The organism is Modicisalibacter xianhensis, from assembly GCF_900113605.1.
GTDB classification, from domain to species: Bacteria; Pseudomonadota; Gammaproteobacteria; order Pseudomonadales; family Halomonadaceae; genus Modicisalibacter; species Modicisalibacter xianhensis.
Map to the genome: position 1 here is coordinate 228,033 of NZ_FOPY01000007.1, position 54,923 is coordinate 282,955.

Below are 54,923 nucleotides of genomic sequence, written 5' to 3' on the forward strand. Positions count from 1 at the left end.
CGCCAACGGCATGGAACCGCGCGAGCTGATCCAAGACATCAGTACCCGACTGGTGGTCAACAAGGCCGCCATGACCATGAAACACGAGCGGCTGAAACCCCTGATCGAGCGCCTGCGCGATGCCGTCGGCACGCGCCGTGCCGATGTCGCCGCTTCCTGATCGAGACGATGAGACACATCATGGCCGAGAACGCTGAATCCCGGGGCACCATAGCCAGGCTATCCACCACCGATGCCGACTTCGATACCACCCTCGAGGCCCTGCTGGCTTGGGAGGGGGTGTCCGACGCTCAGGTACGGCAGCGCGTGGACGAGATTCTGCACGCGGTCAGAACGCGGGGAGACGCGGCGCTGGTCGAGACCTCTAACCGCTTTGATCGCCTGTCCGTCAGTAGCATGGCAGAGCTGACACTCGACAAGGCGCGCCTGCGCCAGGCGCATGACGGACTGCCCGCGGAGCAGCGCGACGCCCTGGCCCTGGCGGCCGAACGTATCCGGGCCTACCACGAGCACCAGAAACCCGAGTCATGGCAGTACACCGAGGCCAATGGCACGGTGCTGGGGCAGAAGGTGACCCCGCTCGATCGTGCCGGCATCTATGTGCCAGGAGGCAAGGCAGCCTACCCGTCCTCGGTGCTGATGAACGCGATTCCTGCCCATGTGGCGGGTGTCAGTGAGATCGTCATGGTCGTGCCGACGCCTGACGGTGTGCTCAACGAACTGGTCCTGGCCGCCGCTTACCTGGCGGGTGTCGACCAGGTGTTCACCGTCGGAGGGGCCCAGGCCGTTGCAGCCCTGGCTTACGGTACCGAGAGCGTGCCCCGGGTCGACAAGATCGTCGGGCCGGGCAACATCTACGTGGCCACCGCCAAGCGTGCCGTCTTCGGGCAGGTGGGCATCGACATGATCGCCGGGCCGTCGGAGATCCTGGTGCTTTCCGATGGCGGTACCGACCCCGAGTGGTTGGCCATGGACCTGTTTTCGCAGGCAGAGCATGACGAAGATGCCCAGGCGATTCTTGTCAGCTGGGATGCCGATCACATCGCTGATGTCGAGGCGGCGATCGAGCGGTTGCTGCCCACCATGGAGCGTGAACCGATCATTCGTGCCTCGCTGGAAAAGCGCGGCGCCCTGATCGCCTGTGCCGACCGCGAGGAGGCACTTGCCCTGGCCAACCGTATTGCCCCGGAGCACCTGGAGCTTTCCGTTGACGATCCTGAATCGCTGCTGCCGGGGATTCGCCATGCTGGGGCCATCTTCATGGGGCGTTACACGGCCGAGGCGCTGGGCGATTACTGCGCCGGGCCCAATCACGTACTGCCAACCTCCGGAACGGCACGTTTCTCGTCGCCATTGGGCGTCTACGATTTCCAGAAGCGTTCCTCGATCATTCACTGTTCGGCAGAAGGTGCATCGACGCTGGGGCGCACGGCCTCCGTGTTGGCACGTGGTGAATCGCTCACGGCGCATGCCCGCTCAGCGGAGAATCGCATCCGCAAGGACTGAATGCTGTAATACAGCAGCCGAAAAGCCCCCTCTCGCCGCAGGCGAGAGGGGGCTTTTCGGTTCAGCACCGCTTCAACGTTGCGGGGGAGGTGGACGTTCGCCGGCCACGATCTCGATCTCGAGCGTTTCGCCGTTACGTACCACCTTGAGCGGCAGCCGCGTGCCGGGCTCGATCTCGGCGATGTCGGCCATGGCGACTCGAGGGTCGAGGATCGGCTTGCCATCGATGGCCAGTAGAACATCGCCCGGTCGCAGGCCGGCCCGCTGGGCGGGGCCGTTCTGGACCACGCTGGACACGACGACGCCCTGGGCGGCATTGAGCCCGAAGGATGCAGCCAGTCCGGAAGTGATCTCCTGAACTTCCAGACCCAGCCAGCCGCGTACGACACGGCCTTGCTCGACCAGTTCATCGAGAATCTCGCGTGCCAGGTTGACGGGAATCGCGAAGCCTATACCTTGCGAGCCGCCCGATCGGGAAAAGATCGCGGTGTTGATGCCGATCAACGCGCCCTTGGCATTGATCAGTGCGCCACCGGAGTTGCCGGGATTGATTGCCGCGTCGGTTTGAATGAAATCCTCGTAGGCGGACAGGCCGAGATGGTTTCGGCCGGTGGCGCTGATGATGCCCATGGTCACGGTCTGGCCCACACCGAAAGGATTGCCGATGGCCAGGCTGACATCGCCCACGGCAACGTTCTCCGAGTCACCGATCGCCATGGTCGGAAGGTTATCGAGATCGATCTTGAGCACGGCTAGATCACTTTCCGGGTCAGTGCCGATGACCTCGGCGAGAGTCTCCCGTCCGTCGCGCAGGGCCACCTGGATCTGGTCAGCGCCGCTGATGACATGATGGTTGGTCAGGACGTAACCTTCCTCGCTAACAATCACCCCCGAGCCCAGGCTGGAGAGCATGCGCTGGCGGCTGGGCATCTCTTCGCCGAAGAACTGGCGGAAGAAGGGGTCCGACATCAGGGGGTGCTGTTCGCGCTCCACGACCCGCGAAGAGTAGACATTGACGACTGCCGGTGCTGCCTGGTTGACGGCATCCGCATAACTGACGGGGCCACCGGAGCGGGAAATCGGAGCGGCTTCGTGCAGGTCGGGGGCCGGATGCGTTTCGCCATTGGTCTCACGCTGGAGGTAGTCGGCGACCCGGCTGATCGGTTGCGAGGAACTCAGCCACTGGGGAAACAGGTTGAGCAGCAGTACGGCCACGAGCACGCCGCTGAGAACGGGCCAGAAAAGCGGCTTCAGGTAGCGGCGCATGAATGCGTTCCTTGTCGATGGGGGCGATGGATCCGAGGCCAGGCGTTACAATGGCCGGCATTGTATCACCGCAGCCCAACGACTGCCCGGAGGACTCATGATAACCCGCGATCGCCTGGTGGATGCCTGCCATGAACTGCTGAAAGCCGACACCTTCAAGGACTACACCCTCAATGGCCTGCAGGTCGCCGGAAGGAGCGAGATCGGCAAGGTGATGACTGGGGTGACCGCATGCCAGGCACTGCTCGACGAGGCCGTCGCCTGGGGTGCCGATCTGGTGCTGGTTCATCATGGCTATTTCTGGAAGAACGAACCGGTGGCAATCACCGGCATGAAACGGCGCCGGCTCGGTACGCTGATGGCCAACGACATCAATCTGCTCGCTTACCACTTGCCGCTGGATGCCCATGCCACACTGGGCAACAATGCACGCCTGGCGGCGGAGCTGGATTTTGCCACCGACGGCTGTGCCGACGGCGACCTCGGGAGCGGTCTGGTCTGGTTGGGCACGCCGCATGCGCCGATGGACAGTGTCGGGCTTGGGCGCCATCTGGCACAGCGGCTGCAACGCGAGCCCATGGTCATTGTGGCCCACGATCGCCCCATTCAGCGGGTTGCCTGGTGTACCGGTGGGGCTCAGGACATGATCATGCAGGCCTGTGATGCGGGGGCCGATGCCTTCATTTCAGGCGAGATTTCAGAGCGTACGACGCATCTGGGCCGGGAAATGGGGATCAGTTATTACGCGGCGGGGCATCACGCGACCGAGCGGTACGGCGTGCAGGCATTGGGTGAATGGCTGGCCGGTGAGTTTGGCATCGAGCATCGGTTCGTGGACATCGACAACCCCGCTTGAAGCCGTCGCCGTCCCCTTGACGTGCTGCGCCCGCAGCGGTGCCAACCGCTGCGGGCGCAAGTGGGTCGAGCTGTTCCCGATCAGTAACGGACCGGCTGGGTCTGCTCTTTTTCCTTGGTCTCGTCCTGGCGCAAGCCGAAATCCTCGGCCAGGGTGCCGCGTCCGCCATCAGCGTAGTCGCGGGGCATCGATGGCTCGTCGTTCTCTGCGGGTATCTCATCCGCACCGGTACCGGTCAGCCGCCGCTTGAGTTGCAAGTCGTCGCAGAGACGGTCGGCGCTTTGGCTGAGTTGTTGTTCAAGTTCCTGGCTCTGGCGCTGGATGTTGGTGACCAGGTCCGTGGCCTTGGCGAAATGGTCATTGAGCGCATCTCGCACCTGGTTCAGTTCCAGCTCGGTTTCGGCCAGCCGCTGGCGCACCTTCTGGTTGCGTGCCACGTTGGCATTGAGCAAGTGATAGCCCAGCGCCCCAATGCCAATGCCGGCAAGAAAGCAGGCAATGGCCAGAATCCAGTCGATATTGCTTTCGTTCACGTCACTCCCCTCTAGGTTCGAGCCCAGCCGCAGCGTGGTTGGACCGTGCGGCTGTCATTTGCTGCCATGTCCGTCGCGTTGCATTCCAGGCGGCCCATTATATGGGGCATGAGGGAAGCCAGGTCAACGCGCCGGTAACCCATGGCATGCGCAACATCGTTTGCCCGCGTATAATGACCGGCTCATCGACAGCCGTCCGAGGTATGCAAGACGCCCATGTGCGCGACTACGACTTCTTCGCCGAATTCCGCCAAGCCGACAAGCCTGCCTCCTCTTGAGCGTTATCGAGCCGACCTCAAGCGTGAGGGCTTTCAGTACGACGAGGCTCAGGAACGCGCCGTCAAGCATCTGCAGCGACTCTATGACGAATTGCTCAACACGCCGCGGCGCGAGCTGGCCCCGTCATCCGCGGAGCGTGGGTTCAAATCGAAGATGGCTGGCCTGTTTGGCAAGAAATCGGCGCAGTCGCCCAGCCAGGAGCCGGCCACGCCCGAAGTGACAGGGCTGTATTTCTGGGGCGGTGTCGGTCGCGGCAAGACCTATCTGGTCGACACCTTCTATGAGTCGCTGCCGTTTCCCGACAAGATGCGTACGCACTTTCATCGCTTCATGCAGCGTGTCCATACCGAGCTGGAGCATTACAAGGGCGAAAAGAACCCGCTGACGCTGATTGCCGGCAAGTTCGCCAGCGAGGCCCGGGTGATCTGCTTCGACGAGTTCTTCGTCAAGGACATCACCGATGCCATGATCCTGGCCAACCTGCTCGAGGCCCTGTTCAACAAGGGCGTCGTGCTGGTAGCAACGTCCAATATCGTGCCAGACGATCTCTACAAGGACGGCTTGCAACGGGCGCGCTTCCTGCCGGCCATCGATCTCGTCAAGCGGCACTGCGAGGTGGTCAACGTCGATTCGGGGATCGACTATCGGCTGCGTGCGCTGGAGCGTGCCGAGATATTCCATCATCCACTCGATGAGGAGGCCGCGGTGCAACTGGAACGCAGCTTTCGGGAAATCGCCGGCGTCGAGGGGGAACGCGATGCACAGATCGAGATCAATCGGCGCATCCTGACGTCGCGTCGTGTCCACGAAGATGTCGTATGGTTCAACTTCAGCATGTTATGCGACGGCCCGCGTAGCCAGAACGACTACATCGAATTGGCGCGCGAGTTTCATACCGTCCTGGTATCCGACGTGCCGCAGATGGGGCGGGGCAGCGACGACCAGGCCCGGCGATTCATCAACATGGTCGATGAATTCTACGATCGCGGCGTCAAGCTGTTGATGTCGGCAGAGACGGCAGCCGAGCAACTCTACGCAGGGGGCAACCTATCATTTGAATTCGAGCGTACGGTATCGCGATTGCAGGAGATGCAGTCGCGTGAATACCTGGCCTTGCCCCACAAGCCTTGAATTTCCCCTTAACCTGAGCGGAGTGCTCATGTACAATGCGCGCTCGCTCGACCGTTGTCGCCTTGATGGGGCGGCAACCAAGAAAAATAGGGACGGTCCTACGTCACGCTCGAAGCGCCGCAGGGCCCAACGCATCAATTGGTGATTGAATCCATGAAGACGTTCAGTGCTAAGCCGCAGTCCGTCCAGCGCGACTGGTTCGTCGTTGACGCGACTGACAAGACGCTCGGCCGTCTGGCTACCGAAATCGCTCGCCGCCTGCGTGGCAAGCACAAGCCCGAATACACTCCGCATGTCGATACCGGCGACTACATCGTCGTGATCAACGCCGAGAAGGTCCAGGTCACGGGCAACAAGGCGCAGGCCAAGAACTACTATCGTCACACCGGTTATCCCGGTGGGCTTCGTTCCATGTCCTTCGAGAAGATGATCGGTCACGCGCCGGAGCGTGTCATCGAGGCGGCCGTCAAGGGCATGCTGCCGAAAGGTCCGCTGGGTCGCGCCATGTACTCCAAGCTCAAGGTCTATGCCGGCGCCGAACATCCGCACGCTGCGCAGCAGCCGCAAGAACTGAACATCTAAGGGATACTACGCCATGTCACAGCAGTACTATGGTACCGGGCGTCGCAAGACTTCTACCGCCCGCGTCTTCCTGAAGCCGGGTACCGGCAAGATTACCGTCAACAGCCGTGAGCTGAACGAATACTTCGGGCGTGTGACTGCACAGATGGTCGTGCGCCAGCCGCTGGAACTGACCCAGACCGGCGAGCAGTTCGACGTCTACGTCACCGTGGCCGGTGGTGGTGGTTCCGCCCAGGCGGGTGCCATTCGTCACGGCATCACTCGAGCCCTGATCGACTATAATGAAGAGTTCCGCAAGCCGCTGCGTGAAGCTGGCTACGTGACTCGTGACGCACGCGAAGTCGAGCGTAAGAAGGTCGGTCTGCGCAAGGCGCGTCGTCGCCCGCAGTTCTCCAAGCGTTAAACGCAGTCTCGCCAAGTGCGACAAAAGCGCCCAGCCTCTGCAGGCTGGGCGCTTTTTTTGTTATTTTTCAACAGGTTGGAATTGCTATTAGGCCTTGGTCAAAAGGGCGTCTGCTTGTTTTGTCAAGTGTCATTTCTTAACATGGCGGCACTTTGTATCCGTGCGTGTCGAGGCGCTTCCTCGTCACGGGGCAGCGGGTAAGTTGATGGGAGAAACCATAAAATGGCAGACAACGGCGTGAATAAAGGGCGGCGCCGTTTCCTTGTCGGCGCAACCACCGTGGTTGGTGCGGTGGGCGCTGTCGGGGTGGCGGTCCCCTTTGTGGCTTCGTGGCAGCCTAGCGCAAAGGCATTGGCGGCAGGGGCTCCAGTAAGCGCGGACATTTCCAAGCTGGAAACGGGGCAGCAGATGACGGTCGAATGGCGGGGCAAGCCTGTCTGGGTCGTGCGTCGTTCCGAGGAAATGATAGAACAAACCCGCAATATTTCTCCCGACCGCCTGCGTGACCCGCAGGCGCAGGCCGATCAACAGCCGCCATATGCCAGCGGTCCGCTGCGTTCCATCAAGCCGGAAATCGCCGTGCTCGTGGGTATCTGCACGCATCTAGGCTGTTCGCCGACCTTTCGTCCCGAACCCGGCGCTGCCGATCTCGGTGGCGACTGGCCGGGCGGTTACTTCTGCCCCTGCCACGGCTCGCGGTTCGACCTCGCGGGACGGGTATTTACCGGAGTGCCGGCACCATTGAATCTCGAGGTGCCGCCGCACCGCTACGATAGCGACACTGTCCTGGTGGTCGGTGAAGACGAGGAGGCGAGCTGATGGGCAATCCCAATCGCATCAAGGCGGAAAAGGGCTTCATGCGCTGGGTGGACGATCGTTTCCCCGCGACCCAGATGTGGAAGGAGCATCTCGCCGAATACTACGCGCCGAAAAACTTCAACGTCTGGTATTTCTTCGGCTCGCTAGCCATGCTGGTGCTGGTCAACCAGATCGTGACCGGCATCTGGCTGACCATGAGCTTCAATCCCAGCGCGGAAGGGGCGTTTGCCTCCGTCGAGTACATCATGCGCGACGTGGAGTACGGCTGGCTGTTGCGCTACATGCACTCCACCGGGGCTTCGGCTTTCTTCGTGGTGGTCTACCTGCACATGTTCCGCGGCATGATGTACGGCTCGTACAAGGCGCCGCGCGAGCTGGTATGGATCTTCGGCATGTGCATTTACCTTGCGCTCATGGCCGAGGCCTTCATGGGCTATCTATTGCCCTGGGGACAGATGTCCTATTGGGGAGCGCAGGTCATCATCTCGCTGTTCTCGGCGATTCCGGTCGTCGGTGACGACCTGTCGCAGTGGGTCCGCGGCGATTTCCTGATTTCGGGTATTACGCTCAACCGTTTCTTTGCCCTGCATGTCGTCGCTCTGCCGATCGTTATCCTGGGCCTGGTCGTGCTGCATTTGATTGCCTTGCACGAAGTCGGTTCCAACAATCCTGACGGCATCGATATCAAGTCCATGAAGGACGAGGCCGGCAAACCGCTGGACGGCATTCCCTTCCACCCCTATTACACGGTGAAGGATATCGTCGGTGTGGCGGTCTTCCTGTTCGTGTTCTGTGTCGTGCTGTTCTATTTCCCCGAAGGGGGCGGGTATTTCCTCGAGAAGCCCAACTTCGAGCCTTCCGATCCGCTAAAGACCCCTGAGCACATTGCCCCGGTATGGTATTTCACGCCGTTCTACGCCATGTTGCGTGCCGTGACGTTCAATCTGTTTGGCCTGGATGCGAAGTTCTGGGGGGTGGTCGTGATGGGCGCCGCGATTGCCATTCTCTTCGTGCTGCCCTGGCTCGACCGTTCGCCGGTCAACTCCATGCGCTACAAGGGCTGGATCTCGAAGATCATGCTGCTGCTGTTCGCGATCAGCTTCGTGGTGCTCGGGGTGCTCGGTGTACTGCCGGCAACCGAGACACGAACGATGATCTCGCAGGTTGCCACCCTGGTGTATTTCGCCTACTTCCTGCTCATGCCGTTCTACACCAGATTCGAAAAGACCAAAATCGTTCCGACAAGGGTGACTGGCTGATGAGAAAGCAATTGTTTGCACTGCTCTTTGCGCTGGTCCCCTTCGCGGCGATGGGGGCCGGTGGCGAGGCGGTACATCTCGAGGAGATGAATCCCGATCTGCACGACAAGCCATCGTTGCAGCGGGGCATGAAGCTCTATGTCAATTACTGCATGGGCTGTCACTCCCTGCAGTATCAGCGCTTCAGTCGGGCCGCCGAAGACCTGGACATTCCCCAGGAACTGGTCGAGGAGAATCTGATCTTTTCGGATGACCTGGCGTTCAATGACCAGATGCGCATCGGTATGCTGCCGGAATCGGCAGAGGCGTGGTTTGGCACACCGCCGCCGGACCTGACACTCGAGGCCCGGTTGCGTGGTACCGACTGGATCTATACCTATCTGCAGAGCTTCTATCGTGACCCGGAGCGTCCGTGGGGCGTGAACAACGCGGTGTTTCCCGACGTCGGTATGCCCAACGTGCTGGAGCCGCTGCAGGGGACCCAGGAAATGGTCTGTGCACGCACCGAAAAAGCGCTGCCCGATGCCAAGCTCGATCCGCTGACCGGGCTCTACGAGTCGTGTCACGTGCTGCAGGTCACCGAACCGGGCACGCTGGAGCCGGAGGAGTTCGAGCAGGCGGTATGGGATTTGACCAACTTCCTGGCCTACGTGGGTGAGCCGTCGAAGCTGCAGGCCCAGGCACTGGCGCCGAAGGTCTTGATCTTCATCTTCATCTTCGGAGTGATCGCCTATCTGCTCAAGCGAGAGTACTGGCGCGACGTGCACTAGCGCCCAGCCTTGCTGACCAGCTGTACAAGGGCGTGCGATCCCAGGATCGCACGCCCTTGATTGTTATGAATCGGGCCTGAATACCACATTCGCGTCACAGTGGTAACGATTGGCGTGTTATTATTGTGGGTCGAACTGATGCGAGGAAGTGTTACATGGGTGTAGTGGCCAAGCGGTCGTCGATGACCTTCTACTCAGGCGGTGATGATCATTACAGCCACCGCGTACGGATCGTGTTGGCGGAAAAGGGCGTTGCCGTGGACATCGTGGAAGTCAGCGAGGGCAGTCGCCCCGACGAGCTGGCGGACCTCAATCCGTACAACAGTGTGCCCACCCTGCTGGATCGTGACCTGGTGCTTTACGAGTCCAAGGTCATGATGGAATACCTCGATGAGCGTTTTCCGCATCCGCCACTGTTGCCGGTCTATCCGGTGGCCAGGGCGCAAAGCCGCCTGTGGATGCATCGCATCGAGCGCGAATGGGCGCCGCTCGTCGAAACGATCCTCAGCAATGGCAAGGACGTCGACAAGGCTCGCAAGGAACTGCGCGAAAGCCTGGTCGGCATCACACCCATATTCGAGGACATGGCCTTCTTCATGAGCGAGGAGTTCTCGCTGGTCGACTGCTGCATCGCCCCGATCCTGTGGCGTCTGCCGGCTCTCGGCATCGAGCTGCCCGAGCGCCAGGTCAAGCCGCTGATCACTTACATGGAGCGCCTGTTCGCACGCGATGCCTTCAAGGCCTCGCTGTCGGAAGCCGAGCGCGAGATGCGTACCTGAATCCACCAGTGCAGTCAGCGTGACCAGTATTACGCTGGCTGCCACGACCAAGGGAGGCAAGACCATGCTTTCCAGCCGTCCCTACCTTGCCCGTGCCCTGTACGAATGGTTGCTGGACAATGACCACACACCCTACATCGTTGTCGATGCCGAGCGTGAAGGGGTTCAGGTGCCGGGACAGTTCGTGCAGAACGGGCAGATCGTACTCAACATTTCACCGTCGGCGGTGCGCGACCTGCTGATGTCCAATGACTCGATCACGTTCAGTGCTCGCTTCAGCGGTCAGCCTATGCAGGTCATTGTGCCCAGTGAGGCACTGATCGCCCTGTATGCCCGCGAGAATGGCGTGGGCATGGTGTTTGGTCATGAGCCGGTCATGCCAGGCTATGAGCCGCTTTCCTCGGACGCGCCCGAGGCCGACCAGGAGCCCGAGCGCCCCAATCTCGAGGGGATCGATGGCAATAGCGCCTCAGGTGACGGTGATGAACCGGATGCCTCGGACGCCAAGAAGGAGGGGGCTCGCAAGGGGCGTCCTTCGCTACGCGTCATCAAGTAGTACACTTGCGATAGGTGCTTAAAAAAGCGGGAGGCCTGATGCCTCCCGCTTTTTATTGCCTGGAAAGTGCGTTGCTCAGTCCAGGTACTCGAAGACCTTGACGATGCGCTGGACTCCGCCGATCTGGGAAACCACGTTGACGACGCGTTCGGCTTCCTGGCGGCTGACCATGCCCATCAAGTAGAGCGTGGCGTTTTCACTGATCACCTCGACATGACGCGAGTCGATGTTCTCGTTCATGGCCAGCTCGGTTTGTGCGCGTGTCTCGAGCCAATTGTCGGTCATGCGCTGGCTCATGGGCAGGTTGGCGGCAACCGACAGCTCATTGTGCACCTGACGGACCATGCGCGTATTCTGCGCGATCTGGCCGGCCTTGTCCTTGAGTTCCTGGCTAGGTACCTGGCCGTAGAGCAGCACGACGCCATTATAGCTGTTCACGCCGACACGGGCATCGATGAGACGGGCGTCGGTACGCTCCATGGTCTCGATGATCTTGGACTCGATACTTTCGTCCTCGACCTTGGTGCCTTCGGTTCGTACGCTATAGTCCTCACCCGCCGACGCCGGCGTGGTGGCACTGTTGATTGCGGTACAGCCGCCGAGGCCGAGGGTCAGGGCCAGCAGGGCCGGAAAGAGCGCTCCATTCTTCATAGTCATCACTCGTTGCTGCCAAAAAGCTGTTCGTCGATCAGGTCGCACAGGCAGTGTATCACCAGCAAGTGGACCTCCTGGATGCGGGCCGTCGTTGTCGCCGGTACGCGTATCTCGCAGTCGTCCTGGCCGAGCAGCGAAGCCATGTTGCCGCCATCCCGACCGGTCAGGGCAACCACGGTCATGTCCCGGTCATGGGCCGCCTGGATGGCCTGGATGACATTGGCCGAGTTGCCGCTGGTGGAAATGGCCAGCAGGATATCGCCGGGCTGGCCCAGGGCGCGTACCTGCTTGGAAAAGACCTCATTATAACTGTAGTCGTTGGCGATCGAGGTCAGGGTCGACGTATCGGTGGTCAAGGCTAGTGCGGGCAGGCTGGGGCGCTCGCGCTCGAAGCGGTTGAGCAGCTCGGACGAGAAGTGCTGGCTGTCGCCGGCACTGCCGCCATTGCCGCAGGCGAGAATCTTGCCCTCGTTCACCAGGCACTGGACCATCATCTGGCTTGCGACTTCGATGAATGGCGGCAATACCTCGCTGGCGTAGGTCTTGGTATCGATGCTCGCGTTGAAGTGGCCGAGTATGCGTGCTTGGAAATCCATGTTGTCGATCGGGTCCGTAGCGGTCAGAAGGCATCGAAGGCGGCGCGAACCCAGATGAAATCCAGGTGCGGAGACGTTCCGGTCACGCCCACCACGTCGAAGCGGCAAGGACATGATAGCCCGTTGCGTAACAGATAAAAACGCGCCGCCTGGATCAGGCGACGCTGCTTGCTGGCAGTCACGGTTTCCAGCGGGTGGCCGTGCCGACTGTCGGCACGGTGGCGCACCTCGATGAAGACCAGTGTCTCGCCATCACGCATGACCAGGTCGAGTTCACCCCCCTTGGCGTGCTGGTTGCGAGCCACGAGACGCAGGCCGCGAGCGGCAAGCCAGTCGGCCGCGGCCCGCTCGACCGTCTCGCCTCGGGCCCGGGCGGTACGGCTATGCGTCATCGTCGGCACGCTCAGGCTCGGGCGTATCGCTGGACTCGCCTGCCGATACCGGCGCGTCGCCTGTCTCTTCGGTGGTGTCCGCCTCGGCTGCATTGCCGCGTAGCGGTGGCTGTGGCACGCCGCCGGCGAATTGTGCCCAAGGCAGTTCGCGGTGAATGCGACCGTCGGTGCCCAGGCTCAGCGTGCCGGTAGCACCATAGGTTTGGCTCCCCGGCAGGCTCTGGAAGAGAGGCAGCTTGCGTGCCAGTTCGTAGGCATCGACACCCATTGCCTTGAGCTTGAATAGGGCGGGCTCGTCATCGCTGCGCAGCTTGCGGTAGCTGTCTAGGTAGGGCAGGGCTTCCTCGCCACCCACGGCGGCGTCGGGGATCAGCCAGGGGATCTCGACGAACATGACATCGTTGAGGTCATGATCGACACGCGGCTGGGGTCGGCCCTCGTAAAGGTGCGAGGTGGCGTAGATCGGCAGGTTGCCAGCGTAGTAGAACTCCAGCATCGGCGGTACCTGACGGGCATAACTCGGCAGGGCGAGCAGGAACAGCATGTCCATGTCACGCTGGGCGCGTTCGCCGCGCACGTTGAGCAGTGGCCTGACGGCATTGGCTACCGAGGCTTCGGGGTTGTAGCCAATCAGACTGACCACGCTACCTCCCAGCTCCTGCCAGGTCTGGCGGAAGGCGTCGGCGACGCGTCCTCCCCAGGGATTGTCGGGCACCAGCATGCCGGCGCTGCGATGGCCATCGCGCCAGGCACGCTGGGCAGCTTGCCGTGCTTCGTCCTCGGCGGACAAGCCATATTGAAACAGCTTTTCGGCGTGATTGGTCGGTGCCGTGCCGTAGTTCAGCGCCAGTGTCGGAAGCGGTACATCGTTGCGGACTTCGAGGCGAGATACCTGATCCTTGTCCAGCGGCCCGATCACGACCTGGGCGCCTTCCATCTGGGCACGTGCATATAGCGCCTGGGTGTCGACGCCGGTGGTATCGTAGAAGCTGAGTTGCGGCGTCTGCTCGCCCTGGTCCAGAGCGCTCATGTGGCGCGCCTGGATGCCCTCACGCAGGGCCTCGGCGACATTGGCCAGGGGGCCGGATTCAGGAAGGAACACGGCGATGTGGCGTACGTCGCGGCCTCTCAACTCACGCAGTGCCTGCAGATCGCCAGGCAGGCGGCGTGCCGCCGGATGGTTGGGGTAGGTGCTGCGCCACTCTTCGATGCGATCGAACAACCGGGCAATATCGCCGCTATTGCGGCGCTGCAGTTCCAGCAGCGCTACCCAGCCCTGAACGGTCGGGTCCTGGATCGCGGCAAGCTCCTGCAGGGAAGCGCCACGCAACCGGGTCAGTTGTTGCCATATTTCATCGTTGAGCTCGAAGCCAGGATCATCCTTCTGGACGCCGATCAGCATTTTTGCCGAGGGCAGAGGTTCGCCGACCATTCCCAAGGCCAGGCCACGACGATAGCGCAGAGTCAGGGCGTCCTCGCGGGCAATGGCGATATCCTCATCGAGCAGCGAAGTGGCCTCGACGACCAGCCATCCATCCTGCTGTGCCAGGCCGAGATAGGAAAGCAGCAATGCCCAATCGACCCGTTCCTCGGGAGGAAGCTGGGCGACATCGATGCCGGTCGCGATCTGGATCGCCTGCGCGTTGTCGCCCCGGCGTGCTAGGATGTCCGCCGCCTGAAGCCGGGTGCGCGCTGCTTCCGTGCCGCTCTGGTTCTCGGCCTGACGCAAGAGTTCGGTGGGCTCCTGTTCGCCGCCGGGCAGACGCTCGATGACTCCCTGGGGGGCAGCGCAGCCGGCCAGAAGAAGTGCCACCAGGCCGGCACGCATCAGGCGACGCAGCGATTTGTCTATCATTCTTGATTCCTTGTGACTGGCAAAGTTCGGCCAGATGGCGACCCGGTCGCGAAGACACGGCTGTCGGAAGCCGGCCCGGCAATAGCGAGGCGACACACTTTCCCTGTATGAGATCAGCACATGACCGAGTCTAGCAAGGGCACATTGTACGTGGTGGCAACGCCGATTGGTAACCTGGAGGACCTGTCGCCTCGTGCTGCCGGGGTGCTGGCCGGTGTCGCCGTGATCGCCGCCGAGGACACCCGTCACACGGCACGACTGCTCAAGCACTTGAGTATCGAGCGCCCCTTGTTGTCCTTGCATGAACATAACGAGGCCGGCCGGGTCGGGCAATTGTCGGCCCGGCTGGAGGGAGGGGAAGATGTGGCGCTGGTCAGTGATGCCGGTACACCCCTGATTTCCGATCCCGGGTTCGTTCTGGTGCGTGCATTGCGTGAAAGTGGCCACCGTATCGTGCCGGTACCCGGGCCCTGTGCGTTGGTTGCGGCGTTGTCTGCAGCAGGGCTGCCGACCGACCGCTTCGTGTTCAACGGTTTCCTGCCGGCCAAGCGCGGCGCTCGGCGCAACAGCCTGGAGGCGTTGAGCGAGCGTGCGGAAACGCTGGTCTTCTACGAGTCGCCGCACCGTATTCGCGATAGTCTCGAGGATATCGCAGCGGTGCTGGGCGAGCGTCGTGTCGTGCTGGCGCGTGAATTGACCAAGACGTTCGAGACCTTCCTGGACGGGAGTGCCGAGCAGCTTCTGGAGCGCATGGCGCAAGATCCCGATCAGGCGCGTGGCGAGTTCGTGATGATGGTGGCTGGCGCCCCGCCGCGCGACGCCGATGCCGCGAGCCTGGATGGCCAGGTGATCCTCCAGGCGTTGCTGGCCGAGGGAATTGGAGTCAAGCAGGCGGCAGCCGTCGTCTCGCGTCTGTTGGGTGGCCGCAAGAAAGCCTGGTACGAGCTGGCGCTGTCGCTTAAGGCCGACGGTTGAGGGGCGCCCGGGGCGCTGGTATTCTTGCGCGCTTGGGAGTTGGCCAGGCAGTCGCCGCCGGGCTCGTTTGACGAGTGCCGGGGGAGGAAAGTCCGGGCTCCATAGGGCAGGGTGCCAGGTAACGCCTGGGCGGCGCGAGCCGACGGAAAGTGCAGCAGAGAGTAGACCGCCTAAGCAGCGCAAGCTGCCGGCAAGGGTGAAAGGGTGCGGTAAGAGCGCACCGCACGGCTGGCAACAGTCCGTGGCACGGTAAACCCCACCCGGAGCAAGACCGAATAGGCCCCCGATGCTGCGGCCCGCAGTGGGGGCGGGTAGGTCGCTTGAGCCCAGTGGTAACGCTGGGCCTAGATGAATGGCTGCCCACGACAGAACCCGGCTTATCGGCCGACTCCCATCCCCACAATTCTTTCGCTTCGTCGTATCGAGAACCGCATGCCGCATCGTGCCAACGCTTCGTCTTCGCCCGACTACCGTCATGCCAGTGTCCTGCTCGATGGCGCCGTCGATGCGCTGATCCACGACCCCGCCGGGACCTATCTCGATGGCACCTTCGGGCGAGGCGGGCATTCTCGTGCGATTCTCGACAAGCTTTCTCCCGACGGGCGCTTGATTGCCATCGATCGCGACCCTCAGGCGCTTGCCGAGGCGCGTCGCATAGACGACCCACGCTTTTCGATCCATGCCGGCACCTTCGGCCGGCTCGGCGAACTGGCCGAGACGATGGGTGTGCATGGGCGCCTTGCCGGTGTGCTGCTGGATGTCGGCGTATCGTCGCCACAACTTGACGATCCCGAGCGCGGCTTCAGCTTCCTGCGAGATGGCCCGCTGGACATGCGCATGGATCCCAACCAGGGCGAAAATGCCGCCGAGTGGCTGGCACGCGCCAGCGAATCCGATATTGCCTGGGTGTTCAAGACCTATGGCGAGGAGCGCTTCGCCAAGCGCATGGCGCGCGCCATCGTCGAGCGTCGCCGCGAATCGCCGATCAAGCGCACCGGTGAGCTGGCCGAACTCCTCAAGGCGGCTCATCCCGCCTGGGAGAAGGGCAAGCACCCGGCAACCCGGGCCTTCCAGGCGCTGCGAATCCATGTCAATCGCGAACTCGACGAGCTCGATGCGGCCCTGGACGCCGCACTGGAAGCCCTGATGCCGGGTGGTCATCTGGTGGTCATCAGTTTCCATTCGCTGGAGGATCGGCGCGTCAAACGCTTCGTTCGAGACCATGTGCGCGGCGATACCCACCTGCCACGGGGCATGCCGATTCGCGAGGATCAATTGGCCAAGCGCCTGGAGACCCTGGGCAAGGCCCAGCGTCCCGGGCCGGCAGAGGTCGATGCCAACCCGCGTGCACGCAGTGCCGTCATGCGCGCAGCACGCAAGATCGCCTGAGGTACCCATGGCAACCGCGAGCAGGTCATCGGCAAGGCGACGTTTCAGGCTGCTGGGTTGGCGCCAGCTGCTTATCCTTCTGCTGGTCGGGCTGGTCATGGCCAGTGCACTGGCCGTCATCACCAGCGCGCACATGACGCGTGTCCAGTATGCCCGCCTGCAGCAGCTCGAGCGTCACAAGGACAAGCTGCAGACCGAATGGGGGCAGCTGCTGCTCGAGGAAAGTACCTGGTCGGCACCGTCGCGTATCGAGCGTCTGGCCAGTGAGCGCCTCGACATGCATGTTCCCGAACTCAGCGAGATCAAGGTGATACGCCCATGAGCGCGAAAGGAGGCAGCTCGCCGACCCGGGCACAGGTTGCCCCGATGGGGTCTGGCCGCTATCGCTTCATGGTCGGCGTCGTGCTGGTGGCGCTGGCGGTCCTGGTCGGGCGTATCGTCGACCTGCATGTCATCGATCGCCTGTTCCTGCAGGGGCAGGGCGATGCCCGCACGCTGCGTGTCGAAACCATCGACGCGCATCGTGGCATGGTCACCAGCCGGCATGGCGAGCCGCTGGCGATCTCGACGCCGGTAGTCAGCCTGTGGGCCAATCCGCAGGAGCTGCCGAGCGACGACATACAGCGCATGATGCTGGCGCGGGCACTTGGCATGAGCCTGGCTGACCTCAACGCCCGTATCGAACGTTACGCCGAACATGAATTCATGTACTTGCGCCGGCGCATGACGCCAGCCGATGCACAGCCGATTCTCGACATGCGTCTTCCCGGTGTCTACGCGCAGCACGAGTACAAGCGTTATTACCCATCCGGCGAAGTGACCGCGCAACTGGTCGGTGTCACCAATATCGACGACAAGGGGCAGGAGGGGGTCGAGCTCGCCTACAACAGTTTCCTGGCGGGCCAGCCCGGCAAGCGGCGAGTGCTCAAGGATCGCAAGGGGCGCCTGGTGCGCGACCTGCATCTGATCAAGGAGGCCAAGCCGGGGGGCAACCTGGCGTTGTCCATCGACCTGCGGCTGCAGTACATGGCCTACCGGGAGCTCAAGGCGGCGGTGGACGAGCACAATGCCGACGGCGGCACGCTGGTCATGATGGATGCGAAGACGGGGGAGGTGCTGGCGATGGCCAACCTGCCCTCGTACAACCCCAATAACCGCGCAGAGCTCGACGCCAATGGCCTGCGTAACCAGGCGATCACGGATGCCTTCGAACCGGGCTCGGTCATGAAGCCGCTGGCCATGTCGGCGGCCCTGGAAACAGCCAGGTTCTCTCCTGAAACGGTGATCGATACGTCGCCGGGCTGGATGCGGGTCGACAACTTCACGATTCGCGACTTTCGCAATTATGGCGACCTGTCAATGGCCGGCATTCTCCTGCACTCCTCGAACATCGGCATGACACGGGTTGCCCTGCAACTCGAGGAGGATGCGGTATGGAACCGCTATCACGAGCTCGGACTGGGCCAGGCGCCAGGCACCGGGTTTCCTGGCGAGACGACCGGTAGCCTGCCGACACCGTTCGACTGGTCCGATAGCAAGCGGGCGTCGATGTCCTATGGTTACGGCGTCGCCGTGTCCGCCTTGCAGCTGGCCAGTGCCTATACGGCGATTGCCAACGAAGGCAAGCGCATGCCGCCGTCGCTGCTCAAGCTGCCATCGCCACCCCAGGGCGAGCAGGTCATGTCTCCCCGCGTTGCCGACGACCTGCTGCACATGCTCGAAGCCATCGTCCAGCCCAATGCCGGTGGGTCGCGAGCCGTGGTCCCGGGCTACCGTGTCGCCGGCAAGACGGGCACGGTACGCAAGGTGACCCAGACCGGGTATCAGCAGACGGCCTATCGTTCGTTGTTTGCCGGGATCGCCCCTGTCACCGATCCGCGCATCGTTACCGTGGTGATGATCGATAACGCCAAGAAGGGCGACTATTATGGCGGCCTGGTTGCCGCACCGGTATTCGGACGCGTCGTGGGCAAAGCGCTGCGGCTGCTCGATGTCCTGCCCGACAAGAAGGAGGCGGTAGAGTGATTCAGGTCGAGGGAAGCCGGCTGAGGCAGACCATTGCCAAACTGTGGCCCGGCACGCAGTTGCCCGATGAGGCCCTGGCATCCGCTGCGATGCTGCGCCTGTGCCGGGACAGCCGTGACGTGTCGACAGGCGAGGTGCCGACGGTCTTCGTGGCCGTGCCAGGCGTGCATGTCGACGGGCGACGTTTCATCGCTCAGGCATTGGCCGATGGCCCCCGGCTGGTACTGGCCGAAGCCTGTGACAAGGAAGCCGAAAGCGCCCCCTTGCCGACGGACGAGCGTGTCGTGGCGCTGGCTGACCTGGGGCGTCGGCTGGGAGAACTGGGGCGTGAGCTATTCGCGGTTCCCGAGTCGCTCGAGGTGATCGGAGTGACCGGCACCAACGGCAAGAGCTCGGTCACACACTATATTGCCGCGCTGAGCGATGCGCTGGGCTGCCCATCAGGCGTCATCGGTACACTGGGCTGGGGGCGGCTGGGCCAGTTGACCGACAGCGGGCTCACCACGCCTGGTGCCCTCGAGCTTCAGTGGATGCTCGGGCAGATGGCATCCAGCGGTATCCGGCGCGTGGCCATGGAAGTTTCCTCGCATGCGCTGATGCAGGAGCGTCTGGCCGGCTGCCGTCTCAAGGCGGCCGTGTTCACCAATTTGTCGCGCGATCATCTCGATTATCACGGCAGCATGGCAGCCTATGCGGCGGCCAAGGCGCGCCTTTTCCGGCGTGAGGAGATCAGTCTGGCGGTAGTCAATGGCGACGATGCGCTGGCCCGTCTGATGCTGGCAGGCGTAACGGAAGGCGTGCGCGTGCTGGCGACCGGACGCCAGGAGGCCACCACGCTGCGCGTTCTCGACTGGTTGCCGCATGCAGAAGGCCAGCGCGTGCTGATCGCCACGCCGGACGGGGAGCGCGCCCTCGAGCTGGGCCTCATGGGCCGCTTCAATCTGGATAACGTGCTGCTCGCCATGGCTACCCTGTATGGTCTGGGTGGGTCGCTTGAGGCGCTGTGTGAGGCCGCGAACTCCCTGTCGCCGGTCCCGGGACGGATGCAGGTCCTGACACGGCCTGGCGCGCCCACGGTCATCGTCGATTACGCGCATACCCCCGATGCGTTGACCAGCGCCTTGTCGGCGCTGCGTGACCATCTGCCCCGGCAGGCCAGGTTGTGGTGCCTGTTCGGCTGCGGGGGGGATCGCGACGCCGGCAAGCGTCCGTTGATGGCGCAGGCCGTCGAGCCGCTGGTCGATCGTATCGTGATCAGCGACGATAACCCGCGCAGCGAGGATCCTGCTGCGATCCGCCAACAAATCCTGACAGGCTTGTCGGAGGAGGCGCAGTCCCAGGCCTGGTGTGTCGACGGTCGCGGGCAAGCCATCGACAGGATCATTGCCGACGCTGGTCCAGAGGACATCATCCTCATTGCCGGCAAGGGGCACGAGACGTATCAGGAAATCCAGGGGCGTCGCCTGCCGTTTTCGGATATCGAGCGTGCCGAGGCGGCCCTGCAGTCACGCAAGGAGGGAGCGTGAGCGACGCTGGACTGGACACCCTTGCCGCGATTGCCGCAGTGCTGGGTAGCGTTTGGCCGGGGGAGGATCGTGCGGTTGGCGCCGTAACGACCGATACCCGTTCCCTCAAGCAGGGAGACGTCTTTCTGGCGTTGCGCGGCGAGCGTTTCGACGCCCATGATTTTCTCGCCCAGGCTCGTGAAGCCGGGGCTGTGGCTGCGATCGTGTCGCATCCGGTCGATGATGCGTTGCCGCAGATCGAGGTGGCCGATACGCGTCTGGCCCTGGGCATTCTGGGGCAGGCGCGGCGCCTGGCCTGGGGCGGCCCATTGGTGGCGGTGACCGGCAATAGTGGCAAGACCACGGTCAAGGAAATGCTGGCTGCGATTCTGCGCCGACGTGGCGAGACATTGGCCACGCGGGGCAATCTCAACAACGATATCGGCGCGCCATTGACCCTGCTCGGGCTCGGCTCGGCCCATCGGTACGCGGTGGTCGAACTGGGCGCCAATCACCTGGGCGAGATTGCCTGGACCACGGCGCTTGCCCGTCCGCAGGTCGCCGTGATCACCAATGTCACGGGAGCGCATGTCGGTGAGTTCGGCGGCATGGGGCAGATTGCCCAGGCCAAGGGGGAAATCCTGTCCGGCCTGCCACCGGAAGGGGTTGCCGTACTAAACCGCGACGATGCCTTTTACCCGTTCTGGCAGCGCCTGGCAGGGCAGCGGCGAGTCATCGACTTCGGCCTGTCGATTGATTCGCATATTCAGGCATGCGATATGGTTTGCGACGACATCGGACGCTATGCTTTCACGCTTGTCCAGGGCAAGCGTGCGCTGGGTAGGGTCCGGCTCGGGTTGTTCGGCAGGCACAACGTGCGTAATGCACTGGCGGCGGCGGCGGCAGCCCTGGCGCTCGATGTGGCTGCCGAGGATGTGGTCGCTGCCCTGAGCGAGTTGCAGGCCATGCCGGGGAGACTGGCGCTGGTCGAAGGGGTGCGCGGCAGCCGACTGCTGGACGATACGTATAACGCCAACCCGGGAGCCGTGAAGGCAGCGCTGGACGCACTGGCTCAGATGCCTGCGCCGCGCTGGTGTTTCCTGGGCGGCATGGGGGAACTCGGCGCGGCGGCGGATACCCTGCACGCCGATGTCGGGCGTTACGCCCGCGAACGTGGTATCGATTTTCTCGGAACCCTGGGCCCGTTGGCCGAGCCGGCGGCTCGTGCCTTCGGCGAATCGGGATGTCATTTTACGGACTGGGACGCGCTCTTGCGCCATGCCCGGGACCATCTGCCGTCAGGGGCCAGTGTTCTGGTCAAGGGCTCGCGCAGCGCCGGCATGGAGCGACTGGTCGCCGAGCTGCGCGCGGATGCATCAAGGTGAATGCTATAACATGCTGCTTTATCTGGCCGAATTTCTTGCACAGTACCAAAACGCCTTTACCGTCTTCGATTACCTGACGTTACGCATCATCCTCGGCACGCTGACTGCCTTGCTGCTGTGCTTGTGGTTCGGGCCGATGATGATCCGTCGCCTGGTCGAGCGCCAGATCGGTCAGGCCGTACGTGACGACGGGCCGCAGTCGCACCTCTCCAAGGCAGGCACGCCGACCATGGGCGGTGCCATGATCTTGATAGCCATGGCAGTCAGCACACTGCTATGGGGCGATCTCGACAATCACTACGTGTGGCTGGTGTTGATCGTGACGCTGGGCTTCGGCGCCATCGGCTGGGTCGACGATTACCGTAAGGTCGTCGAGAAGAACCCGCGGGGGCTGCCGGCACGCTGGAAGTATTTCTGGCAGACCGTGCTTGGCATCGGCGCGGCTGTCGTCCTCTACTACACCGCGGCCAGCCCGGTGGAGACCAGCCTGATCGTGCCGCTGTTCAAGGAAGTCGTGATCCAGCTTGGCCTGTTCTATATCGTCCTGACCTACCTAGTCATCGTGGGCAGCTCCAACGCCGTGAACCTCACCGACGGCCTCGACGGGCTGGCGATCATGCCGACCGTTATGGTCGCCATGGGGCTGGCGGTGTTTGCCTATGCAAGCGGTAACGCGGTCTTTGCCGAATACCTGCATATCCCCATGGTGCCTGGGGCGGGGGAGCTGGCCGTGTTCTGCGGCACCATGGCCGGGGCGGGGTTGGGCTTCCTGTGGTTCAACACCTACCCGGCGCAGGTGTTCATGGGCGACGTGGGTGCCCTGGCGCTGGGGGCGGCCCTCGGGGTCGTGGCGGTCATCGTGCGTCAGGAGATTGTGCTGTTCGTGATGGGAGGGGTGTTCGTCATGGAAACCGTTTCGGTCATCCTGCAGGTTGGCTCCTACAAGCTGACCGGTCGGCGCATCTTCCGCATGGCGCCGCTGCATCACCATTTCGAACTCAAGGGCTGGCCCGAACCGCGCGTGATCGTGCGCTTCTGGATCATCACGGTCGTGCTTGTGCTGATGGGGCTGGCCACCCTGAAGATTCGCTGATGTCCGGTCCCGTTGCTTGCGGGGCTGCGCATGGTAACGTGGCTTTTTTCGAACTGATCGCTTGAGGTGTTGCTGGTGGCGCGCGGACAAACGCTGGTCGTCGGGCTTGGCGTGTCGGGGCAGGCGATAGCACGCCACCTGGCGCGCGAAAACGTGTCCTTCATGGTGGCCGATACCCGGCAGAATCCGCCAGGGCTTGCGGAATTCCGCCGCGAGCATGCGGATGTGCCGATTCACTGTGGCTCGCTCGGCGAGCTCGATCTCGAGGCATTCGAAGAGATCGTGCTGAGTCCTGGCGTCGATCCGCGTTCGCCCGGCCTGGCGCCGTTCTGGGCGCGTTCACAGCAAGGTGGGACACCGCGTGTCGTGGGCGAGATCGCCCTGTTCACGCGGGCCTGCCATGCCCCGGTGGCGGCCATTACCGGTGCCAATGCCAAGTCCACCGTGACCACGCTGCTCGGCGAAATGGCTTGCGAGGCAGGCGTCAATGTCGCTGTGGGGGGCAATCTGGGCACCCCCGCCCTGGATTTGCTGCATACCCATCCCGATGCCGAGCTCTTCGTCCTGGAGTTGTCGAGTTTTCAGCTCGAGACCACACCTTGCCTGGGGGCGGCGACCGCGGCCTTTCTCAACCTGTCGGAAGACCACCTGGATCGGCATGGCGACATGGCCGGCTATCGTGCCGCCAAGCTCGGTATCTTTCGTGGCGCCCGGCATGCCGTCGTCAATGCCGAGGACAGCATGACCTGGCCCGACGACGAACGCCTGCCCGTCGACCGCTTTACCACGCAACCGCCCGATGGCCAGCAGTGGGGTATAGCCGTGCACGATGACGGCGGCGGCAAGGCGCCGTGGTTGATGCATGGCACCCGGCCGCTGATGGCCGTGGACGAGTTGCGCCTGCCAGGTCGCCACAACCAGGCCAATGCCTTGGCGGCACTGGCCATGGGAACGCGTCTTGGATTTTCCCTGGAGGCCATGCGGCGTGTACTGGCCCGCTTTGCGGGACTGCCGCATCGGGGGCAACTGGTAGGCGAAGCCGATGGCGTACGTTGGGTCAACGACTCCAAGGGGACCAATGTCGGGGCCACGTTGGCGGCGATCGCCGGCCTGGGAGTCACCTTGCAGGGCAAGCTTATCTGGCTGGGAGGCGGCGTAGGCAAGGGCGCCGACTTCACGCCGCTGGCCGAGCCGTTGGCGCGTCATGCGCGTGAGGCCATCGTGTTCGGAGCCGATGCGCCGCGTCTGGCCGAGTCGCTCGCAGCAAGCGTGCCCGTCGAACGTCGCGACTCCCTGGAAGAGGCCCTGGAGCGAGCTTCCGTGATCGCGCGTCCCGGCGATTGCGTACTGTTGTCGCCGGCGTGTGCCAGTCTCGATCAGTTTGCCAACTACATGGCCCGGGGCGACGCCTTCCGCCAGTGGGTGGAACGTTATCTGGCAGACCGCCAGGAGGGTGCATGACGGCACGTCGTCTGCAGCGCATCAGGCAGCGCCTGTCGACCCGGGGTCAGCCGTTCGATGGTTGGCTGCTGCTGGCCGCCGTGGCATTGCTGATGGTCGGACTGGTCATGGTCACGTCGGCCTCGACCGAGGTGGCGACCGGGCTGACCGGTAATCCCTTCTACTACGGTATCCGTCACGGGGTGTTCGTGGTCATCGCTACCGGGGTGGCGGCTGGCGTGCTCTATGTGCCCCTGGCCTCGTGGCAGCGTAACGGCCCCTGGCTATTGCTGGCCGGGTTCTTTCTGCTGATTGCGGTGCTGATCGTCGGCACCGAGGTCAATGGCAGCAAGCGCTGGATTCCGCTGGGACCGATCAATGTCCAGGCGTCCGAAGTGGCCAAGCTGTTCCTCATCATCTATGTGGCGGGTTACCTGGAGCGTTTCCTGCCTGGGGTCCGCAAGTCCTGGTGGGAATTTCTCAAGCCGCTGATCATTCTGATGCCCATGGGCGTTCTGCTGATCATGGAGCCCGACTACGGTGCCCTGGTGGTAATGACGGGCTGCGTGATGGGCATGCTGCTACTGGCGGGCGCGCCGCTGATTCGTTTCATCCTGCTGCTCAGTGCAGTGCTGGCGCTGGGAGGCTATATCGCCATCGCGGAGCCTTACCGCCTGGAGCGCATCACCAGCTTTGCCGACCCCTGGGCCGACATGTACGACTCGGGATACCAGCTGACCCAGGCGCTGATTGCCTACGGTCGCGGGCACTGGTTGGGCCTGGGCCTGGGCGACAGCGTCCAGAAACTCTTCTACCTGCCCGAGGCGCACACCGATTTCGTGTTCGCCGTGATCGCCGAGGAGTTGGGCCTGGTCGGTGCTGTATCCGTGGTCGGCCTGTTCGCACTGCTGGTCTATCGCGCCTTGCATATCGGCCGCCAGGCGGAACTGCAGCGATTGCCGTTCGCGGCGTATCTCAGCTACGGTATCGGGCTGGTCTTTGGTGCCCAGGCCTTCATCAATATCGGGGTCAGTACCGGTATCCTGCCGACCAAGGGTCTTACCTTGCCTCTGTTGAGCTATGGCGGCTCGAGCCTGGTGGTCAGTTGCGTGATGGTGGCGCTGCTGCTGCGCGTCGATAACGAAACGCGTCGACGTCGGCAAGCGCCGGCCCCGGCACCAACCCAACGAGTACAAGGAGCGGCATCCCAGTGAACTCCCAGTCAGCGCAGTCGCGTCGGGCATTGATCATGGCCGGTGGTACCGGCGGTCACGTGATACCGGCCCTGTCACTGGCGCGTGCCCTGCAGGCGCGTGGCGTGGATGTCGAGTGGCTGGGAAGTCCTCGCGGTATCGAGAATCGCCTGGTTCCCGAGGCGAACATACCACTGCATTGCATCGATGTCGCCGGGCTACGCGGCAACGGTGCCGCTGGCTGGCTGGCCGCCCCCTGGCGACTCGCCCGAGCCATCGGCCAGGCACGCCGCGTCATCCGGCGCTACGATCCGCAGCTGGTGGTGGGCATGGGCGGCTTTGCCAGCGGGCCTGGCGGTCTGGCGGCTCGGCTATCCCGTCGTCCCTTGGTCATTCACGAGCAGAACGCGGTCGCCGGCATGACCAACCAGGCGCTGTCGCGCCTGGCGACACGGGTGTATGCCGCATTCCCCGGTGCCTTTCGCAAGGCGGGCAAGGCCCATCGCGAGATCGTCATCGGCAATCCCGTACGCGATGCTATCGCAGCGCTAGGCACGGTGCCCCGCCAGGCCGAGGCCATGCGCGGCAGACGCCTGCGCCTGCTGGTCGTAGGCGGCTCGCTGGGTGCCGTGGCGCTCAACGAGTGCCTGCCCCAAGCGCTGGCGCATCTGGACGAAGACCGCCGGCCCGAGGTGCGTCACCAGGCCGGGCGTGGCAAGGAGGACGCCACGCAGCAGGGCTATGTCGCGGCCAACGTCGAGGCCGAGGTCAGCGATTTCATCGATGACATGGCCGCCGCCTACGACTGGGCCGACATGGTGGTGTGTCGGGCAGGGGCGCTGACCGTCGCCGAGCTTGCCGCTGCCGCCAAGCCGGCCCTGTTCGTCCCCTTTCCCCATGCCGTCGACGACCACCAGACGGCCAATGCGCGTCATCTGGTCGATGCCGGCGCGGCACGACTGATTCCCCAGACTACCCTGAGTGCGGAGGGGCTGGCGGAGACGCTGGCTGCCGTACTCAATCCTGATGTTCTCGCCACCATGGCCGGTGCCGCACGTGCCTGTGCTCACCTCGATGCCGTCGATCGCCTGGTGGCGGGCTGCTTGGAGATCGGTTTTGAGCAATAGCAAGTTTCCTTCCGTGCCGGGACAGGCACGCCGTAACGGGCTGGGCATGCGTCGTATCCAGCGCATTCACTTTGTCGGGATCGGCGGTGCCGGCATGTGCGGCATTGCCGAGGTGCTGGCCAACCAGGGCTATCAGGTCAGCGGTAGCGACCTCAAGGAGTCGGCAGTCACCAGGCATCTGCGTGACGGCGGGATTCGTGTCGAGATTGGTCATGCGACCGAGAACGCCGAGAATGCCGACGTCGTCGTCGTATCGACGGCCGTCGATGCCAGCAACCCCGAAATTGCCTGGGCGCGCGAGCACCGTGTCCCCGTCGTTCGACGGGCGGAGATGCTGGCCGAACTGATGCGCTTTCGGCATGGCATTGCCGTGGCCGGTACGCATGGCAAGACGACCACTACCAGCCTGACCGCGACCTTGCTCGCCGAGGGCGGTTTTGACCCGACATTCGTCATTGGCGGCAAGCTGACCAGTGCGGGGACCAATGCCCGGCTCGGCGAAGGGGATTACCTGGTCGCCGAGGCCGACGAATCGGATGCCTCCTTCCTGCATCTGCAACCCATGGTGGCCATCGTCACCAACATCGATGCCGACCACATGGCGACCTACGCCGGGGACTTTTCCCGGCTCAAGGACACCTTCATCGAGTTTCTGCACAATCTGCCGTTCTATGGCATGGCGGTGCTGTGCCTTGACGATGACAACGTGCGCAAACTGCTCCCGCGTGTGCAGCGCCAGTTCGTGACCTACGGCTTCAGCCCGGACGCGGATTATCGAATCGCCGATTTTGTCCAGGAAGCGGGTGAAATTCGTTTCACGGCACTCAGGCCCGAAGGGCACGCGCCTTTGCAGGTGCGTCTGGCGATGCCCGGCGAGCACAACGCCCAGAATGCCCTGGCCGCGATTGCCGTGGCGACCGATGCGGGCGTCGATGACGAGGCGATCCAGCGTGGCCTGGCCGGCTTCGCTGGCGTCGGCCGACGTTTTCAGGTGCATGGCGAGTATGCGCTGCCTCAGGAAGCCGGCGAGGTCATGCTGGTCGACGACTACGGCCATCATCCGCGCGAGGTCGAGATGGTGATCAGGGCCGTGCGGGCGGGATGGCCCGAACGGCGGCTGGTGATGCTCTACCAGCCGCACCGCTACTCGCGTACTCACGACCTGTACGAGGATTTCGTCCGCGTATTATCGGGTGTCGATACGCTGTTGCTGCTTGACGTCTACAGCGCGGGCGAAGCGCCTATTCCCGGTGCCGAGGGGCGTACCCTGGCTGGCTCGATACGCCAGCGTGGCCAGGTCGACCCGATTTTCGTCGAGCAAAAGAGCGAGCTGCCCAGGCTGCTTGCGCATGTGCTGCGCGATGGCGACATCCTGATTACCCAAGGGGCCGGGGACGTCGGGGGCATTGCGATTGCGCTGGCGGCCAGCCGGCTTGGGCTTGATGAGGTGGAACTATGAGCCGCAACCAGCAAATAAGTGAAACACCGAGTCCTTCGGATTTCGGTCGTGTGGTCGTGTTGTACGGGGGCGAGTCGGCGGAACGCGAAGTCTCCCTGGTCAGCGGGGCTGCCGTGCTGGCCTCGCTGCAGCGCAGCGGTGTCGATGCCCGGGGTTACGATCTGGCCGCTGGTGGCCTGAGCGGGCTCGAAGCGCTGGCGCCGGATCGGGTTTTCATTGCGATGCATGGTCGTGGCGGCGAGGACGGCACCCTGCAGGGGGCATTGGAATTGCTGGGCATACCCTATACCGGCAGTGGTGTGCTGGCCTCGGCGCTGGGCATGGACAAGCAGCGCACCAAGCAGATATGGCAGGCGCTGGGCCTGCCGACGCCGGAGAGCATCATCCTGTCGCCTGATGCCGACTGGCCGGCCGTGGTCGAGCGTCTTGGCCTGCCGATGGTGGTCAAGCCGGTACACGAGGGGTCGACACTGGGCATTACCATCGTCGATAGCCTCGAGGCGCTCCAGGCTGCCTATCGGGAAGCTGCCCGCTACGACGCGGCGGTCATGGCCGAGCGCTTCATCCGTGGCGAGGAGTATACCGTCTCGCTACTTGGCGATACCGAGCTGCCGGCCATTCGCGTCGAAGTCCCGAGTGGCTTCTACGATTACGAGGCCAAGTATCATTCCAATGAGACGCTCTATCACCTGCCGTGCGGTCTCGAGGCATCGACCGAACAGGCCCTGGCGACGCTGTGCCGCCAGGCCTTCGATGCCGTCGGTGGCCGGGGCTGGGGACGGGTGGACGTGATGCGCGACGCCGAGGCGCGGTTCTGGCTCCTCGAGGTCAACACCGTGCCTGGCATGACCGACCACAGCCTGGTGCCCCAGTCGGCAGCACACGCTGGCCTGGGCTTCGACGCGCTGGTGCTGCGCATTCTCGCTACGTCACTGGAGCGTTGAAGGTATGGGGTCGGCGGGATCGCGCGGCTCGCTGCTGGGGCTGGTATTGCTGTTGATACTCCTGGGGGCCGGTGGTCGGACGTTGTGGCTGTGGCTGGACCGGCCCATCGAGCGTGTATCGATTCGCGGCGATCTGGAATACGTGAGTGCTGCCTACCTGAGGGAGCAGTTGGCGCCGCTGGTGCGGGGCCAGACATGGTTGTCGGTGGATCTCCAGGCGTTGCGTGAACAGGCTCGCGCCATCGATTGGTTGGCCGAGGTGCGCGTCTCTCGTCACTGGCCGGATGCGCTGACGTTCGAGCTCTATGAGCAGGAGCCAGTTGCACGCTGGAACGACGACTACCTGCTCAATCCGCGTGGCGTGCCCTTTCGGCGGGGAGACGTCGCGGTGCCCGAGGGCCTGCCCGACCTGGCCGGGCCTGAAGGCAGTGGGGCAGAAGTCCTGGCGCTTCTCGACCAGTTACAAAATGGCCTGGCACCCCTGGGCCTGGATGTCACCCAGTTACGTCTCGAGGATCGTGGCGCCTGGCGGTTCCAGGTCAATGATAGTGTCTGGGTCATGCTTGGCCGTAACCAGCGTGATACGCGCCTGGCTCGCTTCGCGATTGCCTGGCAACGTCAACTTGGCACGCAGTCTTCGCAGATTCGCTACATCGATTTGCGCTATCCGAACGGTGTTGTCGTGGCCTGGCACGGCGAGACCGACGTGGAGATTTCGGAAGGGTAGTAACGTAAGCGTTGCTTTTTTTAACGCGAGAGCCCGCCAGCAAAGGCGCCGAGGTATTTCTTTCAACAAAAAATCCCCGTATTCTGTTGCTGGCTTTGAGTATGGGCGGATTAAATAATAAGTATTGTTTACTTAATCGCCTAAAATACTTTATTTAGTTAATAACGGTTTCAAATATTGTGAAGATCGAGGAGTGACCCCGACCCATGGCAGGACAATCCAATGCTTCCAATATGGTCGTCGGGCTGGATATAGGAACGTCCAAGGTGGTGGCGATCGTTGGGCAGCCCACTGACGATGGTGGGTTGGAGATTGCCGGGATCGGTTCCCATCCCTCTCGCGGTATGAAGAAAGGGGTGGTCATCAATATCGAGTCCACGGTGCAATCCATCCAGCGCGCCGTGGAAGAAGCCGAACTGATGGCCGGCTGCGATATCCATTCGGTGTATGTTGGTGTGGCGGGGAGCCATATCAGTTCAATGAACTCCGATGGTGTGGTTGCGATCAAGGATCGTGAGGTCACTCCATCCGATATCGAGCGGGTCATCGACTCGGCCCGGGCTCGGGCCATTTCCGAAGGGCAACGCATCCTGCATGTGCTGCCCCAGGAGTTCGCCATCGATACCCAGGAAGGCATTCGCGAGCCGTTGGGCATGTCAGGCGTGCGGCTCGAGGCTCGGGTGCACCTGGTGACGGCAGCCCTGAATGCCGTGCAGAACATAGAAAAATGCGTGCGTCGATGCGGGCTCGAGGTGGATGCGATCATCCTCGAGCAGCTGGCGTCGAGCCATGCCGTGCTTACCGAGGACGAGCGTGAGCTGGGCGTCTGCATGGTCGATATCGGTGGTGGCACGACGGATATCGCCGTGTTCACCGAAGGTGCCATTCGCCATACGGCGGTCATCCCGATCGCCGGCGATCAGGTGACCAACGATATCGCCATGGCGCTTCGCACACCGACGCAGTACGCCGAGGACATCAAGGTCAAGTACGCCTGCGCACTGACCCAACTGGCCTCGAGCGATGAAATGATCAAGGTTCCCAGTGTGGGTGACCGCCCGGCCCGAGATCTGTCTCGCCAAGCCTTGGCCGAAGTGGTCGAACCTCGTTACGAGGAACTGTTTACTTTGGTACGCGAAGAACTGCGACGTAGCGGCTACGAGGATCTCGTGGCAGCGGGGGTGGTACTTACCGGGGGGACGTCGCGTATGGAAGGCGTGGTCGAATTGGCCGAAGAGATCTTCCATATGCCGGTACGTATTGCCTGTCCGCAGAACGTTCGTGGTCTGGCTGACGTGGTGCGTAATCCGATTTATTCCACGGGAGTAGGTTTGCTACTCTACGGAATGCGTGATGCCAACAAGCAGGCCCAAGGCCGCGTGGTATCCGCCCAGCCCCGTAGGGAGGAAGTCTCTCGGCGTGGTCTCAAGGATGGCACTTCGACGCTGGAACGGGTCAAGAGCTGGTTCAAAGGAAATTTTTGACAGGGGCCGCATCCATGCGGTCACAGGAGACGGGGCAATGTTCGAACTGGTAGATAATGCACCTTCCAGCAGCGCAGTCATCAAGGTGATCGGCGTTGGTGGAGGCGGCGGCAATGCCGTCAATCACATGGTCGAAAGCAACATCGAGGGCGTCGAATTCATCTGCGCCAACACCGATGCGCAGGCGCTCAAGCGTGTTGCTGCCAAGACCGTTCTCCAGTTGGGTAGTGAAATCACCAAGGGACTCGGCGCGGGTGCCAGTCCCGAGGTCGGTCGCCAGGCGGCCATGGAGGATCGCGAACGGATCGCCGAATTGCTCCAGGGCGCCGACATGGTCTTCATCACGGCGGGCATGGGTGGTGGCACCGGTACCGGTGGCGCACCCGTCGTGGCCCAGGTGGCCAAGGAACTCGGCATCCTCACCGTCGCCGTGGTAACGCGGCCGTTCCCCTTCGAGGGGCCGAAGCGCATGCGCGTGGCCGAAGAGGGCATGCGTGAGCTGTCCGAGCACGTCGACTCGCTGATCACCATTCCCAACGAGAAGCTGCTGGCGGTCCTTGGCAAGAGCGCGAGCCTGCTGACCGCGTTCAGCGCCGCCAACGACGTGCTGCTGGGCGCTGTCCAGGGCATCGCCGAGCTGATCACCAGCCCGGGTATCATCAACGTCGACTTCGCCGACGTACGTACCGTGATGTCCGAGATGGGGATGGCGATGATGGGTACCGGCGGCGCGACCGGCGAGAACCGCGCCCGCGAGGCCGCCGAGAAGGCGATTCGCAGCCCGCTGCTCGAGGATATCGACCTGCACGGTGCGCGCGGCATCCTCGTCAACATCACCGCAGGACCCGACCTGTCGATCGGCGAGTTCAACGATGTTGGTGCAACCGTCCAGGAATTCGCTTCCCAGGATGCGACCATCGTGGTGGGCACGGCAATCGACATGGAAATGGCCGACGAACTGCGTGTCACGGTCGTGGCGGCTGGCCTAGATGGACGCAAGGAGAAGGCCGTGACTCGCGAGAGCGTGACGCGTCCCGAAACCACGGACTATCGCAAGCTGCAGCAGCCGACGGTCATGCGCCAGCAGGCGGCTAAGGCCGAGCAGGACAATGCCGCCAAGGCGCGTCAGGAAAAGCGCAAGTCTCAGGAACTCGACGATTACCTCGACATTCCTGCGTTCCTGCGTCGTCAGGCCGATTGAGTGGAACTATCGAAGGCATAGGGATGGCCGGACGACGAAATTTTGTTTAAACAGTCGTTCGATGGTATAGTGAACACTGTTTGACAACCTTTTAGTGACAGCCTGGCCATTGCCCATGATCAAACAACGTACTCTCAAGAACACCATGCGCGCCACCGGCGTCGGCCTGCATTCCGGTGAGAAAGTCTATCTCACGCTGCGTCCGGCTCCGGTGAATACCGGGATCGTCTTCGTACGGACCGATCTCGAGCCCGAGGTGCGCATTCCGGCCCGCGCCGAAAACGTTACCGACACCATGCTGTGTACTGCCCTGTCCAGCAACGGTGCCAAGGTGGCGACCGTCGAACACTTGATGTCCGCCTTCGCCGGTCTGGGTATCGACAATGCGATTGTCGAGCTCAGCGCGCCGGAGGTGCCGATCATGGACGGCAGCGCGGGACCTTTCGTCTTTTTGATCCAGTCCGCTGGCATCGAAGAGCAGAACGCAGCCAAGAAGTTCATCCGTATCAAGCGTGAGATTGGCGTCACCGATAACGGCAAGGAAGCGCTTTTCCTGCCGTACGACGGCTTCAAGGTATCGTTCTCCATCGATTTCGATCACCCCGTGTTCGACAGTCAGGAGCAGACCGCCGTCGTCGACTTCTCCACCACGTCGTTCGTCAAGGAAGTGTCCCGGGCGCGGACATTCGGTTTCATGCGTGACCTGGAATTCCTGCGCTCGCAGAATCTGGCGCTAGGAGGCAGTCTGGACAATGCCATCGTGGTCGATGAGTACCGCATTCTCAACGAAGGCGGCCTGCGCTACGAGGATGAATTCGTCAAGCATAAGGTGCTCGACGCGATTGGCGATCTGTATCAGCTTGGTTATAGCCTGATCGGCGAGTTCCGCGGGGTGAAGTCAGGCCACGCCCTGAACAACCAGCTGTGCCGCGAGATGATGGCCAATCCGGATGCGTGGGAGATCGTCACCTTCGAGGACGAGGCCCAGCAAGCGCCGATTTCCTATGCAGCGCCTGCCATGGCCGTGTGACGCAAGACACGTTGTCAGGCAAACCAGGCTTTGACGCCGACCCCTTAGGGTCGGCGTTTTTTATGGTGCTATCAGCAGGGGTCTAGGAAGAGCGCTGGCGCTCGGCGTGGGCTGCCAGGCGCTCCAGCGAGCGGCGCAGGCGCGGATCGCTCGTGTCGGCAGCACAGCAGGAAATTTCGTCGGCGGCACGAGACGAGAGACGGCGGGGCTGGGTGATTGGCACCTTGGGAGGCGAGACGGGGCGAACCTTGAAGGTGAACCCCAGGACCGCCTCGAACTCGGGTAGCTGGCGCAGCAGGGACAACAGGCGCGTCTGCTCATAGCGCAGCCAGGTCAGCCAGACGGCACGATCGGTGATCACGGTCAGCTTTCCCTGTCGGTAGCCACCCACGAACACGTGCTCGCGGACCTCCTCGGGAAGATGCTGGCGCAGGTGCTGTTGGGCACGGTCGATGACCCGGGCCATGCGCATCAGGCCACCGAGCTCGCCCGAGCGAGGCTGGGAACCGTCAAGCAGCCGGGTCATGGGCTGGGCGCGGAAACGCTTAGCCTTTATACTCATGGGCTTGCTCGCCACTCTGCGAATCGATAGCGGCAATCTACCATGCAAGGGAGTCTTCCGACAGCATGACCTGCGCCAACCCCTCAGCGATCCATGAGGAGCGCCCGACCCGCCGGCGGACACGCTGGTGGCTGGCTGGGCTGCTGGTCGGCTGTCTGTTGCCGGCGGGGCTGGTGCAGGCCGAGGCGCTGCGCCTGGCCGAGCGACTGACCCAGATATGCCTGATGGCGCCCGAGGCCATTCGTGCCCAGTCGCGCCGTGTGGCTCGTCGCAAGGCGCGCCGCCGCTTGCCGTTGCATGTCTCCCAGCCGCGCCGTGCCGCCGTGCCCGCCTGTCGCCCGGCGATGGGGGTGCCCTGCGCCGGGCAGGATGTCCTGAACCGTCGTGGTCCACCGCAGGTCGCCTTGGCCTGACGTCACCACGTGACCCACGGCGGGACGCATCGATGCCCCGCCTGAACTCTTTTCCGTTTCAGGATATCACATGCTCAATACCGTATTACGCAAACTGGTCGGCTCCAAGAACGACCGCGAAGTCAAGCGCATGGGGAAGTTGGTCAGCGAGATCAATTCCTTCGAGGAAGGCACCCAGGCGCTCTCCGATGCCGACCTGCAGGCCCGAACCGATCAGTACCGCGAACGCCTGCGTCAGGGCGAGTCGCTCGACAAGCTGCTGCCCGAAGCCTTTGCCACCGTGCGCGAGGCCAGCCGGCGCGTGATGGGCATGCGTCACTTCGACGTGCAGCTGATCGGCGGGATCACCCTGCACCGCGGGCGCATTTCCGAGATGAAGACCGGTGAGGGCAAGACGCTGGTCGCCACCTTGGCCGTCTACCTCAACGCGCTGCCGGCGCGCGGCGTCCACGTCGTCACCGTCAACGATTATCTGGCACGGCGCGATGCCGACTGGATGCGCCCGCTCTACGAATACCTCGGCCTGAGTGTCGGGGTGATCTATGCAGGGCAGACGTCGGGCCAGAAGCGTGAAGCCTATGCCTGCGACATCACCTATGGCACCAACAACGAGTACGGTTTCGATTACCTGCGCGACAACATGGCCTTCTCGCTCGAGGACAAGGTCCAGCGCGAACTGCACTACGCGATTGTCGACGAGGTTGACTCGATCCTGATCGACGAAGCGCGGACCCCGTTGATCATCTCCGGTCCGGTCGAGGAAAACACCCAGATGTACCAGGTCGTCAACCGCCTGGCGACCGAACTCACGCAGTGCGAGGACGAGGAGGACCCGTCGACCGGCGACTTCACGCTCGACGAGAAGCAGAAGCAGGTCGAGCTGACCGAGGAAGGCCACCACAAGGTCGAGGAACTGATGCGACGCGAGGGCCTGCTGGGCGAGGACGACTCGCTGTACGCCGCCCAGAACCTCGGCCTGCTGCATCACATGCATTCGGCGCTGCGTGCCCGGCACCTATTCCACCGCGACGTCGACTACATCGTCAACAATGGCGAGGTGGTCATCGTCGATGAGCATACCGGACGCAGCATGCCCGGCCGCCGTTGGTCCGAAGGCCTGCACCAGGCCGTCGAGGCCAAGGAAGGCGTGGCCATCCAGAAAGAAAGCCAGACCCTGGCCTCGACCACCTTCCAGAATTATTTCCGTCTCTACGAAAAACTCGCCGGGATGACCGGGACCGCCGATACCGAGGCGTTCGAGTTCCGCCAGATCTACGGCCTGGATGTCACTGTCATCCCGACCAACAAGCCGATCGCCCGTGTCGATTACAATGATCTGGTCTATCTCTCCGCCGAGGAGAAGTTCGAGGCAATCATCGAGGACGTCAAGACCCAGCGTGACGCCGGACGTCCGATCCTGGTGGGTACGGCGTCCATCGAAACCTCGGAACTGCTTGCGGGACTGATGAATCAGGGCGGTATCCCGCACAACGTGCTCAACGCCAAGCAGCACCAGAGCGAAGCCGAGATCATCGCCCAGGCGGGGCGCCCCGGTGCCGTGACCATCGCCACCAACATGGCCGGGCGTGGTACCGACATCGTGCTGGGGGGCAACTGGGAAGCCGAGGTCGCCAAGCTCGACGAGCCGTCGCAGGCGCAGATCGACGAGATCAAGGCGGAATGGCAGAAGCGCCACGATGCCGTGCTGGCGGCAGGCGGGCTACATGTCATCGGCTCCGAGCGGCACGAGTCCCGGCGTATCGACAACCAGTTGCGCGGGCGTGCCGGCCGTCAGGGCGACCCGGGGTCCACGCGCTTCTTCCTGTCCCTGGAAGATAATCTCATGCGCCTGTTCGGCTCCGAGCGCGTCCAGCGCCTGATGCAGGCGCTGGGCCTGGAGCGTGGCGAGGCCATCGAGCACAAGATGGTGTCCAACGCCGTCGAGCGTGCCCAGAAGAAGGTCGAGGGACGCAACTTCGATATCCGCAAGCAACTCCTCGAGTACGACGATGTGGCTAACGACCAGCGTCGCGTGATCTACGAGCAGCGCGACGAGATTCTCGGTGCCGAGGATGTTTCACAGAACGTGACGGGTATTCGCGAGGAAATTCTCGACGGCAGCATCAGCGATTACGTGCCGCCGCAGAGCCTGCCCGAACAGTGGGACCTCGAGGGGCTCCAGCAAACGCTCAAGACCGAGTTCAATCTCGATGTGCCCTTGCAGCAATGGGCCGAGGAAGACGAGCACTTCCACGAGGAGGTCCTGCGCGAGCGGCTACAGAACAGCCACCGCGAGATCTACGCTGCCAAGACCGAGGCCATCGGCGAAGACTTGATGCGCCGCTTCGAGAAGCAGGTCATGCTGCAAGTGCTGGATACGCGCTGGAAGGAACACCTGCAGTCCATGGATCACCTGCGCCGGGGTATCCACCTGCGCGGCTACGCCCAGAAGAATCCCAAGCAGGAGTACAAGCGCGAGGCATTCGAGTTGTTCCAGTCCTTGCTCTTCAACATCAAGCACGACGTCACGCGTATCCTCAGCCACGTTCAGGTACGCCGCCAGGAAGAAGTCGAGGAACTCGAGCGCAACCGTCGCGATACCCTGGAGCGCGAACGTGCTACGGCGCAGCAGACGCGCGAGGACTCGGCTCGCGAGGAAGCCGAGAGTGAAGTCGACGAAGGTGCCCAGGCCGACAGGCAGACCGTGCGTCGCGAAGGGCCCAAGGTTGGCCGCAACGATCCGTGCCCGTGCGGGTCGGGGAAGAAGTTTAAACAATGTCACGGCAAACTTGCCTGAGCCGGATCGACTGCGCTTGGCAATGTTATGGCGCGCTCTTTGCGCACTCGGAATTAAGAGCCAACGAACTCTGACAGGAGTAAACAAAGCATGGCGGTAGGGCAGGCGTATTTCCCGGACATGCCGGTGATCGAGGGCGTCAGGCTGGGGTCGGCCAAGGCCGGCATCAAGAAGCCGGGCCGACGCGACCTGGTGGTGATCGAGATTGCCGAGGGCAGCCGGGTCGCCGGCACCTTCACCTGCAACGCCTTTCGGGCGGCGCCGGTGCATGTCGCGCAGCGCCACCTGGCGCAGGGCAACGCCCGCTACCTGTTGGTCAATACCGGCAATGCCAATGCCGGGACCGGCGAAAGCGGGATGCGGGATGCCGAGACATGCTGCCAGGCACTGGGCGAGTTGGCTGGGGCCTCGGCCGAGGCGGTGCTGCCGTTCTCGACCGGGGTGATCGGCGAGCCGCTGCCGGTCGAACGCATTCGCGCCAGCCTGCCGGAAGCGCTGGCATCGCTGGATTCCTCGGGCGAGGCCTGGCGACTGGCTGCCGAGGGCATCCTGACCACGGATACCCGGGCCAAGGGGGCGAGCGCCACCTGCGATATCGATGGCAAGACAGTGACCATCAACGGTATCAGCAAGGGTTCGGGCATGATCAAGCCCAACATGGCGACCATGCTGGGGTTCGTGGCGACCGATGCCGACATCGATCAGGTCCTGCTGGAATCGCTGCTGCGCGAGGGCGTGGATCGCTCGTTCAACTGCATCACGGTGGACAGCGATACCTCCACCAACGATGCCTGCATGCTGATCGCCACCGGACGTAGCGCGCGCGTGGCAAGCGACGACGTCATCGCTGCCTTCCGGGCGGCCCTCGACCGCGTGCTCATCGAACTGGCCCAGGCCATCATCCGTGATGGCGAAGGCGCCACCAAGTTCATCACGCTCGAGGTTGGCGAAGCGCGCTCGCGCCAGGAGGCGCTGGATGTGGCCTTCACCGTGGCGCACTCACCGCTGGTCAAGACCGCCCTGTATGCCTCGGATGCCAATTGGGGGCGCATCCTGGCCGCCGTTGGCCGGGCCCCGGTGGAAGACTTCGACGTCGAGCGTGTGGTGATCGATCTCGACGACGTGCGCCTGGTGGAGGGCGGTGGCCGTGCCGCCAGCTACAGTGAACAGGCGGGCAGCGCGGTCATGGCCAAGGAAGAGATCACTATTCGAATTCGCCTGGGGCGGGGGGAGTCTGCCGCAACGGTCTGGACCTCCGACCTCTCTCACGACTATGTCAGCATCAATGCCGACTACAGAAGCTGAACAGACGCTGAAAGGTAATTGCGCATCATGATCAAACGAAGGGTACACGTGGCGGCAGCCGCCATTTTCAGCAGCGATGGCCAGGAAGTCCTGCTCGCCCGACGTCCCTCCACGGTCGACCAGGGTGGCCTGTGGGAATTCCCTGGTGGCAAGCTGGCACCGTTCGAGACGGGATTCGAGGCGCTCAAGCGCGAACTGCACGAGGAGCTCGGTCTGGCTATCGAGCGTGCCCAACCGCTGATCCGCGTGCACCATGAATACCCCGACAAGCATATCCTGCTAGATGTCTGGCAGGTGCATGCCTTCAGCGGCGAGCCCTACGGCCGCGAAGGGCAGGCGGTACGCTGGGTGCCGCTCGGCGAATTGTTCAACTACCCGTTCCCGGCGGCGAACCTGCCTATCCTGCGCGCCGTCATGCTGCCTACCGAGTACCTGATCACCGGTGAAGAGAGTGACGACGAGGTTTTCCTGACCCGGCTCGAACGCGCCCTGGTCGAGGACAACGTGCGCCTGGTGCAACTGCGTGCCAAGACGCTGGACGAGGAGGCCTACCTGCAGCGTGCCGAGAAGAGCCTGGCGTTGTGCCGCCAGTATCAGGCACGCCTGCTGCTAAACGGCGAGCCTCGCCTGCTGGACACGGTCGATGCCGACGGCATCCACCTGACCAGCGACCGGCTAATGTCGCTCGAGCGTCGTCCACTACCGGCAGGCAAGTGGTTGGCGGCCTCGACCCACGATCGCGCCCAGCTCGAGCAGGCGGCACGCATCGGCTGCGACTTCGTGACCCTGTCGCCGCTGCGCACGACGCCCACGCATCCCGATGCCGCGCCGCTGGGCTGGCATGACTTCCAGCAGATGGTCGAGACGGCCGGCATGCCGGTATTCGCGCTGGGGGGAATGACGCGCCACGATGCGAATCATGCGAGAGCGGTGGGGGCGCAAGGAATCGCGTCGATCCGCGATTTCTGGAAATAACCGCTCACGATCTATTGCGCTCGGTCATTCGGCGTTGAAATCCGCATCGGCATGCTCATTTACGCCCTGTAAACTCTGCTGCCTCGGCGGATTTCGCCTTGTCTGACCGTCGCTCATGACGACCGTGAGTCGGTTATTACCGTTGGGATCGGCGGCGTTAACAGTGAAAGACAAACGGCCATCGCAGCTCATGCTGCGGTGGCCGTTTTGTTTTAGGGCGTTATCGCTTACTGGTTGCCGCCGCGTTCGAGGCGGTCGATCAGGGCGTCGAGGTCGGCTTCATCCATGGCGGGTTCGCCGGCGATACGGTGGGATTCGTCGGCCCAGGCGCCCAGGTCGAGCAAGCGGCAGCGCTTGGAGCAGAAGGGTCGGTAGGGATTGTCCTGGGACCAGACTACCTTGGTGCGGCACTGGGGGCAGGCGACCTCCAGCGGGCGTCCATTTGATGCGTCGTGGCTTGAGTCGGTCATGGTCACTCGTGTTCGGCAGAGGGTGAGTCGGTCAACTGGCGGTAGCGTCGGTCGAGTTCGACGACCTGGCGTGCCAGTGCGTCGTGGCTGCCTTGATTGTCGATGACATCGTCGGCGCGCGCCAGGCGTTCGGCCCGAGGCATCTGTGCGCGAATGATCGCCTTGACCTGCGCTTCGTCGACCGTGTCGCGGCCGATGGTGCGCGAGATCTGCAGGGTTTCCGGCACGTCGATCACCAGGCTGCGGTCGACCAGCATGTGCTGTCCGGACTCGAACAACAGGGGCGAGACCAGCAGGTGATACGGGGCGCCGCTGGCGCGCATCTCGTCCAGGTAGGCCTCGAGGCGCTGGCGTATGCGAGGATGCGTCACCGACTCCAGCCAGCGCCGCTCGGCCTCGTCGGCGAATACTCGGGCGCGCAGCGCACGCCGGTCAAGCCGCCCCTCGGCATCGAGCACCTCGGGCCCGAAGTGCTCGGCGATCTCGGCCAGGGCGGGTTCGCCGGGTTCCACGACTTCACGGGCGACGATATCGGCATCCACCCAGGGAATGCCCAGCTTGGCGAATTCCAGCGCCACGGCGCTCTTGCCCGAGGCGATGCCGCCGGTCACTCCGATGGTCAGTGGTTGCATGACGTCTCCATTCAAGCGTCGGGTGGTTCTGCCCAAGATTCAATACCGCGCTTCTGTGGGCATGGCAGCAATACCGGGCGAAGGGCTTGTCCCGCTGCGAGCCGAAACCTGCTGCGCATTCGCTAGCTCAGCAGGATAGCTTGATAAACCGCCATCAACGGTGCGCCGAACAATAACGCAATCCAGCCGGCCATGGCCAGAAACGGGCCGAACGGCATCGGCATGCCACGCAAGCGCGGTAGGGCCAGTTGCGACAGGATACCCACCACGGCGCCGACACCCGCCGACAGGATCAGTAGCAGGGGTAGCATCTCCCAGCCCGTCCAGGCGCCCAGCGCCGCCAACAGCTTGAAGTCGCCGTAGCCCATGCCCTCCTTGCCGGTGATCAGCTTGAACAGCCAGTAGAAGCTCCACAACACCAGGTAACCGGCCACGGCCCCGATGACGGCGCTTTGCAGTAGCAATGGCTGGAAGAGCACCTGATACAACAGCCCCAACCAGAGCAGCGGCAGGGTGAGCACATCGGGAAGCAATTGGGTGCGCAGGTCGATGACCGCCAAAGCCAGCAGGATCAGACATGCCCCCAGCACGAACAAGCTGGCCAGCGTGGGGCCGTAGAGGGCGACCACGGCCACGGCCAGCGCGCCGCCGGCCAGTTCGACCAGCGGATAACGCAGGCTGATCGGCTTCTCGCAGTTGGCGCAGCGCCCGCGCCGCTTCAGGTAACCGAACAGTGGAATATTGTCATGCCAGGCGATCGGCTCGCCGCAACGCGGGCAACTCGAACGCGGCGTGGCCAGGTTGACCCGTGGTAACACCGAGCCCGGCGCTTCCTCCGGCAGTTCCAGCGCTTCGCGCGCCTCGGCCCGCCACTGCAGCATCAGCATTGCCGGCAGCCGGGCAATCACCACATTCACGAACGACCCCAGCGCCAGGCCAAGGATCGCTACCAATGGCCACAGCAACACCGGAGGTAAGTTAAGCGACAAGAAACACTCCTTAGACAGTGATTAGATCGCAGTACCTAGCTCGAAGATCGGCAGATACATCGACACGACGAGTCCCCCGACCAGCACCCCCAGAACCACGATGATGAAGGGCTCGAGCAACGAAGTCAGGGCATCCACCTTGTTATCGACTTCCTCTTCGTAGAAGTCGGCGACTTTGTTGAGCATGGCGTCCAGCGAGCCGGCTTCCTCGCCGATGCCGACCATCTGCACCGCCAGCACCGGGAACAGGTTGACGTTGCGCATGGCGAAGTGCAACTGCTGGCCGCTCGAGACATCCTCGCGCACCTGCTGGACGGCGCGCTCGTAGACCTTGTTGCCAGCCGCGCCGGCGGCGGTATCCAGGGCGTCCACCAGTGGCACGCCGGCCCCGAAAGTGGTCGCAAGGGTGCGTGAATAGCGCGCCACCGATGACTTGTCGAGAATGTCGCCGATGACCGGCAGGCGCAGTACCAACTGGTGCATGCGGTAGGCGAAGCTTTCCGAACGCTTGATGCCCTGGCGAATGGCGAACACGCCGGCGATCAACCCGCCCAGCCCCCACAGCCAGTACTGCTGGGCGAATTCCGACAGGGCGATGGTCATGCGCGTCATTGCCGGCAGTTCAGCGCCGAAGCCCTTGAACAGACTCTCGAACTGCGGCACCACCTTGATCAGCAGCAACGCCGTGACCGCGACGCCCACGGTGATGACCGCCGCCGGGTAGTACATTGCCTTGCGTACACGCCCCTTGAGCGTCTCGATCTTCTCGCGATAGGACGCCACGCGATCGAGCATGCGATCCAGCGAGCCGGACTGCTCACCGGCCTCGACCATGTTGGTGAACAGCCGGTCGAAATGCTGGGGATGCTGGCGCAGCGCCTCCGAGAAGCTGGCGCCTGCCGAGACGTCGTTGGACAGCTTCAGCACCAGGCTGCGCATGGCCGGGTTGCGCAGGCTCTCGGCCACCACGTTGAAGGCCTGCAGCACCGGCACGCCAGCGCGGATCATGGTCGACATCTGCCGCGCGAACAGCATGATGTCGCGCGACTTGATGCGTCCACCGCGCCCGAACAGGCTGCTTTTGCGCCGGATGCTCTTGACGATGATGTTCTGTCCCGACAGCTCGCGCTCCACCTCGCCACGATGCGTGGCGACGATTTCGCCCCGCACGGGCTTGCCGCGACTGTTCTTGCCGGACCACTGCCAGCGGTACAACTTGTTCTGCTCGCGCGGCTTGTAGCCTTGCGAGGATCGGGCGGATGTCACCATGGTGTTCCCTGCGATGTGCCTTGCCGTTCACGGCGGGCGTATTTTTCTTATCGGCCGAACCCGGCTCGGGTTCAGTCCTTGGTAATCCGATTGATCTCTTCCAGGCTGGTGACGCCGGCCAGTACCTTGAGCAGGCCGCTGCGTCGCAAATCCGGCAGCCCTTCGCTGCGCGCCTGGGCCGCCAGCTCCAGTGAATTGCCTTCCTGCATGATCAGGCGGCTGATCGCTTCGCTGATCGGCACCACCTCATAGATACCCACGCGCCCCTTGTAGCCCAGTGTGCACTGGCGACATCCCACCGGGTGATAGAGCGTAGCCTCGTTGAGCTCCTCCATGCTGAAGCCTTCCTTCAGCAGCACTTCATGAGGGATTTCCGCCGGCTGCCGGCAATGCGGGCACAGCTTGCGGGCCAGGCGCTGGGCGATGATCAGCGACACCGAGCTGGCAATGTTGAACGGCGCCACACCCATATTGCGCAGTCGCGTCAATGTCTCGGCGGCGGAGTTGGTATGCACGGTGGATAACACCAGGTGACCGGTCTGCGATGCCTTGACGGCGATCTCGGCGGTTTCCAGGTCGCGGATCTCGCCGACCATCACCACGTCCGGGTCCTGGCGCAGGAAAGCGCGCAAGGCGCTGGCGAAGTCGAGCCCGATGCGCGGCTGCACGTTGACCTGGTTGACGCCGGGCACCTTGATCTCCACCGGGTCCTCCGCCGTGGAGATGTTGCGCTCCGCGGTGTTGAGGATGTTGAGGCCGGTATACAGCGTCACGGTCTTGCCGCTGCCGGTGGGGCCGGTGACCAGAATCATGCCCTGCGGCTGGGCCAGGGCGCGTTCGTACATCTGCCGCTGCACCGGGGTGAAACCCAGCGCATCGATGCCCAGGCGCGCGGTGGCCGGGTCGAGAATACGCAGCACCACCTTCTCGCCGTAGACCGTCGGCAGCGAGTTGACACGAAAATCGATGGAGCGGTTCTTCGACAGGCGCAGCTTGATCGCGCCGTCCTGCGGCAGGCGGCGCTCGGAGATATCCAGCCGGGCCATGATCTTCAGACGCGCGGCGATACGCGTGCGCATCGCGAACGGGGGACGGGCGACCTCGAGCAGAATGCCGTCGATACGAAAGCGGATGCGAAAGCTCGACTCGTAGGGCTCGAAGTGAATGTCCGAGGCGCCGCGGCGGATGGCGTCGATCAGGATCTTGTTGACGAAACGCACCACCGGCGCGTCGTCGCTGGACGCGGTGATCGCCGTATCCTCGGCCTCGCTCAGCTCGTCCTCGAAATCCAGCTCACCGATGGCATCGCTGCCGTCGTCGAGCTGCTCCAGCATGTGGCTGGTATCCGCCTGGGCCAGGTAGTTCTCTAGCGCCGGGCCGAGCTGATCGACCGAGGCCAGCACGCCTTCCACCGACAGGCCGGTGGCGAACTGCAGCTCATCCAGCAACGCCAGTGACGAGGGGAAGGGTACCGCGACCGTCAGCCGGTGCTCGCTGCGCATCAGTGGCATGATCTTGTGACGACGCAGGATCTTTTCCGGCATGTCGCGGGCCGCAGGCAAGGCATCCAGGCGCAGTGCGTCCAGATCGATCATCGGCAGGCCATACTCGCGGGAAGCCACCTGCGTGGCATCGCGGGCGTTGACCAAGCCACTATCGATGATCTGCTGCAGCAACGACTCCTCGCTCTCGCGATTCTCCTGCTCGGCACGCCGGGCCGCCGCCTCGGTCAGCAATCCCTCCTCGATCAGGCGCTGCGACAGGCCGCTCAGTCCCTCGGTACCCGGGGCAGGGTTTCGCGCCAGTGCCGAGGCACGCTCGCGGGGTGGTGTGGCCTCGTCGAGGTCGCTGGAGGAGGAATACGGCGGCTGGTGGGATGACGTCATAGGCTGGAGTCGGTCACTGCAGGGGCAAGGCTTGTCGGTGGTCCTTTGGTATCACGAAATTCTAGCGTCAACGATGGGGTGGCATCACCCGAACGGCTGTCAACGCAAGGCCTGCCCGGCATGGGGCGCCGCTGATCCTTTTGCAGGCGATGCGTAAGTAAAATTGACAGTATCCCCTTGTGGTCGATAACACTGTTATTTAATGTAATCTCGTGCCTTGGGATGAGGGTAAGTACTCAGTGCAGGGTACGAAGCTGACTTGGGCCCTAAATGCCAGTCACTCATGCAAAGCCAGGCGGGACGGGGCTCGGCAGGCCGGCAGCAGCGCAAGGGCAGCGATGGCTGACAGGCAAAGGAGCCACAAACGTTCAAACAGGCGCGGGTTCCGTGCGCTAAGTGAGCGTTTGACGGTCACGGCGTTGCCGTAGATTCGAGGGCAAGGCGTGACATGCACAGCAGGCCCGGCGGTAGCGTGGAAACGTTGAAGCCAAGCGCTACACGCCGGTTACGAAATGGGGTAGGTTTCGCCACACCTGAGCATGAGAAAGACTGAGGCTCGGCAAGCGAAGAATGACTGACAGGGCCGGCAAGGCTTTACGGGGAACGACGATGAAAAGACACATGGGCATGACCAAGAAAGGGCAGGGCGGTTTTACCCTGATCGAACTGCTGATTGTAGTGGCGATTATTGGAATCTTGGCGGCAATTGCGATTCCGAGATATCAAGACTATAAAGCAAATGCGGCAGAGCAAGCCTGTAAATCTGAAGTTAAAGCTTATACAACTGCTGCTGCTGCTGCTATTTATAGCGGTGAATCAGCGCCAGCCCTTCCAAGCGTTGATTCAGCTTGTGAATATCAATCAACTGACGTGCCGACCTCTGTTGATGCAACTATTTCTGCAAGGCCGGAAGGTTCTACTGGTTCTTATACTTCTTACATTGTTGCTACAGGGGCCGCTTCCTGATTTTATAGGCCGGGTGTCGCCCGGCCTATTTTTTTGGATATGATAGTTGGAATACTTTATTTTCTACTCATATGATGTGCAGCGCACATTTTGCTTGCTCCTAACTTTTTTGTGTTTTTTTTATTACGGTTGGCGGTTTCGGGGGGATTTGTGGAGTGGTTGTGTAAAAAGGAGAAAAAGTTTAATTTTTCTCGGGATGGTTTTTGCTCTTTGTTTTTTTTTGAATCTTGATTTTTCATTTTTTTCACTAATAGAGTTGTTGTTCATTTTTTATAATTTTTTGTTCATATATTACGTAGCTATTATTACATCTTTTTGGGGCAGGGTTGAATGGCTGAATAGTGGCTATTTTTTAATTTTATTTGTGGTTTTTTATGGTTTTTTCTCTTTAGAGGATATATTTTTTTCATGGAATTATATAGAGAAAAATCAATTCTTTTTGATTGGTTTAGTTAATGTGCGCCTGTTTTCTGATGTTTTTGTAGGAGTAGTTCCTTTGGTCCTTACTTATTCGCTGGCGCGAATAAGTAAGGACCTATTTGCGGGGGCGCTATGTGTCGTTGCATTATCGCCACTGTGGTACTTATTGTTTTTGACTGAGGGCCGCTCCGGTTTTTTGAGCATAACAGTAGCAATGCTGTTAACGTTAGTACTGCTGCGCCGTCAAGCATTGTTGCCAGTTACATTGACGGGTTTAGCAGTCTTGCCTGCCTTAGCGGGTTGGTGGTGGCTAAATCCGTTTCGTGAACCTGAATCTGGCGAGGTTTTTACCCGTGATATCACGAAGGTAAATGATCGCCTTGTGCTATGGAGTGATGCTTTGCGTTACTCTATCGAGAATTTCCCGTTTGGCATTGGGCCCATGCAGTTCGCCGGTGATGGACATATTCGTAACGCTAGTGCGCATAATATCTTCCTCAATACCGCTGCTGAATGGGGACTGCCGTTGGCGCTGGCATTGCTGGGGCTTGTACTTTACGGATGCTGGGTCATCGTCAAGCGAAGTCGCACCATGCCGGACCAAGACAAGCCTATTTATGCCTGTCTAGTGATGGCGTTTGTTGGCGTGATGGTTAATGCCCAGTTCTCGGGGTCGCATATCGCACCGTTGAGCTCGCTTGTCATGGTGCTGGCGATTGGCGCAGTATTCGGCTATCGGGACAGTTCTCAGCCTGTGCCCGTTGTCGATAACACGTCCAGCCGAGGCGTAGGTCCTACCATCTTGTGGCTGGTCATGATGTTGGCATTGATCTATTTGATCTGGGCAGGGCTTGAACTTTATGGGCTGGCCATGGAGTCAAAGCAGCGTTGTTTTGAAGAAATTGGCCGGCCTTATCTCTATCCGCGCTTCTGGTCGCAAGGGCGGTTGGAGTGCATGCAGATGGTCGAGCCGAACCATTGGCTGTTTTCCAAATGGAGTGACTGGCTTTAATACTGCCTGATTTTAGTCACCTTTTGTGTAGGGTTTCGATTCCAGGAACGGTATGAAAACCTGGAATCGATGATGTGGTACGAAGTGATGTTTAAGGTGGGCTTTACCTTGGGTTAATAAAGCGCCTGCTCTTCATCCACCACCTCTTCCAGAATCTCCAAAAACAGCCGATCCGCTTCTGAATGCTCACTCGGGTCTTCGGGAATATGCACGCTGGTGGTATCCGATATCTCGTTGGCAATTCTCGCCATGACGTCGCTGCCCTTGCCTTTCCCCGACTCGGCCTGTTCCTGATAGGCGCGGCGGGCGATCTCCAGCGAGCGCTCCAGAATCTGCGGGTCCTGCAGCAGCTTCTTGATGAACCCGCGCAGTTCGTTGATGACGCGAACCTTCTGCATTTCGGAGTTGGCCATGGGGTGTCTCCCTGCTAGGTGATATTGCATGAAAGATAGCATGCGTCCAGTGCGAGCGTCAGTCGTCATCCTTCCGGTATGAAGCCTTGCTCATGCTTTTGCTGTAAAAGTTCAACGTTTCGTCTGCTAAAAGTTAAGAAAACTTTGCCATTGATCGCTTACATGCATTGTTGCCGATAGTTTAAAAAACTAGATAGCGCCGCGCTTTCACATTACATAAAATAGTTTTACTGTTAGTTACAAAAAAGACTGGTTTGGGTCAGGCCCGGTGGGTAAGTGGCTCGAGCCGATAACAACCTGCCCTCAAGGCGCCGAGCGCTCTCGCGACACGGCCGGGGCAATTAGGGAACTGAAACATGCAAGTGCTCACCTCTCGTCGGGCCTCGGCTCGCCGCACCCCCTATCGTGCCCTGATCGTGTCCGCGCTGCTGTCACCGCTGGCGCTGGCCTGCGCCCAGGCCAACGCCCAGGAAGCCGCGGGCATCGATACGCTGCGTGGCGCCGTACAGCGGGCCATGACCCAGAATCCGCAGGTCCAGGCCAGTTGGCACGGCTTCCAGGCGGCCATGGATGAAGTCGACATCGCACGCGGGCAATACCTCCCCAGCCTGGATGTCAGCGCCGGGATGGGGCGCGAGTACCGTGAAGACGACGACCGTGGCAGCTACGACGCCGACTTCGCCGAAGTCACGCTGACCCAGATGCTGTGGGATGGCTTCGAGACCGCCAATGAGGTCGAGCGTCTCGATCAGGCCAAGCTGGTCAGCTACTACGAGCTGATGAGTACCAGCAACGACGTGGCGCTCGAGGTCACCCAGGCCTATCAGGACGTGCTGCGTTACCGTGACCTGGTGATGCTGGCGCGGGACAACTACGCCAAGCATCTCGAGGTGTACCGGCAGATCGAGCAGCGTACCCAGTCCGGCGCCGGCCGTGGCGTGGATCTCGAGCAGATCAGTGGTCGCCTGGCCCTGGCCGAGTCCAACCTGTTGACCGAAGCGGCCAACCTGCACGATGTCAGCGCCCGCTTCCAGCGTCTCGTCGGTGAGCTGCCGCCGGACGAGCTGGCACCGGCACCCGAGTTCACCCAGGGCCTGCCCGCATCGATCAGCGACGCCGTGATGCAGGCCTACGAAGGCAACCCGGGCTTTCATGCCGCCATCAAGAACATCGACGCGGCACGTGCTGCCGCCGAGGCGACCAAGGCCGGCTTCCACCCGCAGGTGGACTTCCGTGCCAGCGCCGGCACCAATAACCAGAGCGGTGTCACTGGGCGCTACGATCAGGGCGTGGTGCAGGTCGTGGCCAGCATGAACCTATACCGGGGCGGATCGGACCTGGCCGCGTATCGCCAGGCCAGCGACCTGCTCGCCCAGGCCAAGGACCTGCGTGACCAGGAATGTCGCGATGTGCGCGAAAACACCACCGTGGCCTTCAACGATACGCGCCGCATCGCCGAGCAGATGAACTACCTCAACCAGCACCGCCTGTCGACCGGGCGCGTGCGCGGCGCCTACCAGCAGCAGTTCGATATCGGCGAGCGTACGCTGCTCGACGTGCTCGATTCCGAGAACGAGTACTTCGAGGCCAGCCGCGCCTACTCCAACGCCACCTATGATCTGGAAATGGCCCGGGCCCGCACCCTGGCAGCCTTGGGTCAGTTGTTGCCCGCGCTGGAAGTCTCGCGCAGCGGCATCCCGACGCTGACCGAACTGGGCAGCGATGGGGTGGTGATCGATGGCGAAACCATCTGCCCCGTCCAGGCACCGACCCGCTACAGCCTGGAAGAACTCACCGCCGGCCTGATGCCCAGTGCCGTTGCCGTGCCCTCTACCGCCAGCGAGCCGGTGCGTGCGCCCGATTACGTGCTGGGTGCCGATGCACTGTTCGAGACCGGTAGCGCCTGGCTGAGTGCGGACGCCCGCGACACGCTCGCCAAGCTGGCGCAGGAGATCCAGGCGCGCAGCGACCTGCAGCGTATAGTTATCGCCGGTCATGCCGATAGTACCGGTAGCGATGCGGTCAACGACCCGCTCTCCGAGGAGCGCGCGCGTCGCGTGGCGGGATATCTGGCCGAGCAGGGCGTCGATCTTGCCCTGTTGACCAGCCGGGGCTATGGGTCGCGTCAGCCGGTGGCCAGCAATGACACAGTCGAGGGGCGCCGCGCCAATCGCCGTGTGGAAATCACCCTGGCGCGCCAGGGCGAGTGAACCGCAGGTAGAAAAAGGCAGGTAGAAGAGAGTGACCAGCCATATCAAGCTAGACGGGACCCAGGCCACGGGCGGGGAATTGCTCGAATGCCTGCGCGTGGTGGCCCGCGCGCACGATCACGACATTACCCGTGAAGCGGCCCTGGCTGGGTTGCCACTGGAAGAGGGCGAGCTGACGCCGGGCGTGTTCGCCCGGGCAGCGGCCAGGGCCGGGCTGACCTCGCGTCAGACCCGTTGCTCCCTGGCACGCCTGAACCCGCAGCTATTCCCGGTCATCCTGCTGCTCGAGCCGGGGCGTGCCTGTGTCTTGCTGTGGCTGGACGTCAAGCAGCGCCTGGCTCGGGTCGTCTATCCCGAGTTGGGCGAGGCGGCCGTCGAGGTGCCCATCGACGAGCTGCATGCCCGTTACAGTGGCCGGGCGATCTATGCCCGGCCCAAGCATCGTTTCGATGCGCGTACGCCCGAGGTTCGCCAGCACAAGCAGCGCCACTGGTTCTGGGGCGTGGTGCTGGAGAATCGCAAGCTCTACCGCGACGTGCTGGTCGGCTCAGTGATGATCAACCTGTTTGCCATCGCCATGCCGATGTTCGTCATGAACGTCTATGACCGGGTGGTGCCCAACCAGGCCACCGAAACATTGTGGGCATTGGCGGCAGGCATCTTCCTGGTGCTGTGTGCCGATTTGGCGCTACGCCTGACGCGCAATGCGTTCGTCGATCTGGCGGCCAGCCGGGCCGACGTCAAGCTGTCCTCGGCGTTGCTGCAGCGGGTGCTGGGCATGCGTCTCGAGGCACGGCCGGCGTCGACTGGCTCGTTTGCCTCCACGCTGCATTCCTTCGAGTCGGTGCGGGCCTTCATCGGTTCGGCCACCGTGGTGGGCCTGGTCGACTTGCCGTTCGTGATTCTCTTCGGCGCGATCATTGCCCTCATTTCCCCGCCGCTGGTGATTCCCATCGTGGTGGGCATCGCCTTCGTGCTGCTCTATGCGTTGGCGGCACAGGGCAAGATGCATGAGCTTTCCGAGACTACCTGGCGGGTCGGGGCGCAGCGCAATGCCACGCTGATCGAAAGCCTCGCCAACCTGGAAACCGTCAAGACGCTGCGTGCCGAAGGCCGCATCCAGGGTACCTGGGAAAAGGCCACGGCATTCCTGTCGCGCACCTCGGCGCAGATGCGCCTGCTGGGCTCGTCGGTGGGCAGCGTGGCGATGTGGGCCCAGCAGACCGTGGCGGTGGCAATCATCATCGTCGGCGTCTACTTGATCATCGAGGGCGAACTGACCCAGGGCGGGTTGATCGCTGCCTACCTGCTGTCGTCTCGGGCCATGGCGCCGGTCAGTCAGGCGGCTGCGCTGATGGGGCAGTACCACAATGCCTCGACGGCCCTGGCGTCGCTCAACGAGGTCATGCAGAAACCCGAGGAACGCCCAGAGGGTCGTCACTTCGTCAGCCGGCCACAGGTGCGCGGTCAGCTCGAGCTGCGTGGGGTCACGCTGCGCTATCCCAACGAAGAGCGCGAGGCGCTGCGCGACGTGTCTGTGAAGATTCGCGCCGGGGAGAAAGTGGCGATCCTGGGCCGGGTCGGCTCTGGCAAGTCCACGCTCAACAAGCTGCTGCAAGGGCTTTACCAGCCCACGGCCGGCGCAGTGATGGTGGATGGCGTGGACATTCGTCAGTTCGACCCGGTCGAGCTGCGTCGCCACATCGGCTACGTGCCCCAGGATATCGCACTGTTCTACGGCTCGCTGCGTGACAATATCGTCGCGGCTGGTGGCAGTGACGGGGTCGATGACGACGCGCTGCTGCGCGCGATCCAGCTCAGCGGCCTGGAAGAGATGGTCAACGGTCATCCGCAGGGTGTCGAGTTGCAGGTCGGGGAGCGTGGCGAGCTACTCTCCGGCGGTCAACGTCAGGCGGTGGCAATTGCCCGGGCGCTGGTCAACGACCCGCAGATCCTGTTGCTCGATGAGCCGACCAGCGCCATGGACCATACCAGCGAGGAAGCCTTCAAGCGTGCCCTGAGCGAATACGCCGTGCATCGCACGATGGTGATCGTGACCCACCGCACCTCGCTGCTGTCGCTGGTGGATCGCATTGTGGTCATCGATGGCGGCAAGATCGTCGCCGACGGGCCCAAGGATCAGGTCATCGAGGCCCTGCGCAAGGGGCAGGTGGGGAGGGCCGCCGGATGAGCGATTCCACGCCTGTCATGAACAACAACGGGGAAACGGCCAATCGCAAGAGCGCCGAGCAAGTGGGGTTCGAGGCCATGGGTCGGGTCACCAAGGCCGGTGGCAGGCCGTTCCGACCGTTGATCGATCGCTTGTTCGCGCGCTGGGTCTCGTCCGCTCACTTGAACCGCGACTGGGCCAGCGATGCCGACTGGGCGCGCATGCAGCAAGACCCCATGCGGGCTCGAGGGCTGCTGTATCTGGTCGTCGGCGTACTCATCGCCCTGCTGGCCTGGGCCTATGTCGCCGAGATCGATCAGGTCACCAAGGGCATGGGGCGGGTCATTCCCTCGTCACAACTCAAGGTCGTCCAGTCGTTCGACGGTGGCGTGGTCGAGGCCTTGCTGGTCAAGGAGGGCGACAGCGTCGAGGAAGAGCAGTTGCTGATGCGCATCGACCCGACGCGCTTCGTGTCTTCCTATCGGGAGGGCGTGGCCAAGTCGCTTGCGTTGCAGGCCAAGGCAGAGCGTCTCACGGCGTTGACGGCGGAGCGCCCCTTCGTACCGTCGCAGGAATTGGCCGAACAGGCGCCGGACCTCGTCGCGCATGAGCGAGCCCTGTTCGAGAGTAGCCGTCAGGCCTTGGAAGAAACGCGCAAGATTGCCCAGGAGCAACTGAGCCAGCGTCGCGAGGAACTCAAGGAGGCCCAGGCGCGCTTCGACCAGGCCTCGCGGGCGCTGGATCTGGCGTCACGGGAGTTGTCGCTGACGCGCCCCTTGCTCAACTCAGGGGCGGTGTCCGAAGTCGAGGTGCTGCGCCTGGAGCGGGATGTTTCCAATGCCCGTGGCGAACGCAACCAGGCTTCCGCCCAGGTGGCTCGCCTGCAGGCCGCCATCGAGGAGGCCGACAGCAAGCTGCGCGAGGCCTCCCTGGAGCTCAAGAACCGCTGGAGTAATGAGCTTTCCGAGACGCTGGGGCAACTGGCCGCCCTGGAGCAGAGCAATGTCGGCCTGCAGGACAAGGTCGCTATGGCCGAGATCCGTTCTCCCGTGGATGGCATTGTGCAGCGGCTGCATGTCACCACGTTGGGCGGTGTGGTGCAGCCTGGCCAGGACATTGTCGAGATCGTGCCAAACGACGAACAACTGCTCGTCGAGGCGCGCATCGCCCCGCAGGATATTGCCTTTCTGCGACCCGGCCAGTCGGCCTTCGTCAAGTTCACCGCCTATGACTTTGCCACCTACGGTGGCATGCAGGCCACGCTCGAGCACATCAGTGCGGACACGATCACCGATGACGATAACAACACCTTCTATCTGGTAAGGGTGCGTACCCAGGACAACGCGCTGGGCCCGAACCTGACCATTATTCCCGGGATGACGGCGCAGGTGGATATCCGCACTGGCAAGCGTACGGTGCTCGACTATCTGCTCAAGCCGCTCCTTCGAGCCAAGGGCAATGCGCTGAGCGAACGATGAACAGACATCTATTCGTATGCCAGGGTGACAACGTGGTCCCGCGCTGGACCGAGGCCTTTCCGAGCGCACGGTTATGCACGCCGCAGCAGGCCCGCGCCCAGGCCAGTCGTGAGGACCATGTATGGGTGCTCGCCGATGTGGAGGACTGGGCTGGGCTTGTCACGATCCTGGCGCAGCGCGGCGCCATGGTCGTGGTGCTCTCCTACCGCCCGGATGCCAACCAGGCGTTTCAGGCGCTGGATGCCGGGGCCAAGGGATACGCGCATGCGCTTTCGGCGCCGGCGTTGTTGACCCAGATTGCCCTGGTGATCGCCAACCAGGGGTTATGGGTCTGGCCGGAGTTGTTGCAGCAGGTGGTGGGTACGACCTTTCGCCTGCTGGGAAGCGGTGCTCGCGCCAACGACAGCGTGCTGGCGGGGCTGACGGCTCGCGAACGCGACGTGGCCCTGGCCGTGGCGGCCGGCAAGAGCAACAAGGAAGTCGCCCGGCAACTCGACATTACCGAACGTACCGTCAAGGCGCATCTTGGTGCCGTGTTCCGCAAGCTGCATATCCGCGACCGCATGCAACTGGTGCTGACCCTCTCGGGGCAGGGCCAGGAAGTCGGCATGCTGTGAGTCGCCGTCTTGTCCACGAATAAGGACCGGCTGGCAGTTACATTACGTTACTGTCCTTCGGTCCAATACTTTTCCTGGCCGGCCTTCCCTAATCTCGTTAGCACTGAACCTCCCTTCGTGGCGCTAGGCCGTCACGACTCCACTCGCTCGCAGGGTGACAACGCATGAGTACTCCGATCGCAACCGTTCTTTCCGTTTCCGGCCAGGCCTGGGCTCGCGATGCCGACGGCAATCTGCGCCCACTCGAGCCGGGCGACGTCCTGCTCGAGGGCGAGGAGCTCGTCACCGGCGAGAACGGCCGCGTCCGGCTCGATTTCGCCGAGGCCGAGCCGGTCACCATCGGACCGGAGCAGACCGTTGCCATGCTTGCCGATCTGGATGCGCAAGCGGACGTGCCCACCGATGAGGCAGCGGTACTGGATGACGACCTCGAGGCGCTGCTCACCGCCATCGACGAAGGGGAAGGCGACCTGCTGGACGTACTCGACGCGACCGCCGCGGGCCTGGGCGGTGGCGCCGGCGGCGAAGACGGCGGCCACAGCTTCGTGCAACTGGCACGCATCTCGCTCAGCACCGACTCGCCAAGCTATGCCTACGAACCGGTCGCGTTGGACGAGACGCAAACCGCGCTGTTCGTTGGCGAAGAGAGTCTGGTGGCGGCTGAGGCTATCACGAATGGCAATGTGGCACCGGTTGCCGTTGATGATGTGATGGAGGGGCTAGAAGACGCCCCGTTGTCCGGTAACTTACTGGACAATGATAGCGATCCCGATGGCGACGTTTTGTCCGTAGTCTCGTTTACGGTAGGCGGCGTCAGTTACTCTTCCGGTGAAACGGCAGTCATCGAAGGCATCGGCAACCTGACGATCGGCAGCGATGGTAGCTACACCTTCACGCCGGAGGCCAACTGGAACGGCAGCGTACCGGCGGTCAGCTACACGGTGACCGATGGCGAGCTGAGCGACACGGCGACACTTGCTCTCATAGTTCAAGCAGCTAACGATGCGCCGACCCTGACGCCCAACGTCACACTGGCCGACCAGAGTGGCCAGGACGCGCAGGCCATTACCCCGGTCGATGTCTCCGGCCAGTTCGCTGATGTGGATACCGGCGACAGCCTGACCTT

General features: G+C 62.6%; 51 protein-coding genes and 1 other RNA gene (1 of these 52 only partly in view). 39 read left to right on the top strand and 13 right to left on the bottom strand.

The window, feature by feature from the left end; genetic code table 11:
* A protein-coding gene (gene hisG / locus BM194_RS10400; RefSeq protein WP_092846433.1) for an ATP phosphoribosyltransferase crosses the window boundary here: on the top strand, positions 1-160 show its 3' portion. 497 nt of this gene lie to the left of the window's left edge; only the last 160 of its 657 coding nucleotides appear in the window; its start codon lies off the left edge, out of view; its stop codon occupies positions 158-160.
* Between the two features lie 20 nt (positions 161-180).
* A complete protein-coding gene (hisD, locus tag BM194_RS10405) occupies positions 181-1,506 on the top strand; it encodes a histidinol dehydrogenase (RefSeq protein WP_092846435.1) in 1,326 nt (441 codons plus the stop codon).
* Between the two features lie 72 nt (positions 1,507-1,578).
* Here hisD and BM194_RS10410 read toward each other — a convergent pair whose 3' ends face one another.
* Entirely contained in the window at positions 1,579-2,772 is a 1,194-nt protein-coding gene (locus BM194_RS10410) for a Do family serine endopeptidase (RefSeq protein WP_092846437.1), read from the bottom strand.
* Positions 2,773-2,869: 97 nt separating this feature from the next.
* Here BM194_RS10410 and BM194_RS10415 point away from each other — a divergent pair, with 97 nt between their 5' ends.
* A complete protein-coding gene (locus tag BM194_RS10415; RefSeq protein WP_092846535.1) occupies positions 2,870-3,628 on the top strand; it encodes a Nif3-like dinuclear metal center hexameric protein in 759 nt (252 codons plus the stop codon).
* Between the two features lie 80 nt (positions 3,629-3,708).
* On the opposite strand, the gene BM194_RS10420 is transcribed toward BM194_RS10415, so the two are convergent.
* Entirely contained in the window at positions 3,709-4,161 is a 453-nt protein-coding gene (locus BM194_RS10420) for a Z-ring associated ZapG family protein (protein ID WP_092846439.1), read from the bottom strand.
* 216 nt (positions 4,162-4,377) lie between these two features.
* On the opposite strand from BM194_RS10420, the gene zapE reads away from it, so the two are divergent.
* The 8 genes from zapE (at position 4,378) to BM194_RS10460 (ending at position 10,739) form a co-directional block, all read left to right on the top strand.
* A complete protein-coding gene (gene zapE, locus BM194_RS10425) occupies positions 4,378-5,571 on the top strand; it encodes a cell division protein ZapE (RefSeq protein WP_092846441.1) in 1,194 nt (397 codons plus the stop codon).
* Between the two features lie 153 nt (positions 5,572-5,724).
* Complete coding sequence (rplM, locus tag BM194_RS10430) at positions 5,725-6,153, top strand: 50S ribosomal protein L13 (RefSeq protein WP_092846443.1); 429 nt, start codon at positions 5,725-5,727, stop codon at positions 6,151-6,153.
* A gap of 13 nt (positions 6,154-6,166) precedes the next feature.
* Positions 6,167-6,556, top strand: a complete 390-nt coding sequence (rpsI, locus tag BM194_RS10435; protein ID WP_092846445.1) for a 30S ribosomal protein S9 — start codon at positions 6,167-6,169, stop codon at positions 6,554-6,556.
* Between the two features lie 222 nt (positions 6,557-6,778).
* Entirely contained in the window at positions 6,779-7,375 is a 597-nt protein-coding gene (gene petA / locus BM194_RS10440) for a ubiquinol-cytochrome c reductase iron-sulfur subunit (protein WP_092846447.1), read from the top strand.
* Positions 7,375-8,634 (top strand): cytochrome b, encoded by a 1,260-nt coding sequence (locus tag BM194_RS10445; RefSeq protein ID WP_092846449.1) that lies wholly within the window; start codon positions 7,375-7,377, stop codon positions 8,632-8,634. Before petA ends, BM194_RS10445 begins: the two co-directional genes overlap by 1 nt.
* A complete protein-coding gene (locus BM194_RS10450; RefSeq protein WP_092846451.1) occupies positions 8,634-9,404 on the top strand; it encodes a cytochrome c1 in 771 nt (256 codons plus the stop codon). Before BM194_RS10445 ends, BM194_RS10450 begins: the two co-directional genes overlap by 1 nt.
* Before the next feature lie 155 nt (positions 9,405-9,559).
* Entirely contained in the window at positions 9,560-10,183 is a 624-nt protein-coding gene (sspA, locus tag BM194_RS10455) for a stringent starvation protein SspA (protein WP_092846453.1), read from the top strand.
* Between the two features lie 64 nt (positions 10,184-10,247).
* Positions 10,248-10,739 (top strand): ClpXP protease specificity-enhancing factor, encoded by a 492-nt coding sequence (locus BM194_RS10460; RefSeq protein ID WP_092846455.1) that lies wholly within the window; start codon positions 10,248-10,250, stop codon positions 10,737-10,739.
* Between the two features lie 75 nt (positions 10,740-10,814).
* On the opposite strand, the gene BM194_RS10465 is transcribed toward BM194_RS10460, so the two are convergent.
* From BM194_RS10465 to BM194_RS10480, 4 genes are read right to left on the bottom strand one after another with little or no spacing between them, the layout of a single operon-like run.
* Positions 10,815-11,390, bottom strand: a complete 576-nt coding sequence (locus BM194_RS10465) for a BON domain-containing protein (RefSeq protein ID WP_092846457.1) — start codon at positions 11,388-11,390, stop codon at positions 10,815-10,817.
* Positions 11,391-11,395: 5 nt separating this feature from the next.
* On the bottom strand, positions 11,396-11,989 hold the full coding sequence (locus BM194_RS10470) for a phosphoheptose isomerase (RefSeq protein ID WP_092846459.1): 594 nt from the start codon (positions 11,987-11,989) through the stop codon (positions 11,396-11,398).
* 23 nt (positions 11,990-12,012) lie between these two features.
* Positions 12,013-12,381, bottom strand: coding sequence for a YraN family protein (locus BM194_RS10475; RefSeq protein WP_092846461.1), 369 nt, complete (start codon positions 12,379-12,381; stop codon positions 12,013-12,015).
* On the bottom strand, positions 12,371-14,236 hold the full coding sequence (locus BM194_RS10480; protein WP_092846463.1) for a penicillin-binding protein activator: 1,866 nt from the start codon (positions 14,234-14,236) through the stop codon (positions 12,371-12,373). The genes BM194_RS10475 and BM194_RS10480 overlap by 11 nt, the downstream gene beginning before the upstream one ends.
* Before the next feature lie 120 nt (positions 14,237-14,356).
* Here BM194_RS10480 and rsmI point away from each other — a divergent pair, with 120 nt between their 5' ends.
* The 17 genes from rsmI to lpxC all read left to right on the top strand — a co-directional run bounded on the left by rsmI (position 14,357) and on the right by lpxC (position 33,213).
* On the top strand, positions 14,357-15,211 hold the full coding sequence (gene rsmI / locus BM194_RS10485) for a 16S rRNA (cytidine(1402)-2'-O)-methyltransferase (protein ID WP_092846465.1): 855 nt from the start codon (positions 14,357-14,359) through the stop codon (positions 15,209-15,211).
* A gap of 35 nt (positions 15,212-15,246) precedes the next feature.
* An RNA gene (gene rnpB / locus BM194_RS10490) (RNase P RNA component class A) lies at positions 15,247-15,607 on the top strand.
* A 36-nt stretch (positions 15,608-15,643) separates the two neighbouring features.
* The gene (rsmH, locus tag BM194_RS10495) at positions 15,644-16,600 is read left to right on the top strand and encodes a 16S rRNA (cytosine(1402)-N(4))-methyltransferase RsmH (RefSeq protein ID WP_092846467.1); all 957 of its coding nucleotides are present in this window, start codon (positions 15,644-15,646) and stop codon (positions 16,598-16,600) included.
* 7 nt (positions 16,601-16,607) lie between these two features.
* Entirely contained in the window at positions 16,608-16,922 is a 315-nt protein-coding gene (gene ftsL / locus BM194_RS10500; protein ID WP_092846469.1) for a cell division protein FtsL, read from the top strand.
* Positions 16,919-18,625, top strand: a complete 1,707-nt coding sequence (locus BM194_RS10505) for a peptidoglycan D,D-transpeptidase FtsI family protein (protein ID WP_092846471.1) — start codon at positions 16,919-16,921, stop codon at positions 18,623-18,625. Before ftsL ends, BM194_RS10505 begins: the two co-directional genes overlap by 4 nt.
* Complete coding sequence (locus BM194_RS10510) at positions 18,625-20,151, top strand: UDP-N-acetylmuramoyl-L-alanyl-D-glutamate--2,6-diaminopimelate ligase (RefSeq protein ID WP_422730654.1); 1,527 nt, start codon at positions 18,625-18,627, stop codon at positions 20,149-20,151. The genes BM194_RS10505 and BM194_RS10510 overlap by 1 nt, the downstream gene beginning before the upstream one ends.
* Positions 20,148-21,515, top strand: coding sequence for a UDP-N-acetylmuramoyl-tripeptide--D-alanyl-D-alanine ligase (locus BM194_RS10515; protein WP_092846473.1), 1,368 nt, complete (start codon positions 20,148-20,150; stop codon positions 21,513-21,515). The genes BM194_RS10510 and BM194_RS10515 overlap by 4 nt, the downstream gene beginning before the upstream one ends.
* Positions 21,516-21,525: 10 nt before the next feature.
* Complete coding sequence (mraY, locus tag BM194_RS10520) at positions 21,526-22,608, top strand: phospho-N-acetylmuramoyl-pentapeptide-transferase (RefSeq protein WP_092846540.1); 1,083 nt, start codon at positions 21,526-21,528, stop codon at positions 22,606-22,608.
* Between the two features lie 66 nt (positions 22,609-22,674).
* Positions 22,675-24,069, top strand: coding sequence for a UDP-N-acetylmuramoyl-L-alanine--D-glutamate ligase (murD, locus tag BM194_RS10525; RefSeq protein WP_092846475.1), 1,395 nt, complete (start codon positions 22,675-22,677; stop codon positions 24,067-24,069).
* Positions 24,066-25,262 carry a putative lipid II flippase FtsW gene (gene ftsW, locus BM194_RS10530; protein WP_092846477.1) on the top strand — a complete coding sequence of 399 codons (1,197 nt, stop codon included), beginning with the start codon at positions 24,066-24,068 and terminating at the stop codon, positions 25,260-25,262. Before murD ends, ftsW begins: the two co-directional genes overlap by 4 nt.
* Before the next feature lie 35 nt (positions 25,263-25,297).
* Positions 25,298-26,368: an undecaprenyldiphospho-muramoylpentapeptide beta-N-acetylglucosaminyltransferase gene (gene murG / locus BM194_RS10535; protein ID WP_244890935.1), complete on the top strand. Its 1,071-nt coding sequence runs from the start codon at positions 25,298-25,300 to the stop codon at positions 26,366-26,368.
* Positions 26,369-26,414: 46 nt separating this feature from the next.
* Positions 26,415-27,827, top strand: coding sequence for a UDP-N-acetylmuramate--L-alanine ligase (gene murC / locus BM194_RS10540; RefSeq protein WP_092846542.1), 1,413 nt, complete (start codon positions 26,415-26,417; stop codon positions 27,825-27,827).
* A complete protein-coding gene (locus BM194_RS10545; protein WP_092846481.1) occupies positions 27,824-28,771 on the top strand; it encodes a D-alanine--D-alanine ligase in 948 nt (315 codons plus the stop codon). Before murC ends, BM194_RS10545 begins: the two co-directional genes overlap by 4 nt.
* A gap of 4 nt (positions 28,772-28,775) precedes the next feature.
* Positions 28,776-29,498 carry a cell division protein FtsQ/DivIB gene (locus BM194_RS10550; RefSeq protein ID WP_092846483.1) on the top strand — a complete coding sequence of 241 codons (723 nt, stop codon included), beginning with the start codon at positions 28,776-28,778 and terminating at the stop codon, positions 29,496-29,498.
* A 206-nt stretch (positions 29,499-29,704) separates the two neighbouring features.
* On the top strand, positions 29,705-30,982 hold the full coding sequence (ftsA, locus tag BM194_RS10555) for a cell division protein FtsA (RefSeq protein WP_092846485.1): 1,278 nt from the start codon (positions 29,705-29,707) through the stop codon (positions 30,980-30,982).
* A 37-nt stretch (positions 30,983-31,019) separates the two neighbouring features.
* The gene (ftsZ, locus tag BM194_RS10560; protein WP_092846487.1) at positions 31,020-32,183 is read left to right on the top strand and encodes a cell division protein FtsZ; all 1,164 of its coding nucleotides are present in this window, start codon (positions 31,020-31,022) and stop codon (positions 32,181-32,183) included.
* A 115-nt stretch (positions 32,184-32,298) separates the two neighbouring features.
* Positions 32,299-33,213: a UDP-3-O-acyl-N-acetylglucosamine deacetylase gene (lpxC, locus tag BM194_RS10565; RefSeq protein WP_092846489.1), complete on the top strand. Its 915-nt coding sequence runs from the start codon at positions 32,299-32,301 to the stop codon at positions 33,211-33,213.
* Positions 33,214-33,295: 82 nt separating this feature from the next.
* Here lpxC and BM194_RS10570 read toward each other — a convergent pair whose 3' ends face one another.
* On the bottom strand, positions 33,296-33,775 hold the full coding sequence (locus tag BM194_RS10570) for a DUF721 domain-containing protein (RefSeq protein WP_177223386.1): 480 nt from the start codon (positions 33,773-33,775) through the stop codon (positions 33,296-33,298).
* Between the two features lie 65 nt (positions 33,776-33,840).
* Here BM194_RS10570 and BM194_RS10575 point away from each other — a divergent pair, with 65 nt between their 5' ends.
* The 4 genes from BM194_RS10575 (at position 33,841) to BM194_RS10590 (ending at position 39,265) form a co-directional block, all read left to right on the top strand.
* Positions 33,841-34,188: a hypothetical protein gene (locus tag BM194_RS10575; protein ID WP_092846493.1), complete on the top strand. Its 348-nt coding sequence runs from the start codon at positions 33,841-33,843 to the stop codon at positions 34,186-34,188.
* Between the two features lie 70 nt (positions 34,189-34,258).
* Positions 34,259-36,985: a preprotein translocase subunit SecA gene (gene secA / locus BM194_RS10580; protein ID WP_092846495.1), complete on the top strand. Its 2,727-nt coding sequence runs from the start codon at positions 34,259-34,261 to the stop codon at positions 36,983-36,985.
* A gap of 90 nt (positions 36,986-37,075) precedes the next feature.
* Complete coding sequence (gene argJ / locus BM194_RS10585) at positions 37,076-38,290, top strand: bifunctional glutamate N-acetyltransferase/amino-acid acetyltransferase ArgJ (RefSeq protein ID WP_092846497.1); 1,215 nt, start codon at positions 37,076-37,078, stop codon at positions 38,288-38,290.
* A gap of 27 nt (positions 38,291-38,317) precedes the next feature.
* Positions 38,318-39,265: a Nudix family hydrolase gene (locus BM194_RS10590; RefSeq protein ID WP_092846499.1), complete on the top strand. Its 948-nt coding sequence runs from the start codon at positions 38,318-38,320 to the stop codon at positions 39,263-39,265.
* A 227-nt stretch (positions 39,266-39,492) separates the two neighbouring features.
* On the opposite strand, the gene yacG is transcribed toward BM194_RS10590, so the two are convergent.
* From yacG to pilB, 5 genes are all read right to left on the bottom strand, one after another.
* Positions 39,493-39,735 (bottom strand): DNA gyrase inhibitor YacG, encoded by a 243-nt coding sequence (gene yacG, locus BM194_RS10595; RefSeq protein ID WP_092846501.1) that lies wholly within the window; start codon positions 39,733-39,735, stop codon positions 39,493-39,495.
* Between the two features lie 2 nt (positions 39,736-39,737).
* Positions 39,738-40,367, bottom strand: coding sequence for a dephospho-CoA kinase (gene coaE, locus BM194_RS10600; RefSeq protein WP_092846503.1), 630 nt, complete (start codon positions 40,365-40,367; stop codon positions 39,738-39,740).
* A gap of 122 nt (positions 40,368-40,489) precedes the next feature.
* Positions 40,490-41,356, bottom strand: a complete 867-nt coding sequence (locus BM194_RS10605) for a prepilin peptidase (protein WP_092846505.1) — start codon at positions 41,354-41,356, stop codon at positions 40,490-40,492.
* A 21-nt stretch (positions 41,357-41,377) separates the two neighbouring features.
* Positions 41,378-42,625: a type II secretion system F family protein gene (locus BM194_RS10610; RefSeq protein WP_092846507.1), complete on the bottom strand. Its 1,248-nt coding sequence runs from the start codon at positions 42,623-42,625 to the stop codon at positions 41,378-41,380.
* Positions 42,626-42,696: 71 nt separating this feature from the next.
* Positions 42,697-44,511: a type IV-A pilus assembly ATPase PilB gene (gene pilB, locus BM194_RS10615; RefSeq protein WP_244890932.1), complete on the bottom strand. Its 1,815-nt coding sequence runs from the start codon at positions 44,509-44,511 to the stop codon at positions 42,697-42,699.
* A 621-nt stretch (positions 44,512-45,132) separates the two neighbouring features.
* Between pilB and BM194_RS21130 the strand changes: the two genes are divergently transcribed.
* Positions 45,133-45,477, top strand: coding sequence for a type II secretion system protein (locus BM194_RS21130; protein ID WP_280522546.1), 345 nt, complete (start codon positions 45,133-45,135; stop codon positions 45,475-45,477).
* 46 nt (positions 45,478-45,523) lie between these two features.
* Positions 45,524-46,909 carry an O-antigen ligase family protein gene (locus BM194_RS10625; protein ID WP_143097582.1) on the top strand — a complete coding sequence of 462 codons (1,386 nt, stop codon included), beginning with the start codon at positions 45,524-45,526 and terminating at the stop codon, positions 46,907-46,909.
* 113 nt (positions 46,910-47,022) lie between these two features.
* On the opposite strand, the gene BM194_RS10630 is transcribed toward BM194_RS10625, so the two are convergent.
* Complete coding sequence (locus tag BM194_RS10630; RefSeq protein ID WP_092846511.1) at positions 47,023-47,322, bottom strand: hypothetical protein; 300 nt, start codon at positions 47,320-47,322, stop codon at positions 47,023-47,025.
* 356 nt (positions 47,323-47,678) lie between these two features.
* Here BM194_RS10630 and BM194_RS10635 point away from each other — a divergent pair, with 356 nt between their 5' ends.
* The 5 genes from BM194_RS10635 to BM194_RS10655 form a co-directional block, all read left to right on the top strand.
* Positions 47,679-49,532 carry a TolC family outer membrane protein gene (locus tag BM194_RS10635; protein ID WP_092846513.1) on the top strand — a complete coding sequence of 618 codons (1,854 nt, stop codon included), beginning with the start codon at positions 47,679-47,681 and terminating at the stop codon, positions 49,530-49,532.
* A 31-nt stretch (positions 49,533-49,563) separates the two neighbouring features.
* The gene (locus tag BM194_RS10640) at positions 49,564-51,723 is read left to right on the top strand and encodes a type I secretion system permease/ATPase (protein ID WP_244890933.1); all 2,160 of its coding nucleotides are present in this window, start codon (positions 49,564-49,566) and stop codon (positions 51,721-51,723) included.
* Positions 51,720-53,180, top strand: a complete 1,461-nt coding sequence (locus BM194_RS10645) for an HlyD family type I secretion periplasmic adaptor subunit (protein ID WP_244890934.1) — start codon at positions 51,720-51,722, stop codon at positions 53,178-53,180. The genes BM194_RS10640 and BM194_RS10645 overlap by 4 nt, the downstream gene beginning before the upstream one ends.
* Positions 53,177-53,797 (top strand): response regulator transcription factor, encoded by a 621-nt coding sequence (locus BM194_RS10650; RefSeq protein ID WP_092846515.1) that lies wholly within the window; start codon positions 53,177-53,179, stop codon positions 53,795-53,797. The genes BM194_RS10645 and BM194_RS10650 overlap by 4 nt, the downstream gene beginning before the upstream one ends.
* A gap of 164 nt (positions 53,798-53,961) precedes the next feature.
* The coding region (locus tag BM194_RS10655) for a retention module-containing protein (RefSeq protein ID WP_143097583.1) at positions 53,962-54,923 on the top strand (962 nt) is incomplete at its 3' end.

What these genes read in the sequence shown, in the direction of transcription:
- BM194_RS10470 (WP_092846459.1), bottom strand. Translation starts at nt 11,989, where the DNA reads ATGGATTTCCAAGCACGCATACTCGGCCACTTCAACGCGAGCATCGAT.
- rsmH (WP_092846467.1), top strand. Translation starts at nt 15,644, where the DNA reads ATGCCGCATCGTGCCAACGCTTCGTCTTCGCCCGACTACCGTCATGCC.
- petA (WP_092846447.1), top strand. Translation starts at nt 6,779, where the DNA reads ATGGCAGACAACGGCGTGAATAAAGGGCGGCGCCGTTTCCTTGTCGGC.
- BM194_RS10465 (WP_092846457.1), bottom strand. Translation starts at nt 11,390, where the DNA reads ATGAAGAATGGAGCGCTCTTTCCGGCCCTGCTGGCCCTGACCCTCGGC.
- ftsA (WP_092846485.1), top strand. Translation starts at nt 29,705, where the DNA reads ATGGCAGGACAATCCAATGCTTCCAATATGGTCGTCGGGCTGGATATA.
- BM194_RS21130 (WP_280522546.1), top strand. Translation starts at nt 45,133, where the DNA reads ATGGGCATGACCAAGAAAGGGCAGGGCGGTTTTACCCTGATCGAACTG.
- zapE (WP_092846441.1), top strand. Translation starts at nt 4,378, where the DNA reads ATGTGCGCGACTACGACTTCTTCGCCGAATTCCGCCAAGCCGACAAGC.
- argJ (WP_092846497.1), top strand. Translation starts at nt 37,076, where the DNA reads ATGGCGGTAGGGCAGGCGTATTTCCCGGACATGCCGGTGATCGAGGGC.
- BM194_RS10570 (WP_177223386.1), bottom strand. Translation starts at nt 33,775, where the DNA reads ATGAGTATAAAGGCTAAGCGTTTCCGCGCCCAGCCCATGACCCGGCTG.
- mraY (WP_092846540.1), top strand. Translation starts at nt 21,526, where the DNA reads ATGCTGCTTTATCTGGCCGAATTTCTTGCACAGTACCAAAACGCCTTT.
- rplM (WP_092846443.1), top strand. Translation starts at nt 5,725, where the DNA reads ATGAAGACGTTCAGTGCTAAGCCGCAGTCCGTCCAGCGCGACTGGTTC.
- pilB (WP_244890932.1), bottom strand. Translation starts at nt 44,511, where the DNA reads ATGACGTCATCCCACCAGCCGCCGTATTCCTCCTCCAGCGACCTCGAC.
- murC (WP_092846542.1), top strand. Translation starts at nt 26,415, where the DNA reads ATGCGTCGTATCCAGCGCATTCACTTTGTCGGGATCGGCGGTGCCGGC.
- coaE (WP_092846503.1), bottom strand. Translation starts at nt 40,367, where the DNA reads ATGCAACCACTGACCATCGGAGTGACCGGCGGCATCGCCTCGGGCAAG.
- BM194_RS10610 (WP_092846507.1), bottom strand. Translation starts at nt 42,625, where the DNA reads ATGGTGACATCCGCCCGATCCTCGCAAGGCTACAAGCCGCGCGAGCAG.
- BM194_RS10450 (WP_092846451.1), top strand. Translation starts at nt 8,634, where the DNA reads ATGAGAAAGCAATTGTTTGCACTGCTCTTTGCGCTGGTCCCCTTCGCG.
- lpxC (WP_092846489.1), top strand. Translation starts at nt 32,299, where the DNA reads ATGATCAAACAACGTACTCTCAAGAACACCATGCGCGCCACCGGCGTC.
- BM194_RS10505 (WP_092846471.1), top strand. Translation starts at nt 16,919, where the DNA reads ATGAGCGCGAAAGGAGGCAGCTCGCCGACCCGGGCACAGGTTGCCCCG.
- BM194_RS10645 (WP_244890934.1), top strand. Translation starts at nt 51,720, where the DNA reads ATGAGCGATTCCACGCCTGTCATGAACAACAACGGGGAAACGGCCAAT.
- hisD (WP_092846435.1), top strand. Translation starts at nt 181, where the DNA reads ATGGCCGAGAACGCTGAATCCCGGGGCACCATAGCCAGGCTATCCACC.
- yacG (WP_092846501.1), bottom strand. Translation starts at nt 39,735, where the DNA reads ATGACCGACTCAAGCCACGACGCATCAAATGGACGCCCGCTGGAGGTC.
- ftsW (WP_092846477.1), top strand. Translation starts at nt 24,066, where the DNA reads ATGACGGCACGTCGTCTGCAGCGCATCAGGCAGCGCCTGTCGACCCGG.
- ftsZ (WP_092846487.1), top strand. Translation starts at nt 31,020, where the DNA reads ATGTTCGAACTGGTAGATAATGCACCTTCCAGCAGCGCAGTCATCAAG.
- BM194_RS10460 (WP_092846455.1), top strand. Translation starts at nt 10,248, where the DNA reads ATGCTTTCCAGCCGTCCCTACCTTGCCCGTGCCCTGTACGAATGGTTG.
- BM194_RS10590 (WP_092846499.1), top strand. Translation starts at nt 38,318, where the DNA reads ATGATCAAACGAAGGGTACACGTGGCGGCAGCCGCCATTTTCAGCAGC.
- BM194_RS10550 (WP_092846483.1), top strand. Translation starts at nt 28,776, where the DNA reads ATGGGGTCGGCGGGATCGCGCGGCTCGCTGCTGGGGCTGGTATTGCTG.
- BM194_RS10480 (WP_092846463.1), bottom strand. Translation starts at nt 14,236, where the DNA reads ATGATAGACAAATCGCTGCGTCGCCTGATGCGTGCCGGCCTGGTGGCA.
- BM194_RS10445 (WP_092846449.1), top strand. Translation starts at nt 7,375, where the DNA reads ATGGGCAATCCCAATCGCATCAAGGCGGAAAAGGGCTTCATGCGCTGG.
- BM194_RS10415 (WP_092846535.1), top strand. Translation starts at nt 2,870, where the DNA reads ATGATAACCCGCGATCGCCTGGTGGATGCCTGCCATGAACTGCTGAAA.
- BM194_RS10575 (WP_092846493.1), top strand. Translation starts at nt 33,841, where the DNA reads ATGACCTGCGCCAACCCCTCAGCGATCCATGAGGAGCGCCCGACCCGC.
- sspA (WP_092846453.1), top strand. Translation starts at nt 9,560, where the DNA reads ATGGGTGTAGTGGCCAAGCGGTCGTCGATGACCTTCTACTCAGGCGGT.
- BM194_RS10635 (WP_092846513.1), top strand. Translation starts at nt 47,679, where the DNA reads ATGCAAGTGCTCACCTCTCGTCGGGCCTCGGCTCGCCGCACCCCCTAT.
- BM194_RS10410 (WP_092846437.1), bottom strand. Translation starts at nt 2,772, where the DNA reads ATGCGCCGCTACCTGAAGCCGCTTTTCTGGCCCGTTCTCAGCGGCGTG.
- ftsL (WP_092846469.1), top strand. Translation starts at nt 16,608, where the DNA reads ATGGCAACCGCGAGCAGGTCATCGGCAAGGCGACGTTTCAGGCTGCTG.
- rsmI (WP_092846465.1), top strand. Translation starts at nt 14,357, where the DNA reads ATGACCGAGTCTAGCAAGGGCACATTGTACGTGGTGGCAACGCCGATT.
- BM194_RS10630 (WP_092846511.1), bottom strand. Translation starts at nt 47,322, where the DNA reads ATGGCCAACTCCGAAATGCAGAAGGTTCGCGTCATCAACGAACTGCGC.
- rpsI (WP_092846445.1), top strand. Translation starts at nt 6,167, where the DNA reads ATGTCACAGCAGTACTATGGTACCGGGCGTCGCAAGACTTCTACCGCC.
- BM194_RS10650 (WP_092846515.1), top strand. Translation starts at nt 53,177, where the DNA reads ATGAACAGACATCTATTCGTATGCCAGGGTGACAACGTGGTCCCGCGC.
- secA (WP_092846495.1), top strand. Translation starts at nt 34,259, where the DNA reads ATGCTCAATACCGTATTACGCAAACTGGTCGGCTCCAAGAACGACCGC.
- murG (WP_244890935.1), top strand. Translation starts at nt 25,298, where the DNA reads ATGGCCGGTGGTACCGGCGGTCACGTGATACCGGCCCTGTCACTGGCG.
- BM194_RS10545 (WP_092846481.1), top strand. Translation starts at nt 27,824, where the DNA reads ATGAGCCGCAACCAGCAAATAAGTGAAACACCGAGTCCTTCGGATTTC.
- BM194_RS10475 (WP_092846461.1), bottom strand. Translation starts at nt 12,381, where the DNA reads ATGACGCATAGCCGTACCGCCCGGGCCCGAGGCGAGACGGTCGAGCGG.